The following is a 53704-nucleotide window of genomic DNA, read 5'->3' on the forward strand; positions in this document are numbered from 1 at the left end:
TTCTGTCCAACATGGTGTACTTTAGCAAGTTGTTCAAAATCCTGTCGCACAACAGGTTTAATTAGCTCATAAAATACGGTATTCTGATGTGACAAAACCTGAATCCTGGTCGTTAAAGTGTTTGTTTGCACTCATATTTTAACTGTTAGGCCTCAGGTTTTTTTATTTAAAGCAAACTATGGGACAGCAGTGGCCTTGAAGGCATCTTTTTTAACAACTAGATCAGGCGATAACGATCACTTCAGTCATCGTTATACCATGAGACTTAGAAGTTGTAAGTGATTCCAAAACGGTTTTGCAAGAATGCATTTGAATCGCCTTTTTGTTTTTGGAAACCAATAAACTCAGACAAACTCAAACCTTTTAACGCACCTGTAAAGTTATAGAAGCCATAGAACATCACTTCATACATATCTTTATTGGTTTCGGTATTGCTCAAATCGGTATAGCTAATACGGCTACCCACAAAAGCGTTTTGACCAAATGGCGAAGAAAGCTCAGTGGTATAGAAATCACCAGGACCTAAGTCTTGAGTACTGGTAAAGAATGGTTGTGCAAAGTACGGATCAGAAGAGGTTTTATGTGCATATGGTGTTGGTAACGTGCCGTTACCCCAAGCATTATCTTTCTTGAACACGTGGTCGTAAGCAAGACGCCAAGTCAATTTGTCGGTTGGTTTGAGTTTAAGCTGAGCACCAAGAGATGTACTGTCGACTTTTTTACCACTTGCTTGCTTAAATTGTGCATCACCAATGTCATTGGCATAAGCAGCTTGTACGCTCACTTCAGGTGTCCATTGAACTTTGTCAAAACCAAGATTGGCTTCGCCATAATACAAGTTGAATGAATCTTCATAACTTTCTAACCATGCTTGGGTTTTCAAGTATTTATCATTTAAGTTGAATTTTTTACCTAGACCAATACTGGTTACATGGTCAAGGCGAGTATCTACAGCCTTTGACCAACTATCATCGTTGTAACGGTCACGGTGTGCAAAGCTGTCATCGCCATAGCTTTTGTATTTGTTGATATAGTTTGCGCGAACGAAGTTATCAGCATCGCCATATTTCATATCAATACCTTGATACAAGAATGGTTGCACACGATAGAACGAGTAATCACCCATAAATGGTAGATCAAGTTTTTGATTACCCACGGTCACAGAGAACTTGTCTTGTGTCCAGTTGATGTATGCTTCACCAATGCCGAACGTATCTTGAGAAAGTTCAGAGATATCATCTGAGCCATGTGCAAGACGCTTTTGACCTTCAACACCAATTACTGCTTGGAAACCGTTGTAGCGTGCAGTTTTGTAATTGATGTAACCACCCGCAGTGGTGGTATCTTGGCTATTGTTGGCAAAATAGGCATGATTTGTTGAGAATGAATTGAGACGTAAGCTACCTTCAATCGTCCCACAGCTCAACATTTGAGAGAAATCACTAACATTCGCCGCTTTACAAGCTTCATCGCTCGATAATGGCAATGCAAAAACCGAAGAGCATAAGCTGCTGATACCACATAATAGAAGCGCTTTTTTAAGGCGAATATTGCTCATTGTAGACTTCCCCACAGAAAATAAACTGGTTTACATGCAAGATGCAAAAATCTGACCAATTTTAAACAATTTTTTTGAAAATGCAGCGTTTCACTGATGAAATGCTAAAGAGATCGTTGAGAAAAACGTCAGAAAAGTGAGGGAAGTCTTGGGCGTATGATTCAAGGAGACCATTTATGCAACAGATTTTAAACTTTTGAATCATAAAGTCTCAGCGAAAAACTATATTTTATGAAGCATTCTGCTTGTATTTAGTGCAAAAAATGGATCAGACTTGACCATTTAGTCCAAAAAGAAGTTTTGATCTTATGATCAAAACTTCTTTTTTATTTGAGCTTAACTTCCTCGATAGGTTGAGTAAGCAAACGGGCTAATCAAGAGTGGAACATGGAAGTGTTCTTGGGGATTGTTCACATGAAACTGAATACAGACTTTGGGGAAAAAAGTATCGAGCTGTTTTGCTGCGAAGTAGGGTGCAATGTCATATTCAAGCTGATATTCACCCGCAAGAAAATTGGTCAAGCCAAAATCTTTCAAGCGACCATCGGCATCGGTTTGCCCTTGTCCCAATAAAGTGTGGTTTTCTGCATTAAATAATTTTACGGTGACAGCCGCAGCAGGTTTGCCTAAGTGGGTATCTAAAATATGGGTACTAATCACGCCTCAATTCCTTGTTCCAAACGGTGTAGCGCAATGCCTGCCAGTTGTTGGTGAACCACTTGTTTTTCAGTGTCTTCATCATTTTCTAGGCGCTGTTGTAATGCATTTAAGATATCCATGCTAGTGAGTCCAACGGCTTTAATTAGAAAAATAAAACCAAATTTCTGTTCATAAGCAAGATTGGCATCGTATAGCGCATCAGTAGTTGCGACATCTTGATAGACCAATGCTTGCTCTTTTTCTGAAAAGGCCTGTTCTTGTGCAGATAGATCTTTTTTAGCTTTCTGTTCACCAATACGAGGATGAGTGTCAAGTGCCGCTTTAATGTCTTGCCATGTCCATGTTTCAGTTTGCTTTTGCGCTGCATTGATCAGGGTATGTTTGCTCGGATAAGGGCGCTGTTCAGCGAGATCCCGTATCCATGAGGAAATGTGGACACAATGTTTTAAAAATTCTTGTGCTTGTGTCTCAGAGAGTTGGTTGAATTCAGAGAGTTGCATAATTATATCCAGTTTATTGTTGCTATGACTCATTTAAACATGTGCATTCATGTCTGAAAAAGCAAGAGCCGATCTAAATTTTTTACTTTGGAAAATGATGTTGATACCAATGTTGGGCAATATCATGACGGCGGCAAATCCAAACCTTCTCATGTGACTGGATGTAATCCAAGAAACGCTGTAGTGCTTTAAAACGACCGGGTTTACCTAAAATGCGGCAGTGCATGCCAATCGACAGCATTTTCGGAGCAGTTTCACCTTCGGCATACAACACATCAAACGCATCTTTTAAGTATTGATAGAACTGTTCGCCACTATTGAAGCCACCAGGTGAACAGAACTTCATGTCGTTCGATTCTAAAGTATAGGGAATGATCAGGTGTGGGCGGCTTTCACCCTCAGCATTGGTGAGCGTTGTCCAAAAAGGTAAGTCATCACCATAGTGGTCGCTATCGTATTGAATTTGTGGGAAATCAGCCAAAAGTTGACGGGTGTTTGGACTATCACGACCTGTGTACCAACCGATTGGTGCTTCACCGAATAGACTTTCAAGCACGCTGATCGCCTGATCCATATACTGGCGTTCCAATTCGATGGGCATATCCTGATAGTGAATCCAGCGTTGACCATGCGATGCAACGTCATAACCTGCTGATTTGATGGCTTCAACCACATAAGGATTACGAATTAGCGCCATGCCTACCCCAAAAATGGTCATTGGTAAGTTACGGCGTTGAAACTCTTCATGAATACGCCAAAAGCCTGCTCGCGAGCCGTATTCATACATTGAGTCCATCGACATATGCTTGGCAGGAAAACTGGCCGCACCAATAATGTCAGACAAAAATTGTTCTGAACCTGCATCACCATGTTCAATATGATTTTCTGAGCCTTCTTCATAGTTGAGAACAAATTGCACCGCAATTTTGGCTTGATGTGGCCAGTTGGCATGCGGAGGTTGCCCATGATAGCCAATCAGGTCACGTGAATAGGGCTGAGAACGAATAGAATCAATGAGTGCTTGACCACGTAAGTAAGAAGTTGTCACGGTTGGTTTCCTTTTGATCGTTTTTTGCAAAATATACTTGCATATTTTTGAGTATAGCCTGATATTTGAGGTATAAGGACACCGAAATAATATGCAAAAATGGTGACAATATCTTTGGTGAAAGCAGTCTAATCGCTGATAAATCGAAGAACTTTTAACCATTATGCACATGGGTTTTAGGTGCATATACATGGATGGTTTTTTGTTTTGCATACAGCAGATCGATGAAAGAAAGAGGATGAATTATGAACATTGAAATCCGCACAGATAAAAATATTCAAAATAGTGAACGTTTAATTGGTTATATACGTGCAGAACTTACGAATGAATTTCAACGTCACAGTGAACGTATTACCCATTTTTCAGTACATTTGAGTGATGAAAATGGTGATAAAGGCGGAGATGACGACTTACGCTGTATGATTGAAGCGCGTCCAGCAGGATTTAAACCAATCGCAGTGTCTCATAAAGCAGGCAATATTGATGCAGCTATTCATGGTGCAATTGAGCGCTTAAAACGTAGTTTAGAACATGTGATTGAGAAAAAAGACAATCCTCGTGCTAAACCACTCGAAATTATTGAAGATGAAGCTTAATTTTAAGCACTTCTAGAAAAGCTCCTTCGGGAGCTTTTTTTATTGTCTTTCAAGATCGGTTTCTTGATACACTGCTGTACAGAACATCATCATTTGAGAAGACTTCATGCTAACGACATCACAACATGCTTTGATTGATGCCATTGAACAACTGGATTTTGCTCAGGTTAAAGCCGTGTTAGAGCAAGGGCTTGATCCAAATTTTACTGATCCTGAAAAAGGCATGCCAATTTCAATTGCTTGTGATGGTTTATTTCAGTGGTGGGAAATCGTATGCGATGCCTATGAAGCAGGTCAGACATTAACAGAGCAAGAAAAACAACAGGCTTTACAAGTCCATCTTGATATTTTAGATGCATTGATCCAAGCCAAAGCCAATGTCCATTTATGGGATGCAGAAGAGTTTTACGGCCCACTTTGGGATGCTGCAAGTGCAGCCTGCGTACCTGCAGTTCAGCGTTTACTCGATGAAAAAGTCAATCCAAATACATTGGATGATGAAGATTTGACCGTGTTATCATCAATCAGCCAGTTATTTTTTGAATGTGATTATGATGAAATTGACTGGTCAGAAACCTTGCCTGAGCAAAAGCAAACTTTACAGTTACTGCGTGAGCATGGCGCAAAAATGACAAAAGAATTAACCAATGCTTAATCCTTGAGAATATTTATGAAACTATGGCAACCCACGGCATTCGCACTGGCTTCAGCAGTGAGTATGCATAGTCTTGCAGCTGAATTTTCTTTTGACCGCCTAGGTACGGGGTTTGGTACAGGGATTACCCCTGTTGGCCAACTTGCATGGGAACAAAGTTTACCGAGCGTATCTTATAGCAAACAAGGAACAGATGAGGGGTATGAAAAAACCACGACTGTTCAGACGGATATGTTATTTCGTACAGGTCTGACCGACAGTATGGAATTGCAACTCGGCTGGGATGGTCCAGCATGGACGCAAATTCGCCATGCAGGACAAAAAGTCAATGATCATGGTTTAGGCGATGTGTCTGTTGGTGTGAAAAAAGCCATTGATCTACAAGATGACAAAATGACCATGGCTGTTTTAGGTCAAGTCTCTTTTGCAACAGGCAATCAAGGTTTTAGTGAAGATCATGATCGTTATACCATTGGTTCAACCGTGGCGTATCAACAAAACGAACTTCTGAATACCAGTATGACGATGTTTTATGAGCTAGAAGATGGTCATTGGTCATGGACGGCAGTGCCGACCTTGAGCTATCAAATTGTTGGTAAATGGTCAGGTTTTTCTGAGTTTGTTTATCGTAAACAAGAGGGGCAAGCCGATCAGACCTCATTGGCAACAGGCTTAGTTTATAGTCTTAACAATCGCACACAATTTGATGCCAGTATTGGTGTCGGTTTGAGCGGTGACGTACCTGACTATACGGGTGGTTTTGGCGTATCCTACCTGTTCTAAACCAATGAGCAGATGTGCCCATGCGACTGCACACGCAAAGAAAGGCGATATTTTGGTTTATACAATATTGCCTTTTGTTTATCGCCTCTTTCCCTGTATTTGCTCATGCAGATGAGCTATTGCCTGTAGAGCAGGCATTTCAGTTTTCAGCCGAATCAATTTCAGATCATCAAGCACAGTTGTCTTGGAAAATTCAGCCGAACTATTATTTATACCAACAAAAATTTACGGTACAACAAAACGCTCAGTCTGTTTCACTTCAATTGCCTGCGGCAATTTCACAACACGATGACAATTTTGGCAAAAGTCTGGTTTATTTTAATCAGGTTGCTTTTACGATTGCGACCAAGCCCAACCAAAGTTATCGAGTGACATGGCAAGGTTGTGCCAAAGACCGTTTATGTTATCCACCCCAAAATATCACGATACGTACAGACGCAGATGGTTTGCTCAGCGTACAGGATCAAGTGCAAAACCAAAGCACGAGTTTACTTGAACTGTCTCAACAACAATCTCAACCTCAGTTGTTGAATCAGAATGATGCTTTAAGAACAACATCTACAGATCATTCAGGCACAGCATCAGATCCACAAATGGCAGCAAGTGCCGATGATGAGGTTTGGTCTCAGCGCTTGAGTCAGCATTCGTTTGGATATGGTCTGTTACTGTTCTTGGGCTTAGGTATTTTGTTGGCATTTACACCATGTTCCTTGCCGATGATCCCAATTTTATCGTCTTTATTGATACGAGAGCATAAGGGGCTAAAAGCATGGAGTATCGCACTGGTTTTTGTTAGCAGTATGGCTTCAGTCTATGCCGTACTGGGCATGATAGCGTCATCTTTTGGTTTAGGCTTTCAGCGCTGGTTACAGCAACCTAGCATCCTCATGGCATTTAGTGTGCTGTTTGTGATTTTTGCCTTAAATTTGTTTGGATTGTTTGAAATCAAGTTACCACATCGTTGGACACAGCGCTTAGATCAGGCTCAGTCCGTGCAAAAAGGTGGCTCATTGCTGGGTGCTGCTCTTATGGGCATTATTTCTGCCTTATTGGTGGGACCTTGTATGACAGCACCGCTTGCAGGGGCATTGCTGTTTATTTCGCAAACTCAAAATCAGTGGCATGGGGCAATTTTGCTGTTTAGTTTGGGCTTTGGTATGGGCATTCCCATGCTGTTGGTGAGCTTGTTAGGTGCTAAAGCTTTGCCGAAAGCAGGTCTGTGGATGATACAGGTAAAGGTCATCTTTGCATTTATCATGTTAGGCTTGGCCGTTTACTTTATTCGACCAATTGTGCAGATTGGTGCGTGGCAATGGCTGAATATTCTGCTGATTTTGAGCTTTAGCGCTTATTTGTTGTATGGCATTGCTCGACATGCGCGTGGCTTAAAATGGCTATATGCTGTGTTGTTGCTGAGTCTTGTACCTGCATATGCTTATCAACAATATCAAGGATGGCAAGTTTCCAGTACAGTTCAAACAACGCCAAAAAACCAGTGGCATATTGCCAAAACAGCCGCAGAATTTCAAAAATTGCTTGATCAAGCACCTCAAGGAAAGGCAATTATTGTCGATATTTATGCAGATTGGTGTGTTGCCTGTCAGCCAATTGAACATCACATCTTGCCACAAGCAGAAGTTCAGCAAGCGCTTGCAGCGTATTACCTGATTAAACTCGATCTCAGCCAGTACGATGCTTCACATCAGGCTTTGCTCAAGCAGTGGGATATTTTAGGGCCGCCGACTTATCTTTTCTTAAATCAGCAGCATCAAGAGCAACGTGGTTTACGTCTAACAGGTGAGTTTAAAACAGCCGAGCTATTGGCACATGTCCAGCAACTCAAACCTTAGTTGTTTGATTTGAGATGATGAACAAATGCAGCCAAGTCCGCAAGGGCTTGCTTGCTTTCGTCAAACCAAGCATCAAACATAAAAAAGTTATGCCACATCCCTGTATAGAGCTTGAATTCAACCTCAACACCTGCTTTTTTTGCCTGTGCCCTAAAGCGTTGTGCATCATCGAGTAATAAGGCTTTACTTCCGACCTGAACCAAGGTTTTTGGTAAGCCTTGCAATTGATCAAATAAAGGGGAAACTCGAGGGTCATCACGATCGGTATGGGGTGCAATATAGTGTTGGATCGCATTTTCAATCAGTGTCAGTGACAGTAAAGCATCATGTTGTTGATTAAAACGTAGTGATTCACTGCTCAGCGTCAGGTCAAGTAAGGGTGACATGAGCACAAGACCACAGGGCTGTGGTGCATTTTCACGGAGCAAGCGTAAATTTAAACTCAAGGCAAGATTTGCACCTGCACAGTCGCCAGCCAAAATAATATGGTCTGCAGCTACGCCCTGATTGAGCAGTGCATGATAGGCTTGATACAACGCGTCAAATGCCGCAGGAAACGGTTGTTCAGGCGCTAAAGGATAGTCGATATGAATGACAGGAAGCTGAGTTCGTTGTACTAAACTACACATCAGCGCACGGTAAGAGTGCTGTGAACCTAACATAAATAAGCCGCCATGAATAAACAAAATAACATGTCCGGCAGAATTGTTTGGGCTAATTTTTTCTACTGGCAGTCCAGCGAGTTGATCATGTTCAAAATGTAGATCTTGGGTATTTTTAGGAAAAATTTTACAGATTTTTTCGAGTGAAAAACGTAAGGTTGAGGTTGGAATATTCCATTGACTTGGCGTGCGTAAACCATTTTTGAGTAAAGACTCAACAACTAGTTTTTTCCACATTGATTTCAACATGCTTCAAGTTCCATTTTGAGAAATAACAGCGCAATATACGAAGATCTTGTAGATATTGTTACAAGGCTACACTAAACGGTCACACTGAAAAATTGCAAATTTGTTATGTATTTTGAATACTGAAGATCGGCAATCTTACAGAAGACTAGGGAAGAAATAATGAAAAAGATGCTACTTGCCTTGGGGCTATTTGGCGCTGCAATTGCTGCACATGCAGCAGACCCGCTCAATGGTACGGTTTGGCAAACTGTTGATGATGCAACCAATAAACCCAAAGCATTGGTTGTGTTTACTGAGCAAAAAAATGGAACGTTGTCTGCAAGCATTCAAAAAGTGCTGACAGCGGGTGAGGAAAATGCCTGTACCCAATGTAATGGCCCTTATAAAAACAAATCATTACGTGGTGTAACGATTGTTCGTGGTCTAAAAAATGTAGGTGGCAATGAATATGACAATGGCTCAATTCTTGATCCTAAAAACGGTAAAACTTACAGCTTAAAAGGCGAATTGATTAATGGCGGAAAGCAGTTAAAAATTCGTGGCTACCTCGGTTTTTCAGCGCTTGGGCGTAACCAGACATGGAATCGCGTCCATTAAAATGGATACTGAGGAAAGTAAAGCCTAGATAATTCTAGGCTTTTTTATACTTAAACTAGATGACGATATGCAGCTTCGTCAAATCCAACAATCAAGCCTTGAGTTGTTGCAAGAACAGGGCGCTTAATCAGGCTGGTGTGAGTGGTGAGAGCTTCGATTAAACTGGCTTCACTGCTTAGCGCATGTTGTTGTTCGGCTTCACTGAATTTGCGCCAAGTGGTGCCTTTTTTATTAAGAATCAGGTCTTGCCCGCAGGTGTCAAGCCAATGCTTTACTGTTGTTGCATCAATGCCTTGTTTTTTATAGTCATGGAACTCATAGCTCAAGCCTAACTCGTTCAGCAGGTCAAAGGCTTTTTTCATGGAATTACAATTTTTGATGCCGTAGATTTTCAGCATATTCATCACTCATCTATAGTTATGACGAATGAGCTTAACTAAAAAATATTTGTTCGGCTATGATTATCTTGAAAGGGAAAAAGGGTCTTCCAAATAGAGAAAACCCGCATTAGATCATCCTGATTATGCGGGTCTCATTTACAACGTCCGATGTCACATCCTTGAAAAACAATCTAAATAATTTAGTTTGTTTTTACTTTCATCCTACGGCTTCCTATCCTTTTGCTGTCATCCTGACATGTCCCTGTGCCGTGCAGCTATAATGCTACAAATACGTGTCAGAAAAAAGCAATTTAGACGACAATGGATGTAAGCTATTTTTAGCGGTTTAGTGAACATATGTTCACAAATTATGCCAACTGGTAGTCAATAATCACTGGCGCATGGTCACTAAACCACTGATCTTTATACACCCATGCATTGATTGCACGGGTTTTCCAGTCAGGTGAACACGCTTGGTAGTCAATGCGCCAACCGACGTTTTTTGCACGTGCTTGTCCTCGGTTTGACCACCAAGAGTAGAGTTCAGCTTCAGGGCGAACTACGCGGAAGGTATCGACATAGCCCAAATCATCATAAATATGATCAAGCCAAGCACGCTCATGGGGTAAACAGCCAGAGGCTTTTTGATTACCTGACCAGTTTTTAATATCAATGCGCTTATGCACAATGTTGTAATCCCCACAGACAATGATTGATTTGTTTTCATCGCGCCATTGTTTTAGGATTTTTTTGTATTCATCTAAAAAGTGATCTTTACGGGCTTGTGCTTCATCACCTGAAGAACCTGATGGAAGATACAAAGAGGCAATATGTACAGGCTGTTCCAAGCCTAAATCAAACTCGGCACAAATAAAGCGCCCTTGTGAGTCTGCAAGTTCAAAGCCTAAGCCATCTTTCACCGAAATAAATGGCAGGCGGCTATAGATCGCCGTACCTGCATAGCCCGCACGCTCAGCAGGAAACAGATGCGTATGCCAGCCTTCAGGTCTAAATTTATCTGTCCATTGGGCATGGGTAATACGACTTTCCTGCATGCAAACGACATCGGCATCGGACTGTTCTAACCAGTCGAGTAGACCTTTGGTCACGGAAGAACGTAGTCCATTTACGTTAATTGAGACTACACGTAGAATTTTTGCCTCACTTGGATAGTGATCCTTTGGTATCATGCTCAAGTCTTACCTCAATATCTGAATTTGGAGCTCTCATGACAACGCCGTCTCAATTTAACCCACAGGCTTTTATTGACCTTGCTTTATCACGAGGTGTGCTGAAGTTTGGTGAGTTTACTTTAAAATCGGGTCGTGTTAGCCCTTATTTTTTTAATGCAGGTTTGTTAAATGATGGTGAAGCATTGTCATTGCTTGCTCAAGGCTATGCCGATCAATTGGTTCAATCTGACAATGTCGAAGTAATTTTTGGCCCTGCGTACAAAGGCATTCCTTTTGTTGCGGCAACAGCAGTGGCATTGTCGCAAGTGCATGGTAAAAGTGTACCTTGGGGTTTTAACCGTAAGGAAGCCAAAGATCATGGCGAAGGTGGTGTTTTGGTTGGTGCAGCAGTAGAAGGCAAAAAAGTCTGGATCATTGATGATGTGATTACCGCAGGTACTGCGATTCGTGAAGTCGTCACCATTTTGAAAAATGCAGGTGCAAGCATTGCGGGCGTGTTGGTGGCATTAGACCGTCAGGAACGTGGTCAGGGTGAATTGTCTGCGATTCAGGAAGTGCAAAAAGAACTTGAGATTCCTGTATATGCATTGATTACCATGAAAGATTTGATGGATTATCTGGATGCCAAAGGTGAGAAAGAAGCCTTAGCCAATATGCAGGCGTATCGTGAGAAATACGGTATTTGATAATCAGAATTATTGATTGATTTTTGATTAAAGCTCTATCCATGATAGAGCTTTATTTTTATTAAAAAGAAAAATGAATATTGATTGGAATTTAACAATTGCAGGTTTTTCAGCAATTGCAGCAAGTGTTGCCTCCATTGCTACATTTTTAGGATGGAAAGAAAATAGAGAGTTGAGAAAAGCTCAAACAGATCCATTTATTGATGTTAAATTGGAAACAGTGGGTCATCATATTAGCCTTTTGCGTTTAAAAATAACAAATACAGGTCAGGGGGGAGCTTTTGATCTCAAGATTAATTTGAGACCTCATCCATCGTTACATCAAGAATCTATACAAGTGGCTCAACGAATTATAGATATATTCAATAATTCTAAATTTATGAAAGAAGGAATCAGTTATTTAGCATCTTTAGACTATAAAAATACAAGGTATTTGAATTTTTATCAGGGTGGTGAAAAAGGAATAACGACGGATGATTTTTTTAATACCATTTTAGTCGCAAGAGTAGAATTTAATGATTTGAATGGTAAAAAATTTTCTCGTGAATATGTAATAGATGCATCTGAACTTGGAGATACTTATAAATTAGGAAAATCGTTCGAAGAGTCTGTGCCTGATGCATTGGAAAAAATGCAAAAAGATATTCATGATATTAATCAAAATCTAAGGAAATATTATTTGTTTTTTGAAAAGAAGTTTGACCAAGAAAAAAGTGAATGGACTGAGTTTGAATTACAGAGAGAACTGCATAAAATAAAGATGAGGCGAGAGCGTGATCAACGATTAGAAAAAATAGATAAGATCTACAAATTTAAAAAATTAATCAAACAGCCTACGATTCATGATATTCGTAAACAGAATAAATAGTGGTTTCCACATCACACTTTTTACACTCAAGCATCATACCCAACTTCTCCTGACGCCCTTGCATAGTCATGACCCAAGGGCGGTTTTGCCAAGGTGGGGTATGCCTGACATGTTGCGTATGTCCACAGGTTAAATCGGCAACCCAGTGTTGTTCTTCATCTAAGTGAAACCCAATAATCGCCTGCTGCATGAGTTCATCCTTTATTTTCTTGCAAATAATATATGACACTTTACTGAAATTCAGAAAAAGACAGCCACAATCTCCGTTATACTTTTTCTCATCAAAAAATAGCAAGAGTAAAAAATCATGCGCGTATTGGTTGTGATGGATCCCATCGAAAATGTCAATCTGAAAAAAGATTCAACCATGGCAATGCTATGGGCGGCAAGCCGTCGTGGTCATGAATTGGGATATGCTTTACAACAAGATTTGTATATCGATCAGGGCAAAGCCTGTGGTCTCATTTCACCATTGAAAGTGTTTGAAGATTATCAGCATTATTACGAGCTGGGTGAAAAACAAAAACAATCATTGGCAGATTACGATGTTATCTTGATGCGTAAAGATCCACCGTTTGATATGAACTTTGTCTATACCACGTATATTTTGGAACAGGCAGAGCGTGAAGGTGCATGGATCATCAACAAGCCGCAGTCGCTGCGTGATTGTAATGAAAAACTATTTGCTACTCAGTTCCCAAAGCTTCAAGTGCCGACTTTGGTGACTTCACAACAAAGTTTAATCCGTGAATTTATTCGTGAGCATGGCGATGTCATCGTTAAACCACTGGATGGTATGGGAGGAATGGGGATTTTCCGTTTATTCCAAGATGGTGTGAATATTGGTTCGACGCTTGAGATCCTGACTCAGAATGGTCAGCAACCGATTATGGCACAGCGCTACATTCCTGAAATTGTCGAAGGAGATAAACGTATTTTGATGATTAATGGTGAGCCGATTCCATATTGCTTGGCACGTATTCCACAAAATGGAGAGGTTCGTGGCAACTTGGCGGCGGGTGGCTTGGGTGAAGCTCGTCCTCTAACTGAAAATGACAAACGTATCGCTGAAAAGGTTGGGCCATTCTTGCGTGAAAAAGGTTTAGTCTTTGTCGGACTCGACGTGATTGGGAATTATGTGACTGAGATCAATGTGACGAGTCCAACCTGTATTCGTGAAATTGATCATCAGTTTGGCACGTCTATTGCCGATACATTATTTGATGTGTTAGAACAAGGGCGTTAATTTGCCCTTGTCCTGATGCTGAACTATGAAAAAAATTAAAAAATTCTTACAACAAGAGCGTACACAGCGTGCGCTCAATGAATTTAAGCAGTTATTACAACAGCATCCAAAACAAACCTTGCTTGATAGCATGACATTATTTACATCAGCCAAATCTTTTGAAAAAAACACTCTGCTTGGCAATCCTGTATTCAATGAACTGGGTCTGCACCGCTATCGAGTTCAAAAAGCCGCTGAAATGGCTGCAAAACGCCGTGAAAAATTGGCAGTTCATCTTGCGGTTGAAGATGTTGCACAGTTTGAGAAAAATGGCTTTATTCTCAAAGAAAATTTTTTAGATGATGCCAAATTTCAAGCCTTAAAAGCTGAGTTATTGGCAACACCATTACAAACCCGAGAAACGTTACAGGGCGATACCGTCACTCGGCGTATGGCACTCGATCAACAGGCGTTAAAACAATTGCCTGTGACTGCTCAATTATTGGCAAGTTCAAATTGGCAAAATTTATTGAACTATGTGGGCAGTTTTAAGCTCCAACCTGTCTACTATTTACAGATGATTTTTTCCCATGTTTGTCATGCACTTCCTGACCCTCAGACCAATTTGCATAGTGACACCTTTCATTCGAGCGTTAAGGCTTGGCTATTTTTAGAAGATGTGGCTGAAGATGAGGGACCTTTTGTGTATGTCGCAGGTTCACATTGTGTCAATGATCAGCGCTTGGCATGGGAGTATCAAAAATCTTTGAGTATTCATGCCAAAACTGAAATCCTGACTCGCCGAGGATCATTTCGAATTCAACCTGAAGAACTTGAGGCTCTTGGGTATCAACAACCACAGGCATTTGCAGTAAAAGCCAATACTTTGGTGGTTGCAGATACCTATGGTTTTCATGCACGTGGTAAAAGTGTACGCCCATCAACCCGCATTGAACTTTGGGCGTATGCACGTCGTAATCCGTTTTTACCGTGGACAGGTTTAGACCCAACTGCATTGCCAATGATTAGACATCGTTTGGTTCCTTGGTATTGGAAAGGTCTCGATTATTTGGAAGAAAAATTTCAACAAAAAAGCCCGTGGCGTGATGTCGGGAAAAAATATGCCACCGACCCTGTCGTGCTCCGAAAAAAATAACTTGTCTGTAGATTCAACAACTAATGTGTTAGAACAAGATCAGCATCACTTTAATTAATCAATATTTGTTTAAATGACGTGAAAATCATTCACGCCAATATGACTTTATGATTAAAATAAGCCTAGAAATTTATGTAACTTGCACAGCCGAAGTATTTGACAGTGACCAATTCTCAATCACAAAAATCTAAACACATTATGATGATGGCTGCGGGTACGGGTGGACATGTTTTCCCAGCATTAGCCGTCGCAAAATTATTACAAGAACAAGGTCATCAGGTGTCATGGTTGGCGACGCCTGCAGGCATGGAAAACCGTTTATTGAAAGACCAAAACATTCCGATTTATCAGATTGATATTCAGGGTGTGCGTGGTAATGGTTTGCTACGCAAACTGGTCGCGCCTTTTAAAATTTTAGGCGCAACACTGGCAGCAATGCGTTTTATGAAACAGCAGAAAGTAGATGTAGTTGCAGGCTTTGGCGGTTATGTCGCAGGGCCAGGTGGCTTGGCTGCCCGTGCATTGGGTATTCCTGTGCTGATTCATGAGCAAAATGCAGTCGCAGGTTTTACTAATGTGCAGTTATCACGAGTGGCGAGTAAAATCTGTCAGGCATTTCCAAATACCTTTCCTGCTTCAGATAAAGTAGTCACCACGGGTAACCCAGTCCGTAAAGAAATTACAGATACTTTGACCCCGAAGTGGCGTTATCAGACCCGTGAGCAAGAACATTTGCCACTCAATATTTTAGTGGTGGGTGGTTCATTGGGAGCGCAGGCACTCAATGAAAAATTGCCTGAGGCATTTAAACAGTTGAATGTACCGTTGCATATTACCCATCAGTGTGGTCAAAAGCAGCTTGCTGAAACCCAAACCCGTTATGCCAATGCACCTGAACAGTTAAAGGTTCAAGTCGTTCCATTTATTGAAGATATGGCAAAAGCGTATAGTGATGCTGACCTGATTATCTGCCGAGCAGGTGCATTGACCGTGACCGAAGTGGCAACCGCAGGTGTGGCAGCCGTCTTTATTCCATTGCCAAGTGCAGTCGATGATCATCAAACCGCAAATGCACGCTTCCTTGAGGGTGTCGGTGCAGCAAAAATCTGTCCGCAAAGCACTATGACCCCTGAAAATTTACAACAGTTATTGACGCCACTGATGAACCGTCAGCTTTTGTCTGAAATGGCAATTAAAGCACGTCAACACGCACAACCAGAAGCCACCCAACATGTGGTGGACTTAATTCAAGCATTATAGTTAGAGCATCGTATGTCATCGACAACCCCAGTAGATCAAGTCAACAAACTTATCAAAGTGCCTGAAATGCGCCGTATCAAACACATTCATTTTGTGGGAATTGGTGGGGCAGGGATGTGCGGTATCGCCGAAGTGTTAAAAAACCAAGGTTACTGTGTTTCTGGTTCAGACATTAAAGCCTCAAAAACCACAGCGCATCTTGAAGCAAAAGGCATTCAGGTCTATATCGGACATGCTGCTGAAAATGTATTGGGTGCCAATGTTCTTGTGGTATCGACAGCGATTGATCATGAAAACCCTGAAGTGAAAGCAGCATTGGAACAACGTATTCCAGTGGTTCGCCGTGCTGAAATGTTGGGTGAACTGATGCGCTATCGTCATGGGATTGCAGTTGCAGGTACGCATGGGAAAACCACAACCACCAGTTTGCTGACCACCATGTTGGCAGAAGAAAACCTCGATCCAACTTATGTGATTGGTGGTTTGCTCAACCGTACAGGTGTGAATGCTGCACTCGGTGCGAGTCGTTATATTGTGGCTGAAGCCGATGAATCTGATGCTTCATTCTTATTTTTACAGCCAATGGCTGCGATTATTACCAATGTCGATGCTGACCACATGGACACTTACGAAGGCAGTTTTGACAAGTTAAAAGACACCTTTATTGAGTTTATTCACCGTTTGCCATTCTATGGTTTGGCGGTGGTGTGCGGTGATGATGCCAATGTGCGTGAAATCATGCCGCGTTTTGGTCGTCCAACCATCACTTATGGTTTTAAAGAAGACAATGACATTCGTGCTGTTGAAGTTGAACAAGATGGTATGCGTTCGCACTTTACCATTTTGCGTAAAAACCGTGAGCCACTGCGTGTCACCATCAATCAGCCAGGTCTGCATAACATTTTAAATGCTTTGGCTGCGATTGGTGTTGCGACCGATGAGGGTGTCTCTGATGCGGCAATTTGCCGTGCCTTAGAAGGCTTTAGCGGTGTTGGTCGTCGTTTCCAAGTCCAAGGTGAATATGCGCTGGGCGATGGCAACGTCAAACTGGTCGATGACTATGGTCACCATCCGAAAGAAGTTGAAGCAACGATTAAAGCTGCGCGCCAAAGTCATCCCGATCGCCGTTTAGTGATGCTATTTCAGCCGCACCGTTTTAGCCGTACACGCGACTGTTTTGATGATTTTGTTGATGTTTTATCGCAAGTCGATCAGTTGTTGTTGCTTGAAGTTTATCCTGCAGGTGAAAAACCGATTGTGGGGGCAGACAGTCGCTCACTCGCACGCAGTATTCGCTTACGTGGTGAAGTTGAACCGATTTTGATTGATCCAGTCGAAGGTAACCTCGAAAATGTCATTCAAAAAGTGTTACAACCAAATGACTTGTTATTAACACAAGGTGCGGGTAACGTGGGTGCAATTTCGGTTGAGTTAGCGCAAAAACGCTTATTTATAAAATAATCCCGTTTGGGTGATTTGCTTAGATTCAAGGATAAAAAACGTGTCAAATGCTTCAAAATTCGGCAAGGTTGCAGTGTTATTGGGTGGACGTTCAGCAGAGCGTGAAGTTTCCTTAGATAGTGGTCGAGCAGTTCTTGAAGCATTGTTGCGTTCAGGTGTCAATGCAGAAGCATTTGATCCACAAGAGCGCAGTGTGACTGAACTGGTTGGCTATGACCGCGCATTTATTGTATTGCATGGTCGTGGCGGTGAAGATGGTCAGATTCAAGGTGTTCTTGAATGGTTGAACATTCCATATACAGGTACGGGCGTACAAGGCTCGGCAATTGGTATGGATAAAGTCAAAACCAAACAAGTTTGGCAAGGTTCAGAGTTGCCGACAGCACCTTATCGTATCATTAGCAAAGACACAGATTTAGCTGATGTGGTTGAAAGCTTAGGTTTACCTTTAATTATCAAGCCTGTGCATGAAGGCTCTAGCGTAGGCATGAGTAAAGTCGAAAAAGCCGAAGACCTTGCGGCTGCGATTGAAAAAGCAACTCGACATGATGCTTCTGTAATGGCAGAAAAGTGGATTACGGGACGTGAATTTACCATTTCATTATTAAATGGTCAGCCACTGCCTGTGATTCGTTTGCAGCCACCCGCAGATGTGGCTTTCTATGACTATGAAGCAAAATATCAGCGCAATGATGTGCAATATGGTATTCCTTGTGGTTTAAGTGAGTCAGAAGAACAGCGTTTACAAACCTTGTGTTTACGTGCTTTTCAAGCCGTTGGCGCAAGTGGTTGGGGGCGTATTGATGCCATGCAAGATGAGCAAGGTAATTTCTGGTTGCTTGAAGTCAATACCGTGCCTGGCATGACCAGTCACTCACTTGTCCCTAAAGCTGCAAAAGCGGTTGGGTATGACTTTGACAGCTTGTGTCTTGCAATTTTGGAACAAACGCTCACGGATGTGGCTCACTAATTTATGGCGCAACTACCAGCTTCAATGCGGCGTAAACCACGCACAGCAGCCGTCACCTCTATTCATGAAAAACCACCCACTCGTGCTGAGAAAATGGCCAATATGGGTGGGTGGATATTGTTACTTATTGCAACAACCGTTTTTATTGCTGGAATTTATGGGTTATATAAGATCATCACAGATGCACGTGTCGCAGATTTGCAAGTGGTGGGTAATGATTCAGCAATAGAAGCTCAACAAGTTGATGCTTATGTTAAACCGATCATGCGAGATAACTATTTCACGTCAGACTTGGAGAAAATCCGTGATCGGACATTAGAGATTTCGTGGGTAGATCGTGTTGTGGTGTCTCGAGCATGGCCAAATTCGATTCGAGTGCGGGTTTTCCCACGCCATCCAATTGCACGCTGGGGAACAGGGCGTTTACTCAGTGATAGTGGTGATGTGTATACAGAAGCTGCGCCACTGCCACATGATGATTTACCATTGTTGCATGGCCCAATTAGCCAGTCACAATTGATGATGCGAAGATATAATGAAATTAATCAACTATTTCAACCTTTTAATGTTCATTTAAAAGAATTATATCTCACTGAGCGTATGACATGGTTCATGCAGTTTGATTCAGGATTACGAATTATTGTTGATCAAGATCAAACCATGAGTAAACTACAGCGTTTAAGTACGCTAGCAGGGACAGACCTAAAACCAATTTGGTCTCAAATTGCCACGGTCGACCTGCGTTACCGAAATGGTTTAGCCATTCAGTGGAAAGGTGCTGCGCCTGTTTCACATGGACAGTTTGTAGCAAGTAATACGATAACCAGCAGCCCTGCGAGTGAGCCAAATACAGCTCAAGCGCATTAAGACTGGTCGGCATAATGCCCAAAATTAATGATAAATTGATGGTAATAGGTAATGAGTGAAGCGGTTCCCTCAGTTGTAGCAATAGACATCGGGACGCATAAAGTTTCAGTCTTGATTGGTAAAGTCCATGCCCCTGACAATATTCAGGTTGTTGGCATGGCAACTGCACGCAATCGCGGCATGAATAAAGGGAAAATCGTTAGTCTCGATAAAGTGATTTCTGCAATTAAAAATGCAGTTTCTGAAGCTGAAAACATGGCTGAATGTCGTGTGCATTCCGCATGGATTTCAATTCCGAGTACAGATTTAAAAAGCTTTTATGCAGCAGGACGGACACCTATTACCAACCCAGATCAAACGATTACCACCAGTGAAGTCGTTCGTGCACTAGAGTTGGCAAAAGCCAGTCATATTACACCTGATCATTATTTAGCGAGTGCTGTGCCTTTAGGCTTCGAGTTAGATAATTCTCAGCAATGGGTGATTAATCCAATTAATATGTCAGCACATAGCATGACAGGGCATTATCAGTTGATGATGCTCCCAATCAGTACCATGCAAAACCTTGATCGTGCGATGAAAGGCGCCAATATTGGGGTTGAGCGTATGGTCATTTCCTCATTGGCAACTGCTGAAGCAAGTTTGTTGCAAGATGAAAAAGATTATGGGGTATGTTTACTCGACATTGGTGCAGGTACGACCAATCTAGCGGTATATTTAGATGGGCGTTTGGCGCTCACTAAAACTTATGCTGTTGGCGGTGAGCATGTTACTCGAGATATTGCAGCGGTTTTACAAACCACAACAGATGAAGCTGAACGCATCAAGATTTTGCATGGCTGTGTCGACATGAATGTGGTCAAACCTGATCATATGTTGCATGTGCAAGGCATTGAAGGGCCGCAAACGATTAGTCGTATTGAACTGAGCGAAATCATTATTGCGCGCTATGAGCAGATTCTAAATACTATTCGCCAAGATTTGGAAGAAACAGGCGCAATTCATGGTTTATATCATGGTGTTGTGCTGACTGGTGATGCTTGTCAAATTGAAGGCATGGTCAGTTTGTCGCGTAAAATCTTTGGAGTTTCAGCACATTTAGGCAATCCACCTTTACAGGTGAACGCAGATGATGCATATTTAGCCGCTTTACGCCGTTCGCAATATGTTACAGCCGCAGGCTTATTAATGTATAGTCAAAGCGAAACGCCTGATGCAATTGAAGTTGCAGAGGATCATGGAGATAAAACGATGATGAGTCGTTTAAGAAATGGATTAAATTCACTAAACAATAAACTAAAATCGATTTTCTAGGTTTGTTTCGATGATGGATATTGTTGGGAAGTTGTAAGCAAAAAGTTCTATACTTGACAAAGATGGCTTCAGCACAGCATCCTAAAAAAATTGTATTTTATATAGACGTTCAAGGCAGTATACGGGCTCAAGTGGCTGCCAATAAGCATTAGGAACACTCAAGGTCATGGCCTCATTTGAATTTTTAGACGACGAACAAACTGACGGTAACGGTCAGGCCCGTTTCACTGTATTTGGTGTAGGTGGTGGCGGAGGTAACGCTGTACAGCACATGGTGCAGTCTGATATTAAAGGTGTAAAGTTTGTTTGTGCCAATACTGACAAACAAGCCTTGGATCGCATGAATGCCCCATTTAAAATCCAACTGGGTGAACAAAGTACTCGTGGCTTAGGTGCTGGTGCAAATCCTGAAGTCGGTCAGATCGCAGCGGAAGAAAGCCGTGAATTGATTCGTCAACATCTTGAAGGTGCGGATATGGTATTCGTAACCGCAGGAATGGGTGGTGGTACAGGTACAGGTGCAGCACCTGTCGTTGCTGAAATTGCCAAAGAAATGGGAATTTTAACGGTTGGCGTTGTGACGACACCATTTAATTTTGAAGGTCGTCGTCGTCAAAAGTCTGCTGAGAAAGGTATTGAAGCACTTGAGCAGTTTGTAGACTCATTGATTATCATTCCAAATGAGCGCTTGCTGAATGTCTATGGCGACATTTCTATGCAAGATGCTTACCGTAAAGCAGATGACGTGTTGTTAAATGCGGTACGTAGTATCTTTGATCTAGTGGTGCGCCCTGGTCATATTAACCTTGACTTTGCTGACTTGAAAACTGCAATGAGTACTCGTGGTTATGCCATGATGGGTGAGGGCAAAAGCTCTGGGCCAGACCGAGCAGAAGAAGCAGCACGTTTGGCAATCCGTAGTCCATTATTAGATAATGTGAATATTATGAATGCCAAAGGGGTGCTCATTAACATCACTGGCGGTAATGATGTGACCTTACGTGAAACACAAATTATCACTGATGTAGTCAATCAAATTGTTGATTTAGATGAAGGCGAAGTGTTCTTTGGTACAGTTTTTGATCCTGATGCGCGTGATGAAATTCGTGTAACGGTTATCGCAACAGGTTTGACACGTAATTCAAATAATCAGGAAGCTGCGCGTGCGAAAGCAGCAGCGGCTCAGGCACAAGCTGCTGCCATGCAACAGCCACAGCAAATCGTAGAAGATGACGATATTCCTGCGATTCAGCGTCAGTATCAGCCGAATAGTGTACCTGCACGCCCAACTGCACCAGCAGGTGGTAATGCTCGTCCGAACCCGATGAGCATTCAAGATTACTTGAAAAAACAACAAGGTAAGTGATTATTGAATTAATCAATACACTTAAAAGAAAAAAAGGTAGGTGATCAACCTACCTTTTTTGTTTTTTATCAATAATTAAATATGCTAATCTTGAGCAGTTTGTAAAGGTAGAAGACAAGAACAGATGTTGAAACAGCGTACCCTCAAGCGTGTCGTCAAAGCCAGTGGCATTGGTTTACACAGCGGGCAAAAAGTCTTGATTAACTTTGTGCCGCATACGGTTGATTCGGGTATTGTGTTTCGTCGGATCGATCTAGATCCGCCCGTCGATTTGCCTGCAGATGCAATGCTGATTCAGGAAGCATTTATGTGTTCAAATTTGATTCGTGAAGACATCAGAGTTGGAACGATTGAGCATGTGATGAGTGCAATTGCAGCATTAGGAATTGATAATTTAATTGTAGAAGTGTCTGCCTCTGAAGTTCCAATTATGGACGGGAGTGCAGGGCCATTTATTTATCTATTGATGCAAGGTGGTCTTGTTGAACAGGATGCACCAAAGAAATTTATTAAAATTCTAAAACCAATTGAGGCAACACTTGCGGATAAGCGTGCAGCATTTACTCCGCATACTGGTTTTCAGCTTAACTTCACGATTGATTTTGATCATCCTGCTTTTGCGAAAGAATATCAATCTGCCACGATTGATTTTTCAACAGAAACTTTTGTGTATGAAGTGAGTGATGCGCGAACTTTTGGTTTTATGAAAGATTTAGATTTTTTGAAAGCCAATAATCTAGCACTAGGTGCAAGTTTAGAAAATGCGATTGGTGTAGATGATACAGGTGTCATCAATGAAGAAGGGCTGCGCTACGATGATGAATTTGTTCGTCATAAAATTTTAGATGCGGTTGGAGATTTATATCTACTTGGACATCAAATCATTGCAAAATTCGATGCTTACAAATCTGGGCATGCACTCAACAATCAATTGCTCCATCAAGTGAAGAGCGATCCAAGTAATTACGAAATTGTAACATTTAATGACATTGCAGACTGTCCAATTCCATATGTAAGCGTGAGCTAAGCCCTTAAAATCTCAGGCAGGTTTTTAAACTCTACAAAAAAGTAAAATGTAGAAAAAAGAGCAAAATATTGAAAAATAACCTGCCAAATTCACATTGTTACTCTATAACGCTTGCCAAATTGCGTATAGCTTGGCTAAGCTTAGGGTCGTTCACAAACTGTGCTGCGTTTTGTAACATCTGTTGTGTTTCTGCAGACATAGGTTGAATTTTATTTACAGATTTTTTTGGAATGTTTTTTGTACGAAGACGAACTTGAATTTTTTGTAAATCTTTAAATTCTTCTCGTTGAGAAAGTTGTGCAACATAGTGTTGTTGTAAATATCCCAGTTGACTAATCATGGCTTGATTTTCACCTGTGATTGTTAAAACACCTTGTTGATAACAGACCACTTGCCAGTGTTCAGGTTGTGGTAGAAGCGGTTGAATGATTTTTGTCAGTATTTGCCAATATTGAACTTGTTTGGTGAGTTGCTGAATATTTGCAGCCTTGGCTTGGGGTTGATTGGACTGAAATAGATTTTTAGGTTGTGACATGGCAGAGTCCAAATAAGGCTGTGTTCAGTTATCTTAGAAGTTTGTTTTGAGTGAAACAAGAAGCACCAAGGCGGTTTTTTATTATGCTTAGGTTAAGCAGTTTTTAGAGGTTTTTTATGCGCCGTATTTTGTTAGCGTTATCCATATTGGTGACTACACCACTGGCATTTGCAGATCTTATTGATACACCAAATCCAACATCAACTGATCGTTTAGAGCAATTGAGCCGTGCTGTTGCACAAGGTTCATACTCAGTAGAAAGTAATGATGTGGATGAGGCAGATGCAACGCCTTCTGTAAATATTAAGTTACGTGGTCAAAAATCAGTTGAATTTAACAACGCTTCAATTACTAAAAAATATGGTAGCGCCAATCTTTCAGTTCCAAATACAGGTTCAAATTCGAGCGTAATGTCTTGGTTGAAAGCTAATCCATTGCCTGATGTTGTTCGTATAAGTTCACAATATGGAACTCGTTTCTTTGCGGGTAAATCAGAATATCATCCTGGGGTTGATTTGGCTGCACCAAGTGGTACACCTATTTATGCTTCAGGTTCAGGTGTTGTAACACGTTCAGGCTGGGTAAATGGCTACGGTCAAATGATTGAAATTAATCATGGTAATGGCTATATCACACGTTATGCACATGCTTCTCGTTTATTAGTAAGTGTGGGTGAGCGTGTAAAATCAGGTGAAGAAATTGCGAAAGTTGGCTGTACAGGTCGTTGTACAGGGGCGCATTTACACTATGAAATCGTACAAGATGGTCAGCGTAAAAATCCAAGCACCTATCTTGCAATGTTGCCATAAGTATCTAGAGTTCATCACTTAAACCAATAGATCAGAAATAAAAAACCTCTAAACCTCTTTCTTATCTATTGTTCTTTCATAAAATCGCCACATGTTGGCGATTTTTTTGTCAATAAACATTTTTAGGATAACGATTATTTATTTTCTAAATATTGGTATCCATTTGTATTCAAAAGTAGCCATAACTTTTTCAACTAAAACATGGTACAACTAGCGGGTTGTCTAAAATGATTAAGGAAAGGTGAAACATGGCGTATTATGGTGATTCTGACGCACAAGAAACCCTAGAATGGGAAGATGCTTTTGATTCAGTGTTACAACATATGGGAACAGAGCGAGCAGCATTCTTATTAGAAAAACTTTATCAACGCGCAATTGCTAAACATGTTCCTATTCAGCGCCTAAATACTCCATATCTCAATACCATTTCTGTAGAAGAACAGCCTGCTATGCCAGGTGACCAAGATATGGAACGTCGTATCCGTGCTTTGATTCGTTGGAATGCATTGGCGATGGTATTACGTGCCAATAAAACAGGCGATGATTTAGGTGGTCACTTAGCAAGTTTTGCATCTTCAGCAACTTTATACGATGTTGGCTTTAACCATTTCTTCCGTGCCAATAGTGACAGCTTCGGCGGTGACATGATCTATTATCAAGGTCACTGTGCTCCGGGTATCTATGCACGTTCATTCTTAGAAGGTCGTTTGACTGAAGAGCATTTGAATAACTTCCGCCGTGAAGTTGCAGGTGTTGGTCTACCATCTTATCCACATCCCTATTTAATGCCTGATTACTGGCAGTTCCCAACGGTTTCAATGGGTCTTGGTCCAATCATGTCGATTTACCAAGCACACATTCAAAAATATTTGATGAACCGTGGTTTGATTAAAGAAGAAGATCGTAAAGTCTGGGCTTACCTCGGTGACGGTGAAATGGACGAGCCAGAGAGCTTGGGTGCAATTTCACTGGCAGGTCGTGAAAAGTTAGATAACCTGATTTGGGTTGTAAACTGTAACTTGCAACGTCTTGATGGCCCTGTACGTGGTAACGGTAAAATTATCCAAGAACTTGAATCACTGTTCCGTGGCGCAGGCTGGCGTGTGATTAAAGTGGTATGGGGCCGTCATTGGGACCCACTACTTGCAAAAGACAGCACAGGCGCTTTAAAAGCGGTAATGGAAGAGACAGTTGATGGTGAATACCAACGCTATCAAGTGAAAGGTGGTGCATATACACGTGAGAAATTCTTTGGCAAGTACCCAGAAGCTGCGGAACTTGTAAAAGATTTAAGCGATGAAGACATTGATAATCTCAACCGTGGTGGTCATGACCCATACAAAGTTTTTGCTGCATATGCAGAAGCAATGAAAGCTAAGGGTCAACCAACTGTGATCTTGGCAAAAACAGTCAAAGGTTATGGTCTGTCTGAAGAAATTGAAGCGGTCAATAAAACACACCAAATCAAGAAGATGCAGATTGAATCGTTGAAATATGTACGTAACCGTTTCAACTTGCCATTTACCGATGAACAACTCGAAGAGCTTCCATTCTATCGTCCGAGTGAAAACTCACCAGAGATGAAGTACATGAAAGCACGTCGTGAGTCTTTAGGTGGTTACCTGCCTGCACGTCGTAAAGAGAGTGAACAATTAGCAATTCCTGCATTGTCTGTATTTGACTCCGTATTGAGCGGTTCTGGTGGTAAAGAACAATCAACAACCATGGTCATGGTTCGCTTAATTGCTGCATTATTGAAAGAAAAAGCGATTAAAGACCGTGTTGTTCCAATCGTTCCAGATGAAGCACGTACCTTTGGTCTAGAAGGGATGTTCCGTCAGCTCGGTATTTATGCTGCTCACGGTCAAAAATATACCCCAGAAGACCAAGAACAATTGATGCATTACCGTGAAGCAAAAGACGGTCACATGCTTCAAGAAGGGATTAACGAAGCGGGTGCAATGAGTGCATGGGCGGCGTTGGCGACCAGTTATTCAACCAATAACTTGCCAATGATTCCAATGTACATGTACTACTCAATGTTTGGTTTCCAACGTATTGGTGACATTGCGTGGGCAGCAGGCGATGCACAAGCCCAAGGCTTCTTGTTAGGTGCAACGGCAGGCCGTACCACACTCAACGGTGAAGGCTTACAGCACCAAGATGGCCACTCTCATATCTTGGCAAATACCATTCCAAACTGTGTGTCTTATGACCCATGTTTCGGTTATGAATTGGCTGTGATTGTACATGATGGTTTACAACGTATGTATGTCAACCAAGAGCGTGTGTTCTATTACTTAACCGTAATGAACGAGAACTACGAGCATCCTGAAATGCCAAACGGTGCTGAGGAAGGCATCAAACGTGGTATGTACTTGTTCGAACAAGATGAAAAAGCAACCGTTCAGTTGATGGGTTCGGGTGTCATCCTTCGTGAAGTGATTAAAGCTGCGAAAATCTTACGTGATGAATATCAAATCCATTCAAACGTATGGAGTGTAACAAGCTTCAACGAATTGGCACGCGATGGTATGGCATGTGAAGAATACAACCGCCTACATCCAGTTGCTGAAGATGTGAAAGAATCTTGGGTATCTCAACAATTACGCGGTACTGAAGGTATTGTGGTTTCTGCAACAGATCACATGCGTGCCTATAGCGAACAAATCCGTGCTTATCTTCCAGATGGTCGTCCATTTGTTGCGTTGGGTACAGACGGTTTTGGTCGTTCAGATACGCGTGCCAACCTACGTAGCTACTTCGGTGTAGATGCTGCACATATCGTAGTTGCAACTTTGAAAAAGTTGGCTGACGAAGGTGAAGTTGACGCACGTTTAGTCAAAGATGCGATTTCTAACTTTGAGTTGGATACAGACCGTCCAGTCGCATGGGCACCACAAGCACACCCTGAACTGCATGCTGTTGCAGACTATAAAGAGGAGAACTAATCATGCAAATTACGACTCCTGATATTGGTGTAGATAAAGCAACAGTTGCTGAAATCTTGGTCAAAGTTGGCGACAGTATTGCTGAAAATGACAGTTTGGTTTTGCTTGAATCTGATAAAGCCTCTGTTGAAGTGCCTAGCACTTCAGCAGGTGTGGTCAAAAGCATTTTGATCAAAGAAGGCGATAGCGTTGCTGAAGGTACGGTGCTTATTGAACTTGAAGCTGCGGGTGCAGCACCTGCTGCAAAAGCAGAAGAAGTTGCAAAGCCTGCGCCAGTCGCTGAAACCGCACAGCCAGTTGCTGCACAAGCAGCAACTCAACCAGCAGTTGCAACCAGCAGCCAAGTGGTTGATGTTCAAGTACCTGACATTGGTGTAGAAAAAGCCCTTGTTGCTGAAATCTTGGTAAAAGTCGGCGACAGCATTGCAGAAAACGACAGTCTTGTTTTGCTTGAATCCGATAAAGCTTCAGTTGAAGTGCCAAGTACAGTGTCTGGTACGATTGAAAGCATTGAAGTTAAACAAGGTGACAGCGTTAAAGAAGGTGTGATTTTAATTAAAGTTAAAACAACCTCTGCTGCTGCACCAGCACCTGTCGCTCCAGTTTCTGAAACGCCAGCTCCTGCTGCACCAGTCGCTCAAGCGGCTGCACCTGCACCAGCAGCACAACCTGCGGGTGATGTTGAAATTCAAGTGCCTGATCTGGGTGTTGATAAAGCGGTTGTGGCTGAAATCCTGGTTCAGGTCGGTGACAAAGTTGACGTTGACCAAAGCTTGGTGGTGGTTGAGTCAGACAAAGCAACAGTTGAAGTTCCAAGTACTGTTGCGGGTGTGGTGAAAGCCATTCACCTACAGTCTGGACAAAACGTGTCACAAGGTATCTTGCTTGCAACGATTGCAGTTGAAGGTCAAGCAGCAGCACCAGTTGCAGCAGCGCCTGCACCTGCTGCAGCGAAAACAGCGCTTGCACCAGTCGCAGCACCAGCAGCCAAAGTTGAAGCTCCAGCCGTAGAAGCTCATGGTGCAGATAAACTGACTAAAGAACAGCAAGCTGCAAATGCGAAAGTGTATGCAGGCCCAGCAGTTCGTAAGTTGGCGCGTGAATTGGGCGTGGTTTTATCTCAAGTAAAAACAACGGGTGATCATGGCCGTGTCATGAAAGACGATGTTTATGCTTATGTAAAACAGCGTTTAACAGCACCAGTTGAAGCACCTAAAGCGGCGGCTGCGCCAGTTGCATCAGGCTTGCCGTCATTACCAGACTTCAGTGCCTTTGGTGGTGTTGAAGAGAAAGTCTTGACGCGCTTGCAGCAAGTTTCAATTCCACAATTGTCATTGAATAACTTTATTCCACAAGTGACTCAGTTTGACCTCGCGGATATTACTGAGCTTGAAGCGTGGCGTAATGATCTTAAAGGCAACTTTAAGAAAGAAGGCATTAGCCTGACCATTATGGCATTCATCATCAAGGCTGTTGCTCACTTGCTTAAAGAAGAGCGTGAGTTTGCAGGTCACTTGTCAGATGATGGTAAATCGGTCTTGCTCCGTAACGAAATCCATATGGGGATTGCTGTTGCAACCCCAGATGGTTTGACGGTTCCTGTGTTGCGTAATCCAGACCAAAAAACCATTAAGCAAATTGCGGTTGAGTTGGGTGTCTTGGGTCAAAAAGCGCGTGATAAGAAATTGTCACCGAAAGACTTGCAAGGTGCAAACTTCACGATTTCAAGCTTGGGTGCAATTGGCGGCACAGCATTTACACCATTGGTGAACTGGCCTCAAGTGGCGATCTTGGGTATTTCTCCAGCAACCATGCAGCCAGTATGGAATGGTAAAGACTTTGCACCGCGCTTAATGTTGCCGTTATCGTTGTCTTATGATCACCGTGTCATTAACGGTGCGGATGCTGCACGTTTTAGCAACAAGTTGACTAAACTTCTTGCCGATATTCGTAGTTTGTTACTCTAATTTTTTGAGTAAAAATGAACATTTAAAACCTCGCTTCGGCGGGGTTTTTTTATAGGAATTATTTTAGAAAATGCAGAATAAAACCTTTAAAAGTTTAAAAAAATACATAAAATAGCTGAAAATAAAAGCATTTTTGGTTGGTTAAATGAAAGCTCAGCAGTCATATCTATGGGGATATCTGAGCATGATGCTACCCTTTGCATTATTAATTTTATTGTTGATGTTTGCTTGGGTGAGTTTCTTGGATTTCCCGTGGTCTTGGGTAAATTATGGGGTATTAGGCATTGAAGCGATTGCCGCTATTTTTGTATTGATTGCTGAATATGAGGGGATGCGTACGCAAGGCGCAGCGGGATGGACGAGTTTTGCTTTCGTGATACTGAGTGCATATTTTGGATTTATTTTGCTGTTGGCGCGTTTAATGGTGTGGGGCTACTTTAAATTTATTGTCTAATATGAAATGAAGTGTTTGGATCTATTTAGAGAGTTACTGAACAATGAGAGCAAAAGGATTTATGGCTTGCTTATTGGTGTGATGAAGAATAGGTCAATGAGTTGTGAAAGGCTAAGAGAAGTGACTTGAACAAGCACTGGGCTTGTTCAAGTTAGACAGTATTTTTAAACAGCGACAGAATCGTGATGTATCTGGCTTACTTTCTGCGTTTGGCGATTATCCCAAAGTTGTTGGGGAATCATCACAAAGCCATCGAATAATGCGCGTGCAGTTCGAATAAAGCCACAGCCTGTAATTTGCTGTTGTTCATTTCGTTCCAGTAACACGGTAAAACGTCCTGTTGGATGCTCAATGTTCAATCGCTGTTTTAAATCATTTGAGGTTTGTGCAACATCAAAGGCGACTGTGCCTTCAATCAGACAAGCAGTTGCGACACTGGTCGCACCAAATACGCCAATTGCAGCATGGCATTTATGTGGAATAAAGGTGCGAGTATGAATAGTACCACCGCGAATGGCAGGCGAAACAATCGACATTTTCGGAACAGTCTTGTTGCTGACATCGCCTAGATTCATTTTCTGCCCAGCGACTAAGCGAATAGCTTCGATTTGCTGTTTCAGCTTAATGTTGCTATCGAGTTGTTGCGGACTTTCAGTGCCGATAATCCCAAGATCAGCAGCATTAATAAGTACCACAGGCATGCCATTATCAATGCAGGTCACTGAAACACCATAAATGGTGTCTTTGACGTTGCCTGTGGGTAACAGGCTGCCACAAGTTGAACCTTCAATATTCTGGAAGTTTAAAATCACTTCGGCAGAAGGTTGTGGGACACCATCAATATAAGTATCACCGACATAATTCACTTCGGCATTTGGGGTTTGAATGGTGACTTTGGCAAGCTGTTCGGTATTTTGCATAAAAATTCGAACAGTGGTGCTGTCGGCTTGAGCAGCAATTAAGCCACGCTCGACAGCAAACGGTGCAACGCCTGACAGAATGTTGCCACAGTTTTGCCCATAATCCACCACAGCTTTTTCGACATTGACCTGTGCAAACAGATAGTCAACATCGGCATCCGCACGTGAGGATTGGGATACAATCGCAACCTTACTGGTCAGTGAGTCTCCACCACCAATGCCATCAATTTGACGTGCATCGGGAGATCCCATCACAGCAAGCAAGACCTGATCACGTAGAGCAGGGTTCTGCGGTAAATCAGACGCTAAAAAATATGCTGCTTTTGAGGTTCCTCCTCGCATCAGCATGCACCGTATTTTTGTTTGCATGGTCTTAACCTTCCAAGTCTTCCAAGCGATCTACATAAACCAGCCCTTTTTCTTCCAGTCTTGGGCGCATGTTGTAAATATCTAAGCCAAGTTCGCCATTGGCCATACGAACACGTTTAGATTCTTCCAAATCCATACGTTTTTGGCTTAGGTCTTGAACTTTTGCAACTTCTTCACGTGCAACCACAACCACGCCATCATCATCGGCAACAATCGCATCGCCTGGATTGATGAATTGGTCTGCACATACGATTGGAACATTCACTGAACCTAAAGTTTCTTTCACTGTACCTTGTGAATACACGGCACGTGACCAAACGTGGAAACCCATTTCACGTAGCACATGGCTGTCACGGATGCCGATATCACCAACCAAACCAATCACGCCACGTGATTTCATTGAAGTTGCAAGCAAGTCACCAAAGAAACCATCAGTACATGGAGAAGTCGGTGCAACTACAATAATGTCACCGGGTTGACATTGTTCAACGGCAACGTGGAACATCCAGTTATCGCCTGGGGCAACTGATAATGTCACCGCAGAACCCGCAATGGTCACGCCTTGTTGAATTGGGCGAATGCGCGGTGCAAGCAAACCTTTACGACCTTGTGCTTCATGAACAGTAGCCACACCGTATTCGGCTAATTTTTTAACGGTTTCAACGTCTGCGCGGTCGATGTTACGAACAACGACACCTTTACGTCCGAGTAGACTCATGCCAAATCCTCTGTTACACGCGGGAAGATGCTTTGATAAGCTTCTGCGTAAACAATATTTTTGGCACTGGTAATGCCGATATTACGTTTTGCTTGAACACCACGTTGTAATGCAACGCGAGTGTAGTATTCCCACAAATGTTCTTGACCTTGCATGCACTGAATCGCCGCGTATTTTTTGTCCCAAACGCTGGTAATGTCGAGGAACACATCGGGTTTCCAGTTACATTGCTCAGGTTGGTGCGGTTCAAAGCAGTAGAATGGCGGCGCACCAATGATTTTTTGACCGGGATTGTGACCTTCTGCCTGTGCAATGATGCGTGCTTCTTGCGCCAAATGTGTTGCACGAGGGTGGTCGTAGTTGTACGGGTCTTGTAGTGAATGGCTCATCACAAAACTTGGTTGTAACTCACGGTAAATATCCGCCAGTTTAAAAATGATGTCGTTGTTGGTTGGTAATGGATAATCGCCCAAATTTAAAAATTCAATACTTGCACCCAGCGCTTCAGCGGCTGCACGCGCTTCTTGCTCACGGACTTCTTTTACTCTTTCTTCGGTCATCCCTGCCTGACGCCACAATTTTGCAGACTCGCCACGCTCACCATATGACAAACAAACCACATGCATGTTATAGCCTTGTTCTTTATGCAGTGCGATTGCACCACCTGCACGCCACACGAAATCCGCCGAGTGGGCACTGATTACAAGACCTGATTTTTTTGCAGTATTGTCATTCATAGATAATCTCCTTTGTACAAGCATATTCACATGTGCTAAAAGGAAAAGGTAATGACTTTAACTCGTAGAGATATGAGTTTTATTTATGCTGAAAACCCATAGGAAATGACGATGTGCTCCAATCCGCAAACTGTTAATTTGATGCAGTTAAAGTTCTTTTTGGTGGTGGCAACATTTCAGAATATTTCCAAAGCTGCCGAGCATTTATTTCGCACGCAGTCCGCAGTGACACGGGCAATCAGTGACTTAGAACATCAGCTGAATAGTCAATTGTTTGAACGACATCATAATGGGGTGATTCTGACCGAAATCGGGCAGCATATTTATACCCAAGCACAAGCCGCAATTCGGGAGTTGCAGCAGATTCCGATTTTAGTCAAACAACAACACGCAGAGTCTACAGAAAACTTACCCGAACCTTTCTTTTTATATAATACGCGTCGTTTAGAGATTTTTGCCACGCTGTATTTAACCAAAGGCATGAAAAATACCGCATCGCTATTGCACATTACTCAGCCTGCGGTCAGTTCAGCGATTAAGTTGCTTGAAGAATCACTCAAGACCGAGCTGTTTATCCGTACTCCAAATGGCATTAAAGCCACGCCCATTTGTGATCAGGTTCAGGAAAATATCAAACGCTGTCTGAATATCATTGCCGATATTCCCAATCAGGCCGCCAATTTTTTTGGGCAGTTACAGGGCACAGTGAAAATCGGGGCATTGCCACTGATTCGAACTTACATCTTACCCAAAGCGATTGCCATGTTAGCTGCGCAATATCCCAATATTCATTTTCTGACCTTTGAAAATGCCTATGAGTCCTTGGTGGCGCAGCTACGCGCGGGGGATATTGATTTTATTGTGGGGGCATTACGTCCACAGGAACAGTCATCTGATCTGGAAAATCAGATTTTGTTTGAAGAAAATATGTTTATGGTGGTGCGTGCCAAGCATCCATTGTTGCGTAAAGCGACTTTAAAACCGCGTGATCTGTTACAGGCACAGTGGATTTTGCCACGATCTAACGCACCTGCTCGGCAGCTATTTGAAGAGAATTTTGCTTCACTTGAGTTGCCTGCACCACAACCGACCATCGAAACGGGGGATCTGGCGCTGACACGTGGCTTGCTGTTGCAGTCCAACATGATCGCAGTGGTGTCAGCACAGCAAATGAAATATGAGTTAGATCAAGGCTTAATCAAAAAATTACCTTTTGAATTACAACAGACTACCCGACAAATCGGACTGATTTTTCGTAAAAATAGTGTGCAGTCTGCGGCCAGTCAGGCATTGATTGAGTGTATTCAAAATAGTGTTATTTAACATTAATATATTGAATAATAATGAATAATTTTTATTTTAGGCTAAAGTCGAATATAAATAAAAATCATACCTGTCGTGGTGAAACGCATTATCTTTTCTAGGCAAACAGTTATAAAAATAGCCACATGAATAGAGCTTGATCTTGGTGCAATAGGTGGTTCACATCGGCGCATCCAAGACTGATAAAAGATGATGAAGGATTTAGCACAAGGAAGAGGTAGGCTGTCGTACAGATGATGAGCTTGAAAATCGCATCTTAACAATCGCTTATTTTTAGATTAATCAATCTTCTCCATCACTAGAAAATGGTATTGCATAGTGCCATGGAGTTGTTTTGCCTAAATATTCACCTTCAACAAGGTGAGCAATGGAAAAAGCATATGGATATATTCAATGAATTAAAAACCAAACCCATGAATAGCTATCGCTGGCTGCTTGTGGCACTGTGTATTTTACTGAATGTTGTCGATGGTTATGATGTGCAAGTCATGTCATTTACTGCGGCATCGGTATCAAAGGAATGGGCACTTTCAGGTTCAGAATTAGGCATTTTAATCAGTCTGGGCTTGATTGGGATGGCAGTAGGTTCATTGTTTATTGCCCCAATCGCGGACTCGGTTGGTCGCCGCACCATCATTCTCTTTTGTTTATTATTGTCTGGCATCACCATGTTGGTGAGTAGTCATGCAGATTCTGCATTCCAGTTGGGAACATTACGCTTTATTACAGGAATTGGGATTGGTGGCTTGTTAACCAATGGCGCGGTAATGGCCAATGAGTTCTCAACCACAAAATGGAAAAACCTTTCCGTTGCCTTGTTATCGACAGGGTATGCGATGGGTGCTGTGTTTGGTGGCATGATCGCATTCCGTCTGATTGGAACTGTGGGCTGGCGTACCGTGTTCTTATGTGGTGGTCTATTCACTTTGGCTGTACTGGTACTCGTTTACTTTGTTTTGCCTGAATCTGTTGAATATCAATTGATTAAACGTAAACCAAATACTTTGGAACGCATCAACAAGACTTTAGCAAAATTTAAAATCAGTACGATTGAGGCTTTCCCAGCTTATCAGCAGGTTTCAACAGGTAAAGTGACCATTGTGAGTCTATTCAAAGGTCAACTCAAAGTTCGCACATTGTTTGTCTGGGTTGCTTTTTTCTCGGTGATGGCAGGTCAGTACTTTATTTTGACTTGGACACCAAAATTACTCTCTATGGCAGGTATGACACCTGAACAAGGAGTAAGCTTAGGAATTATCTTGAACTTTGGTGGAATTTTCGGTGCGATCTTGATGGCATTCTTGACCGTGCGCTTCAAAATCCATTTTGTGCTATCCACCTTCTTTGCAGCAACAGCAGTATGTATCACAGTATTTGTATTGAACTCTGGGGACTACACCAGTGCCATGTGGATCGCGGTACTTGTAGGTGTCTTTAACAATGGTTGTGTCGCGGGGATGTATGCGTTAGCGAACAGCACCTATGACACAGAAGTTCGTGCAACAGGTGTAGGTTCTGCAATTACCATGGGCCGTTTGGGTGGAATTCTCTCACCTTTGGGGGCGGGCTATTTATTGGATGCAGGCGTAAAACCATTACACCTATACAACTTCGATGCCGTGTTATTTGGGGTCGGATGTGTGATGATCGTCTTGATGTACATCGCTGTTCGCAAACAAAATTTGGGTAAAACTGTCGCTCAGACACAACAACATACCACACCATAAATTAACAAAAAATCCAAATCAAAAAGGCAAGCCAATGGAACTTGGATGTTCCATGGCACGGCTTGCCATTGCCATGCAAAAGGATAGGCACATATGAACATAAAAACCAGACGCACTTTAACCCTCTCAATTTTATCTGTGATGAGTTCTTTGGCTTTTGCCAACGAACCTTGGTCAACCGATCGTCAGTGGTTACTTGGCGACTGGAATGGGGAACGCCAAGCTTTACAGGACAAAGGGTATAAATTTGATATGTCGTTTGTTAACCAGTCAGCAAGTAATGTTGATGGCGGTTATAACGATGATCAGCGTATTTATAATGCAAGCCAATTAAAATTAGGGGTGAGTTTTGATCTCAATAAGATCGCAGGTTGGAAGGATACCCAAGCCAGTTTGGTGATTACTGAACGTGATGGGGCATCATTAGCAACCAAACGTACAGCAGATCCTCGTGCTGCGCAGCTAAGTACAACCCAAGAGATTTATGGGCGTGGACAGTCTTGGCGTATTAACCAAATGTGGATTAAAAAAGGCTTTGACGACAATAAATTCCAAGTGAAATTTGGTCGTATGGGCTTTAGCGAAGACTTTAACTCAAGCCAGTGTGAATTCCAGAACTGGGGACTTTGTGGTTCATTGCTTGGTAAAGTGGTTGGAGATGTTTGGTACAACGCACCTGTCAGTGTTTGGGCAATCAATGCCAAGTACCAATTCACACCTGAGTGGTCGATTGCCACAGGCGTTTATGAAGTTAATCCACAGAACACCAAAGAAAATGGTGGTTTTAACTTAGAAATGAGAGAAACCAGTGGTGCGACCATTCCTGTTGAGCTGGCATGGAAACCAAAATTGAATGGCTTGCCTGGCGAATATAAAGTTGGAGCATTCTACTCAACCGCAGATGCCACAGATATTGCAACTGATGCCAATGGTAACTTTGCCAGTTCTGCTGCCAAGCGTAAGGTACATGACAATAAACACAGTTTCTGGATCAACATGCAACAAAAGTTGACAGAGAATTCATCTGATCCAAAACATGGTTTATATGCAACGGCAAACTTTACCTTTAACGATAAAGCCACCAGCAAAGTTGAATATAGCCAGCAGTTTGCACTCTGGTATAAAGGCTTGTTTGACATGCGTCCTCAAGACTCGATTGCCTTAGGTGTGGCACGTTTCCAAGTCAATAAACGTGTGACAGCACTTGAAGAGTCGATCAATGCCAGCAATGGATTGACCAGCGCAGATTATTTAAATGCGAGTTATAAGCCCGTTCAGCATGATGAAGTCGATGTTGAGTTGAACTATACCTATAACTGGTCACCAAGCATCATGATTCGTCCAAATATTCAATATATCCATCAGCCAGGTGGTGTGAAAGAAGTGGATGATGCATGGGTGGCAGGTTTAAGCGTACGTGTGAACTTCTAAGTGATGAGCAATCGAAGAAGATAAATCTGGCGTTAAATTAAGTGATTGAAAAAAGGCTATTTCATAGCCTTTTTTTTATTAGAAGTAAAGAAATGTTTTGAAAAAACGATTTAGATTTATATAATGTCCACACACTTCATTGGGGAGTAGCCGCTATTTACGTTTGTAAATAGATGATGATCAACATACTTGTTCTCAAACGAACATGGTCATCATAGCAAAACCAATTAAGCTTTCTTTAAAGCTTTCTTTTGTTGGCAAGACCTTTGATTTATCACTCTGCAATCAGATTTGTTCTGATCATGGCTAGCAGGAGGGATAAGTCATAGGCAAATTTTGCTAGCCAGAGAAAAAATCATGTTAGTCTTCCTTTTTTCCCTTGGTGCTGTATTTGTCTCTGAAATTGGCGATAAAACACAACTTCTTGCCCTTTTGCTTGCTGCCCGCTTTCGTAAACCCATTCCAATTTTAATTGCAATTCTTGCTGCAACGACCTTAAATCATGGTCTGTCTGCCGTATTAGGTCAGTGGTTAACTCAAATTGTGCCTCAATCTGTCATGATCTGGATTTTATCACTTGGTTTTATCGCAATGGCGATCTGGATGCTCATTCCTGATTCAATTGATGAAGAAGATGATGGAATCGCTAAATGGCAGCGTTTTGGGGTATTTGGTGCGACCTTTATCTTATTTTTCTTGGCAGAAATTGGCGATAAAACCCAAATTGCAACTGTTGCCTTAGCCGCTCAGTTCAATAGTGTATTCTTGGTAATGCTAGGGACAACTGTTGGTATGATGCTTGCCGATGGACCTGCAGTCTTTATCGGGAATAAACTTGCCGACAAATTACCAATCCCATTAATTCATAAATTTGGTGCATTTATTTTTCTGGCAGTGGGTGTGGTCACTTTGGCACAGCACTATTGGTCATCGATCTTCTAAGAGTATGAAAATCAGCTCAATTTTTCTGAGGCTTTTTGACTGTTCAGCAAATTTTGTTAAATTTTTTTAATCATCTGTGATTGTATGTAAACTAAAATCCATATAACGTATAGGTGATAATAATTTACTCATATCTTGGGGTCTAGGGAAGATGTTTGAACGTACAACATCGCAGGTGCTGTTTGATAACGGCACACATAAATGTATCAGCTTCACCAGTCTAGTTAAGGGCGAGGGCGTGCAGGCCAATCAGTTCTTAATTATTGATAATGGGCGTGCAGCGGTACTAGATCCAGGTGGAGATTTAACTTATGTTCCATTGACGATGGAACTCAATAAATATACCAAATTAAAGAATCTTGACTATGTCATGGCATCGCACCAAGACCCTGACATTATTACCTCTATGCCACGCTGGTTGGTCTATACCGATGCCAAGATTGTCGCTTCAAAACTTTGGGCGCGTTTCTTGCCACACTTAAACTCATCATTTATGAGTGACCGTATGAAAGGGAGTTGGGAAGAACGCCTGATTGAACTGCCTGATCAAGGAATGCGTATTCCATTGGGCAATAGTGTCATGGTCGCTATTCCTGCACATTTCTTGCACTCTGTGGGGAATTTCCAGTTCTACGATCCAATTGCAAAGATTTTGTTCTCAGGTGATATGGGGGCATCGATGGTTGATGATGCCAATATTCCCATTCAAAGTTTCAATGATCATTTGCCAAAAATGCGCGGTTTCCATCAGCGCTATATGGGCAGCAATAGCATTTTACGCCTATGGGTGAAAATGGTTCGCCAATTAGATTTGGACATGATCGTACCGCAACATGGTACGCCATTTGTGGGTAAAGAGCAGATTGACCAGTTCTTGGATTGGGCTGAAAATCTGCAATGTGGTATGGATTTGATGAACGAACGTATTTTTAGCGTTCCGCTCTAAGTTTTCACTTCAATGCAAAAAATCCAAGCCATTTGGATTTTTTGCATTTTTCAATGGACTGAACATGCATTTTTAGGAGAAATTTGTTTATAATAGCTCACGGAATTTACCAGTGAGTTTGTTATGCTGACCATCGTTCAAGAAGCGCTAACCTTCGATGATGTCTTATTAGTCCCTGCCTATTCTACTGTCCTCCCAAAAGATGTTTCTCTTAAGTCACGCCTGACTCGTGGCATTCAGCTTAATATCCCGCTTGTTTCTGCCGCTATGGATACGGTGACCGAGTCACGTATGGCAATTGCCATGGCGCAAAATGGTGGTATTGGTATTATTCATAAAAACATGGATATCGCAGCCCAAGCCGCTGAAGTACGCCGTGTGAAAAAATTCGAAGCAGGTATGGTGAAAGATCCGATTACGGTGACACCAGCGACAACTGTACGCGAATTGATTGAAATTACTAAAGCAAATAACATCAGTGGTGTGCCTGTAGTTCAAGATGGCAAAGTGGTCGGAATTGTAACCGGTCGTGATACACGCTTTGAAACTAATCTTGAACAGCCTGTGAGCAATATTATGACGCCACAAGAGCGTTTGGTCACAGTGAAAGAAGGTGCATCGAAAGAAGAAATTCAAACCTTATTACAAAAACACCGTATTGAAAAAGTCTTGGTTGTCGACGATAGCCATGCTTTAAAAGGTTTAATCACCGTAACTGATTTCCGTAAAGCGGAGTCATTCCCAAATTCATGTAAAGATGACCTTGGTCGTTTACGTGTAGGTGCTGCTGTGGGTACAGGTGTTGAAACTCCTGCACGCGTTGAAGCTTTGGTTGAAGCGGGCGCGGACGTGATTGTTGTTGATACAGCACATGGGCATTCAGCAGGCGTGATTGAGCGTGTACGTTGGGTGAAACAAAATTACCCACAAGTACAAGTGATCGGCGGGAACATTGCGACTGGCGATGCAGCTTTAGCACTTCTTGATGCGGGTGCAGATGCTGTTAAAGTCGGTATTGGCCCTGGTTCAATCTGTACAACACGTATTGTTGCGGGTATCGGTGTTCCACAAATCTCTGCAATCGACAATGTTGCAAGTGCATTGAAAGGTCAGATTCCTTTAATCGCTGACGGTGGTATTCGTTTCTCTGGCGACATGGCAAAAGCCATCGCTGCGGGTGCAAGCACCATCATGGTAGGTTCATTGATGGCGGGTACTGAGGAAGCACCAGGCGAAGTTGAATTCTTCCAAGGTCGTTACTACAAAGCTTACCGTGGTATGGGTTCTTTGGGTGCAATGGCGGGTTCTTCAGGTTCTGCGGACCGTTATTTCCAAGATGCTAAAGCGGGTGCTGAGAAATTGGTTCCAGAAGGTATCGAAGGTCGTGTACCTTACAAAGGGCCAATGAGTGCGATTGTTCACCAAATGATGGGCGGTTTACGTTCATCTATGGGTTACACAGGTTCTGCAACCATTAAAGATTTGCATGAAAATGCCAAGTTCGTAAAAATTACGGCAGCAGGTATGCAAGAATCTCACGTACATGATGTAACGATTACTAAAGAAGCGCCAAACTACCGTATTGGTTAATGGTTTTTTAGTAAAAAAGTTGTATAAGAAGCCGTCAGTTCATGACGGCTTTTTTGTTATGGTGTAAAGTATTACAAATTATGTATGACGAATTAGGGTTTGTTTTACAAACCTAAGAGCACCAGTGAGAACAGCATGAGTTATTTTGGCACAGACGGAATTCGTGGAAAATTTGGTCAACTTCCAATTACGCCAGAATTTGCCTTGAAGCTGGGTTTTGCAGCAGGAAAAGTTCTAAAAAAACAAGATCCAAAGCATAAACCTGTTGTGGTTATGGGGAAAGACACGCGTTTATCGGGTTATATTTTAGAGTCTGCTTTACAAGCAGGTTTGAATGCAGCAGGTGTTTATGTACATTTGCTTGGGCCTTTACCAACCCCAGCGATTGCACATTTGACTCGTGCCTTACATGCTGATGCGGGTATCGTGATTTCTGCTTCACATAATCCATATTTCGATAACGGTATTAAATTCTTCTCAGGTGAAGGTAAAAAACTGCCTGATGAACTCCAAAATGCGATCAACCAAGAACTAGAAAAAGACATCGTGATTGAAGATACAGCACAACTGGGTAAAAGTGTGCGTGTTAAAGATGCCAATGGTCGTTATATCGAATTTTGTAAATCGACCTTCCCGTACCATTTCAATTTGCGCAATTTACGCATTGTGGTGGACTGTGCCAATGGTGCTGCTTACAACGTTGGCCCTGCGGTCTTTTTGGAACTCGGTGCTAAAGTCACGGCGATTTACAATGAGCCAAATGGTTTAAATATTAATGAACACTGTGGTTCAACACATCCTGAAAATTTACAAAAAGCGGTCGTTGAGCAGGGTGCGGATATCGGGATTGCCTTCGATGGAGATGCCGATCGTGTCATCTTGGTCGATAAATTTGGGAACCTGATTGATGGTGATCACATTCTCTATATTCTAGCGACCCAAGCGAAGAATAAACCGCAAGGTATTGCTGGAACAGTAATGAGCAATATGGCGCTTGAGTTGGCATTAGAAAAAGCCAATGTACCATTTGTACGTGCCAAAGTGGGTGACCGCTATGTATTACAAGCGCTTGAAGATAACCAATGGATCATTGGTGGTGAGCCGTCTGGGCATATCTTAACTCTCGATAAAAGCACTACAGGCGATGCCATTATTTCTGCATTGCAAGTCTTAACGGTGATGGTTGAGCAAAACAAAGCGCTGCATGAGTTGGTCGAAGGTTTTACCTTATTCCCACAAGTGCTGGTCAATGTTCGTTTAGAACACATGATTGACCCATTTGCAATTCCTGCTTTGGTCACTGAATTTGAACAAGCTGAGCAGCAATTAAAGGGTCGTGGTCGTATTCTGATTCGTAAATCAGGAACTGAGCCTGTGATTCGTGTCATGGTTGAAGGTGATCAATTACAAGAAGTGACCGATCTGGCGAATCACTTGGCAGATGCTATTCGTCAACATGCTTAAAAGGAAGCAATGATGAAAGATGTAATTAAAGATTTAAGTGAACTTCGTTTAAGTTATGAACAGGGTGAGTTGCTTGAAACTCAAGTACAAGCACAGCCACATCAGCAGTTTTTAGACTGGTTTAATTTTGCTTTGGCTGCCAATTTGCATGAACCCTATGCGATGTCGGTTGCAACAGCCGATGCACAAGGACGCCCGCATGTGCGTACCTTGTTACTGCGTGGCGCGACTGAAGCAGGCTATGATTTTTATACCAATTATGATAGTCAAAAAGGCTTGGACTTGGCAGCTAATCCTTATGCCGAATTTTTGTTTTACTGGCCGAGCTTAGAACGTCAAGTCCGTATTCATGGTCGAGTGAGCAAAATCTCTGAAGCAGAATCGACTGATTACTATCATAAACGCCCGCGTGACAGTCAAATTGCAGCACATATCAGCACCCCACAAAGTGGCGTGATTGCTGGGCGTGCGGAGTTACAACAGCGTTTTGAAACTTTGCATGATGCTGTGGCTGATGAAACTGAACTGAAAAAGCCTGAGTTCTGGGGCGGTTACCGTTTACAGCCAGAAAGCTATGAATTCTGGCAGGGTCGCCCAAATCGTCTACATGACCGTTTGCGTTATGAATTGCAAGATGGACAGTGGGTTTTACAGCGTTTAATGCCATAAGATGAAAAAAATACAGATTAAACAAAGACCTTTGCTAACACGCCCTGAAGATTTTCAGGGCATGTTGCCTTTTATTGCCCAAATTTTGGCACGTCGTGGGGTAACTTCACCGCAAGAGCTGGATTTAAAGCTCAAGCATTTGCTGAAACCAGAGTTGAAAGGCTTACAGGCTGCCATCGAGTTAATGGATCGTGCGATTGATCAGCAGCAGCAGATCGTGATTGTCGGGGATTATGATGCTGACGGTGCAACCAGTACAGCACTGATGCTGTTGGCACTCCGAGATATGGGGGCAAAAGTCGATTATGTCGTGCCTGACCGTTTTAAGTATGGCTATGGTCTGACCCCGAAAATTGCCGATCTGGTACAGGAAAAATATCAGCCCAAATTGATGATTACGGTCGATAACGGTATTTCCAGTCATGCAGGGGTTGAGCAGGCACAACAGCATGGAATGCAGGTGATTATTACCGATCATCACTTAACCACTAAACCCACACCCAATGCCGAAGCAGTGGTCAATCCCAATCAACTCGGCTGTGATTTTCCAAGTAAGTCCTTGGCAGGTGTTGGGGTGGCATTTTATGTGCTGGCCAATCTTGCCAGTTTGCGCCGTCAGCACGGTAAAACGAGCAGCCAACTGACGCAATATCTGGATTTGGTAGCTTTGGGTACCTATGCCGATGTGGCGAGTCTTGACTATAACAACCGAATTTTGGTGGATGCAGGCGTTCAGCGCATGCGTCAGCAGCAATGTCGTATCGGTATTCTCGCGTTGTTAGATATTGCAGGACGAGATCCTGCACAGCTACAGGCACAGGATCTCGGTTTTGTCTTGGGGCCAAGGATTAATGCCGCGGGGCGAATGGAAACTATGGACATCGGCATTGAATGTCTATTGGCACAAGATACACAACAAGCCTATCACCTTGCACAGCAGCTTCATCAGCTCAACCAAGAGCGCCGTCAGGTTGAATCGCAGATTAAGCAAGATGCCTTGCAAACTTTAGAGCAGATTCGCCTCGATCAGACAGATTTGCCTGCGGCACTGGTAATGTTTGAGCCACATTGGCACCAAGGGGTGATTGGGATTGTTGCAGGTCGCCTGAAAGAGCAGTTTCACCGTCCGAGTATTATTTTTGCAGCCGATGAAGATGGAATTCATCTGAAAGGCTCTGCTCGTTCGATTGATGGCATTCATATTCGCGATGCGATTGAACGGGTCGCTGAACGTCATCCACACTTGGTGCGTTACTTTGGTGGACATGCCGCAGCCGCAGGTTTGACCATTGAAAAGCAGTATTTTACTGAGTTTCAGCAGGTTTTTACTGCACTGATTGCCGAAATGGATGCACAGTTATTTGAAGAAGTGTTGTGGACAGATGGTGAATTACCTGTCGATGCTTTTCATTTGCAAACTTTAGCGACTTTGGAGCAACTTGGGCCGTGGGGACAGAAATTTCCATTGCCGACTTTTGAAGGAACTTTTGCAATCTTGGATTATCGCTGGCTGAAAGAGCGTCATCTCAAGCTGCGTTTAGGGTTGGAAAATGGAAAAAGTCTCGATGCGATTGCTTTTAATGCGATTGATCGATTTGAGTTTGATCCCATGCACATGCAAGTCCGTTTAGTCTATCGCCTTGAAAAAAATGATTTTAATGGCTCAACTAATTTACAACTGCATATTATGCATTTGGAACAATAAAAAACCGCTCGTTTGAGCGGTTTTTTATGAGGGTTATTTGTTAGAAGCGATACGATGCACCCACACTATAGGTGTTGTAGTCATCGCCAAAGCCTAAACGACCATCGACACTGACATTATTGTTAAAGTATTTCTTCGCAGTCAGACCCCATTGATCTTCATCAATCGATTTGTCTTTGCTGTAGTCCACACCGAAACTTAACGTTTTATCGATGTAGTAATCACCTGCGACATAGTATTGTTTGTTTTCATCATCCCCAAACACACCACGTGCTTCAAGGTTGATGTCATGCTGACCGACTTGAGTGACGTATTTGGCACGTAAGGTCGGATCTACGCCATCGCCACCATGTTTGGTGTCATAGCCTTGTGCACCAACAGCAACCAATAAACCTGGTGCTGGCAAGTAACCGACTTCGGCATTGTATAGGGTGGTTTTACGGTCAATACCCGTATTATCTACTTTGTATTCATTACGTCCAACATTACCACCTAAGTAGAAGTCAGAGTTTGGAACGTAATATTCAGCACCTGCGCTATAGGTAGTATTTTTGGTGCCACTATTGTCACCATAGTTAACACTACCATGCACATTGCTGGCTTTATCTAAAAAGGCAGCTTCAGCGAGTGGTGCATTACGTGTTTCTACAGGATTAAAATAGTAGGTTCCATTCACACCAACTTGACTGACACCATCAGCATGATCTGGGTCTAAGTAGTTATAAGAGCCTCCAACTTCAGCTTGGTAGGCATTTGCCATACTGGTCACACTGAGTCCTGCAAGAAGTACTGTAGTTGCAATGAGTGTTTTTTTCATGTCACTTCCCCTTAGAAAGCTTGATTTTCATTTTTTGTTACAAGTTTAAGTTTAGTAGAAAATACCAAGTGGTCAATTCTGATAAAGTAATCAGACTGTACGAAAGTAAGTGTGTGTAAATAATTTAATTTAAAATATTGATAATAAATAAAAATATAATATGTAGTGTTTTATTAATAGTGTTATGGCTTTGTGATTTTTGTTTAAATATTCAGCATATATTTTTGTTACAAATGATGTTTGATGCTTTTCTGTGAATCGAGAAAGCTTTTGGCAACCGTGTCATATTTTGAAAATCAGTAGCATATCACCTCATCACACTCTATGTTAAAATAGCGCAAATTTTATGGCTCTAGAGAGAAGTTTCACGTGGAAATCAATCCGTATCTAAACCAATTAAAAGATTTAACTGATCGTAGTCAAACACTACGGGGGTATCTTTGACTACGATCTGAAAAAAGAACGTTTAGAAGAAGTCCTACGTGAGCTTGAAGATCCAGCGATTTGGAATGATCAAAGCCGTGCGCAAGCCATGGCCAAAGAAAAAGGTGAGTTGGAAAACGTCTTGAATGTGCTAGACGGTTTAGCGACTCAGCTTGAAGATGCCCAAGCCATGCTGGATTTGGCTGTAGAAGCCGATGATGAAAGTTTGTTGGTCGATGTGCAGGCTGAACTCACTTCGGCCGAAAAAGAGCTGGCAAAACTTGAATTCCGCCGTATGTTTAGCAATCCAATGGACCCAAATCCATGCTATGTGGAGATTCAGGCGGGTTCTGGGGGTACAGAAGCACAAGACTGGGCGTCAATGTTGTTACGTATGTATATGCGTTGGATCGAACGTCACGGCTTTAAAGCTGAACTGATGGAAGAATCGGATGGCGATGTTGCAGGGATTAAATCTGCCACCATTCGTGTCGAAGGTGAATATGCTTACGGTTGGTTGCGTACCGAATCAGGCGTGCACCGTTTAGTGCGTAAGTCACCATTTGACTCAGGTAACCGCCGCCATACCTCTTTCTCTGCAGTGTTCGTTTCTCCTGAAGTGGATGACAACATTGAAATTGACATCAATCCATCCGATGTTCGTACCGATACTTACCGTGCTTCGGGTGCGGGTGGTCAGCACATTAACAAAACCGATTCTGCGGTACGTTTAACCCATACGCCAACAGGCATTGTGGTGGCGTGTCAGAACCAACGTTCACAACATGCCAACCGTGACCATGCATGGAAACAGTTACGTGCAAAATTGTATGAACTTGAAATGAGCAAGCGTAACGAAGCTGCTCAAGCGCTTGAAGATTCAAAATCGGATATCGGTTGGGGCAGTCAGATTCGTTCATACGTTTTGGATGACTCACGCATTAAAGACTTGCGTACAGGCGTTGAAAACTCAAATACAGGTGCAGTGCTAGATGGTGATCTGGACAAATTTATTGAAGCGAGCTTAAAGCAAGGTTTGTAATTCCTGCTTAAAAGCATCTCTGAAAAGCCAATGTGAAGTCATTTACATTGGCTTTTTTTGTTGCAGATGAACCCTGTTCTTTTAAAATTTTTTACGCATAATAGGCACACTTTTTTTCTGATTTTAAGATTTGGATGACCCAAGCGATTTCAACGTTGAAAACTCCATTTTGGTATAACTGGCTGTTGGCAGGTATCAAACCCTTGTACCGCTGGCGTTTAAACAAACGCTCAGGGCATCTTGCCGATTTTCAAAATGAAATCACTGAACGCTTTGGCCCTTTTCAAACCCCTAAAAATACTCAGGTGATCTGGTTTCATGCGGTGTCAGTTGGTGAGACCAATGCGGCTCAGCCTCTGATTGAATATTATTTACAGCAAGGTCAGGCTGTCCTAGTCACCAATACCACGCGCACAGGGCAGGCACGGGCAAAGTCGTTATTTGAACAACGTTATCCAAAGCTTTTTCAAGCGGTCTTTTTACCTGTCGATCAGCAATATTTGGTCAATGCTTTTATTGATCGCTACCAACCAAAAATTTTACTGTTGATGGAAACCGAGCTGTGGCCAAATCTGTTGCAATGTGTGGCAGAACACAATATTCCTCAGCTTTTACTGAATGCCCGATTGTCTGAAAAGTCAGCCAAAGGCTATGCCAAATTTAAGCGTTTAACCTCTCCGATGCTGAGTCAGTTAAGCTGGATTGCTGCGCAAGATCAGGCGACTTTGCAGCGATTTGCCAGTTTGGGTCAATCAACCACCTCAATGAGTGTGGTGGGGAATGTTAAATTTGATATTGCTGCGCCTGATTGGGTTGCGGTACAAGCTGAGCAGTTGCATCTAGATTGGCAACTGACGCAGCGTAAAGTCATCGTGCTTGCCAGTACCCATGCGCCTGAAGAACACCAACTGCTCACGGAACTCAAAGCAACCTTGCAAGCTGATCCAAGCCTATTGTGTATCGTGGTGCCACGTCATCCTGAACGCTTTGATGAAGTGTTCCAAGTGGCTGAGCAACTGGGTTTGAATGTGAAGCGCCGCAGCCTACAACAAGCCGTAGATGCCAATACCCAAGTGTATTTGGCTGATAGTATGGGCGAGCTGTGGTTGTGGTATGCCTTGAGCCAAGTCGCCTATGTTGGCGGTTCTTTGAATGAACCTGGTGGCGGGCACAATATTTTGGAACCTGTAGCGCTAGGTGTCGCAACGGTCTTGGGGAAAAACTATTTTAATTTCCAGCAGATTGTCGATGAATTCGCGAACAATGCAGCGGTTGACGTGGTACAGGATGCTCAGCAAGCTTGCCAGAGATTCACTGAGTTACTGAACAATGTGGAACAGCGTCAACAGAGGGTACAACGAGCCACCACCATTTTGCAGAAGAACCAAGGTTCACTCCTGCGTCATATCCAATTGATTGATCGGTTTTTACAACACTCATGAATCTCGTTTTATTGTCAGCGCAACCCGAACAAGCACTTTGGGAAATTCGAGAATCGCGCCAATTACAGCATTTACAGCAGCATCTCGACCTGAAAGTCGGTGATCAGCTCAAGGTTGGCATTCGTCAAGGCAAGCGTTATTTGACTGAGGTTCAAGCCATTACGGCAGAGCAAGTCTTGGTCAAACCGATTCAGGAATTGGCGATTCCTGAAAAATTACCTGTGACCTTGATTGTGGCTTTACCTCGTCCCAAAGTTTTGCGTCGTCTGGTGATGGACAGTGTGACTTTGGGTGTGGAAAAGTTGGTACTTATCCACAGTTATCGGGTTGATAAAAGCTACTGGCAAAGCCCATTTTTACAACAGCTTGATGATTATGTGACTTTAGGCTTGGAACAGGCAGGTGATACCATTGCTCCTAAAATAGAGCTGTATCGTCGTTTTAAACCCTTTGTGGAAGATGTATTGTCAGAGTGGACAATGCCTGAAAGCCCAAGTTTTGTGGCACATCCTTATGCACAGCAAGGTTTACCTACTGTGAAAACCGCACATTGCCAAGTATTGATTGGCCCTGAAGGTGGTTTTATTCCTTATGAAGTTGAATTGCTTGAAAAAAACGGTTGCCAAAGCTTTAGCTTGGGCAACCGTATTTTAAGAACTGAAACAGCGATTTCTTATATTTTGGGGCGTTTAGGCATCTGAAGATTTGTTGAGAGATAATTCAGGTGTCATATTGGAAACTTTAACTTCACGAACAGGATAAGGAATTGAAATTCCATGTTCTTCAAATGAAACCATAACATGTTCCTGAATTTCACTGGTAGAAGCTGCAATTGTTGTTTCTGTTGTATCGACCCACCAGCGGACGGTCAGGTTGACAGAAAAATCAGCTAAAGCTGTGACATTCACCGAAAAAGCAGGTTGACTGAGTACGTTGCGATTTTCATCTAAAATTTTCCGAATAATGTCTTTGGCTTTTTTGACATCATCTTCATAGCCAATTCCCACCACAAATTCACAACGGCGGCGCTGATAAGCGGTGTTGACGGTAATCGCACTGGTATAGACCGTAGCATTGGGAATGACAATACGGCGACCATCATAAGAGCGTAAAAAAGTAGCCCGAATCTGAATATCTTCGACCGTTCCCTCTAAGCCATTACAGACGATGTCATCACCGATGCGGAATGGTTCGCTGAGTAGAATTAAAATACCTGAAAGTAGGTTTTGGAAAATATCTTTAAATGCAAAACCAATCGCGACAGAGCCAATTCCCAAAGCACTCATCAGTTGACTTGGAGTGAAACCCGGGATTGCAATCACAAGACCAATCAAGAAACCAAAGAAAAGAATGGCTGACGTCCCAACTCGATTGAGAACCAAGACCAAATTTTGCCGAGTATAAGAGCGGTTTTCTAAGGTTTTACTTAAAAATAATTTAAACAGTTTGGTGAGTAGCCAGAAAATAATAAAAACCGCAATCGCAATACAGATATAAGGAACGCGCTCCCAAAAACTGTCCATAATCTTGTCGATCGTGGTGTAAGCATCATGGTACTTGCTGCTATGTTCAAGCACGGCCTGTGTGGTTTTTTTACTGGCATCTTGAAGAAGATGACTGGTATCTTGCGCCATATTTTGTATGGTTGAAGCACTATTTTCTGCCACGTGTATTTATCCCAAACTGCGAAACACTATATTTTGCCTGAAAAAACAAAAAGTTCAGTTAAGAAACGTAGATATATTTAGAAATATTGCATGCTGTGTTTAATCAAGCGTTGTGGATGCTCCAGTTGCCCATGGTCAATTAAATATGAAATACGCAGGCTGGTGCTCATCAATCCCAATAGGAAAAATACAATCATGCCCCAAGCACATAATTTTTCCCATAACGCAGTATGTGGCACAACACCATAGGCATTGAGCTTGGGTGTACCACCTGCCAAGACCACATAGCAGCCGAAGATCAGATTCAGTACAGGAATCAGTAAGAGTAAACTTAACCAGCCACTTTGATTTAAATCGTGCAGGCGTTGGATCAGAAAAATACTCATGAGATAAGCATAAGTCAGCAACAAAAAGACGCCGCCAAACATCAATAAAAATGGATGTTCCCAAAACAGATGCATGCGAAACATCATGCTGTGCCAATTCAATAGATTCAAGAAATGAACGGCGATTGAGAAAAGGCTGACCATCAACAAGTGACACAAACCTGAACGTGCGATATAGCTTAAACGCCCTAGGCGACCTGCACCTGACAACAGTGAGCGACGTGGTTGAGGCGTTACTTTACCAAAAAAAGATGGAGATGATTGCGTTGGCATAGAACCCCTCATAAAATTCGAATATGTATAATAAATATACGATTTAAGCCTGCAGTATGCTGAAATATTGTACTTAAATAATGGCTGTAGTGGAAAAGTAGCAAGCAAAAACAATACGCATTTCATGATGAATTGCGTCCATTTGATCAAGGAAGTCAGTCTATGCAAGAGCTTTACCCTGTTCCTGAGGAGTTTAAAACGACAGCGCGCACTTTGGAACATGAATATTTTCAGCGCTACCAACAATCCATTGAACATCCAGAGCAATTTTGGGCGGAGCAAGCCCGTGCTATTGACTGGATTCGACCTTTTACTCAGGTCAAAAATACCTGTTATGACCCTGAAAATTTTAAAATTGAATGGTTTGCAGATGGTCAGCTGAATGTTTGTGCCAATTGTCTAGATCGGCATTTAAAAGAACATCCGAATAAACCCGCCATTATTTGGGAAGGAGATCATCCCTCTCGGCATAAAATTATTTCCTACAAAGAGCTGTATGCAGAAGTGTGCCGCTTTGCCAATGCGCTCAAAAAATATGGCATTCAAAAAGGTGATCGAGTCATTTTATATATGCCCATGATTAGTGAAGCCACGATTGCGATGTTAGCCTGTGCTCGGATTGGAGCTGTGCATTGTGCGGTGTTTGGCGGATTTTCTCCCGATGCCTTGGCAAGCCGAATTGAAGACAGCCAAGCCAAAATGGTGATTACCGCTGATGCAGGGATGCGTGGTGGCAAGTTGCTACCATTGAAGAAAAATGTTGATTTGGCATTGGAGCAGCGTGGAACACATACAGTTGAATATGTTGTGGTGGTACATCGCACAGGCAATCCTATCCACTTTTATCCTGAACGGGATTTGTGGTATCACATGCTGCAAATGGAAGTAGATGAGCGTTGTCCACCTGAGCCTATGAACGCGGAAGATCCACTGTTTATTTTATATACCTCAGGTTCAACAGGAAAACCGAAAGGTGTCTTGCATACCACTGGAGGCTATCTGGTTTATGCCGTGACGACTTTTAGGGAGGTTTTTGATTTAAAACAGGATGATGTGTATTGGTGTACAGCAGATATTGGATGGATTACAGGGCATTCCTATGCGGTATATGCTCCACTTGCCACAGGCACAACCCACAGTGATGTTTGAAGGAATTCCACAATATCCAACATGGGCAAGAGTGGGTCATATTATTGATAAACATAAAGTGACGATTCTATATACAGCACCCACAGCGATTCGCGCCATGATGCGAGAAGGTGATGTTTATGTCCGTGAGAGTAATCGCTCAACATTACGATTATTGGGCACAGTTGGTGAACCGATTAATCCTGAAGCATGGCATTGGTTTTATGATGTGGTGGGTGAGAAACGTTGCCCAATCATCGATACATGGTGGCAAACAGAAACAGGTGGCATGATGATCACTGCGATTGCAGGTGCAACGGCACTGAAACCAGGATCAGCAACGCGTCCATTTTATGGTGTGCAACCTGTACTACTTGATGCAGAAGGACATGAAATCGATGGTATAGGTGAAGGAAATCTAGCCATTAAGAGCGCATGGCCAGGGCAGATGCGCAGCATTTGGGGAAATCCACAGCGTTTTATCGACGTTTATTTTGCAACATATCGAGGTTATTACTTTACAGGGGATGGCGCTCGCCGTGATGCCGATGGTTATTACTGGATTACAGGTCGAGTCGATGATGTCCTCAATATCTCAGGGCGCCGTTTGGGCACAGCCGAAATTGAAAGTGCATTGGTTGCACATGAAGCGGTTGCCGAGGCGGCTGTGGTGGGCATGCCTCATGCAATTAAAGGTCAGGGAATCTGTGCTTTTGTGATTTTGCAAGCAGATCGGGCTGCATCGGAACAGTTACGCTATGAGCTGATTGCATGGGTGAGAAAAGTGCTTGGGCCAATTGCGACTCCTGATTTGATTTATCTAGTCAATGCTTTACCCAAAACCCGTTCGGGTAAGATTATGCGACGTATTTTGCGTAAAATTGTGGCAGGAGAACTGGATAGTTTGGGCGATACATCCACACTGGCCGAGCCACAAGTGGTTGAGCAATTGCTGATGCTATTGACTGAAAATTCAATTAAATAGCAAATTTTTTATGCAAAATAATGAATATAGCTTAAATAAATGCCACTGAAAGGTGGCATTCTAGAGTTAAGATATTTATAGAATATTCGGTTTTTTTATGGCTTTATCATTCAGGTTACATGGAACATCTTTTTGATTTATCTATAAAAATGCAGTATGTTAGAACCAGTTTAGAGCAGAAGTAGCATGCAATTTTAGAATCTGAATTGTGGATGCTATGTTTTCAACTGCGAGTAAAAATGCAGAAAAATATCGAATAAGGCAACAAAGTTGGCAAAAATTCGGTAATATTTGTATACATAGATAAAGTCGTAGCACAGACAGGAATGCTAGGCTACGCCAAATACAGCCAAATCGCTTATGAATATATTAATCGTTGATGATCATCCTCTGTTTCGTCACGCGCTGATTCAAGCAGTGCGTTATAGCTTTCCGCAAGCGCAAATTCATGAAACAGCAGCAGTAAACGAATTTTACGAACGCCTTGAAAATGGAACTGAGCCAGATTTGGTCTTGTTGGACTTAAATTTGCCAGGCGCTTCGGGTTTTTCAGCTTTAGTCCATGTCCGTGCCCAATATCCTTCGATTCCGATTATTGTGGTTTCAGCCCATGAAGAAGCTAGCATTATCCAACGTGCAATCGCACATGGCGCAATGGGATATATTCCTAAATCGGCGCATCCAAGCCATATTGGAGAAGCGATTCGCCATGTGATGGAAGGGGAAATCTGGTTACCACCAAATTTACCTGCCAACATTAGCTTTGACCCACGAGCTGCTGATGAGACTGCCTTGGCAGAACGGATACAGTCTTTAACTCCTCAACAGTTCCGTGTATTGATGATGGTGGCGGAAGGTTTGTTGAACAAACAAATTGCCTATGAGCTAGATGTTTCGGAAGCGACAATTAAAGCGCATGTGACCGCAATTTTCAGAAAACTTGGTGTGCAAAACCGTACTCAGGCAGTACTTGCAATCAGCGCACTCAACATTGATGAGAAGAAAATCTAAGAAGAACGGTATAATTCACCTTGTTTATCGTTGAGTTATACCGACTTTCTCGTCTAGATCAGATCAAAAATTAATGCGTTTCATATCTCCCCAGTGTAATGGAGATTTTCTTAAAAATTGAATTGACCCAATGAGTCGCTAGTATGCATGAATATATCTAAACCAAATATTTTCGAGTATGCATGGGCTTTGTTGCACAAAGATTTAAAAACTATGATTTCCCATATCTACTCAAATTTAAGTGACAACTCGGGTGTGAGGTCTGCCTAAATCGGTAAATCTATTTAATACTGCCACTCGTGCATGAATCTCATTGACTTGGCTTTGAAAGTTTCTCGCACT

Annotated in this window: 48 protein-coding genes, 2 pseudogenes and 1 riboswitch; of the genes and pseudogenes, 34 read left to right on the plus strand and 16 right to left on the minus strand. The window is 42.5% G+C overall.

Annotated elements, in window-relative coordinates:
• Positions 1-265: 265 nt before the first annotated feature.
• From GBN19_RS06110 to puuE, 4 genes are all read right to left on the minus strand, one after another.
• Positions 266-1558, minus strand: coding sequence for a hypothetical protein (locus GBN19_RS06110; protein ID WP_151777524.1), 1293 nt, complete (start codon positions 1556-1558; stop codon positions 266-268).
• 336 nt (positions 1559-1894) lie between these two features.
• Complete coding sequence (gene uraH, locus GBN19_RS06115; protein WP_151709624.1) at positions 1895-2218, minus strand: hydroxyisourate hydrolase; 324 nt, start codon at positions 2216-2218, stop codon at positions 1895-1897.
• Complete coding sequence (gene uraD / locus GBN19_RS06120; RefSeq protein ID WP_151777525.1) at positions 2215-2718, minus strand: 2-oxo-4-hydroxy-4-carboxy-5-ureidoimidazoline decarboxylase; 504 nt, start codon at positions 2716-2718, stop codon at positions 2215-2217. The genes uraH and uraD overlap by 4 nt, the downstream gene beginning before the upstream one ends.
• 82 nt (positions 2719-2800) lie before the next feature.
• A complete protein-coding gene (puuE, locus tag GBN19_RS06125) occupies positions 2801-3766 on the minus strand; it encodes an allantoinase PuuE (protein WP_151709622.1) in 966 nt (321 codons plus the stop codon).
• A gap of 245 nt (positions 3767-4011) precedes the next feature.
• Between puuE and GBN19_RS06130 the strand changes: the two genes are divergently transcribed.
• From GBN19_RS06130 to dsbD, 4 genes are all read left to right on the plus strand, one after another.
• Complete coding sequence (locus GBN19_RS06130) at positions 4012-4362, plus strand: HPF/RaiA family ribosome-associated protein (RefSeq protein WP_151709621.1); 351 nt, start codon at positions 4012-4014, stop codon at positions 4360-4362.
• A 106-nt stretch (positions 4363-4468) separates the two neighbouring features.
• A complete protein-coding gene (locus GBN19_RS06135) occupies positions 4469-5017 on the plus strand; it encodes an ankyrin repeat domain-containing protein (RefSeq protein ID WP_151777526.1) in 549 nt (182 codons plus the stop codon).
• 15 nt (positions 5018-5032) lie between these two features.
• A complete protein-coding gene (locus GBN19_RS06140; RefSeq protein WP_151777527.1) occupies positions 5033-5800 on the plus strand; it encodes a transporter in 768 nt (255 codons plus the stop codon).
• 20 nt (positions 5801-5820) lie between these two features.
• Positions 5821-7650, plus strand: a complete 1830-nt coding sequence (dsbD, locus tag GBN19_RS06145) for a protein-disulfide reductase DsbD (protein WP_151777528.1) — start codon at positions 5821-5823, stop codon at positions 7648-7650.
• Here the strand turns inward: dsbD and GBN19_RS06150 are convergent.
• Positions 7647-8561, minus strand: a complete 915-nt coding sequence (locus GBN19_RS06150) for an alpha/beta hydrolase (RefSeq protein WP_375707856.1) — start codon at positions 8559-8561, stop codon at positions 7647-7649. The two genes, dsbD and GBN19_RS06150, sit on opposite strands and share 4 nt — an antisense overlap.
• A gap of 159 nt (positions 8562-8720) precedes the next feature.
• Here GBN19_RS06150 and GBN19_RS06155 point away from each other — a divergent pair, with 159 nt between their 5' ends.
• On the plus strand, positions 8721-9158 hold the full coding sequence (locus tag GBN19_RS06155) for a DUF2147 domain-containing protein (RefSeq protein ID WP_151777529.1): 438 nt from the start codon (positions 8721-8723) through the stop codon (positions 9156-9158).
• 50 nt (positions 9159-9208) lie between these two features.
• On the opposite strand, the gene GBN19_RS06160 is transcribed toward GBN19_RS06155, so the two are convergent.
• Positions 9209-9556, minus strand: coding sequence for a Spx/MgsR family RNA polymerase-binding regulatory protein (locus GBN19_RS06160; protein ID WP_151777530.1), 348 nt, complete (start codon positions 9554-9556; stop codon positions 9209-9211).
• A gap of 350 nt (positions 9557-9906) precedes the next feature.
• Complete coding sequence (locus GBN19_RS06165; protein WP_151709616.1) at positions 9907-10728, minus strand: exodeoxyribonuclease III; 822 nt, start codon at positions 10726-10728, stop codon at positions 9907-9909.
• Positions 10729-10766: 38 nt separating this feature from the next.
• Here GBN19_RS06165 and pyrE point away from each other — a divergent pair, with 38 nt between their 5' ends.
• Positions 10767-11417: an orotate phosphoribosyltransferase gene (gene pyrE, locus GBN19_RS06170; RefSeq protein WP_151777531.1), complete on the plus strand. Its 651-nt coding sequence runs from the start codon at positions 10767-10769 to the stop codon at positions 11415-11417.
• A 73-nt stretch (positions 11418-11490) separates the two neighbouring features.
• Positions 11491-12285 (plus strand): hypothetical protein, encoded by a 795-nt coding sequence (locus GBN19_RS06175; protein ID WP_151777532.1) that lies wholly within the window; start codon positions 11491-11493, stop codon positions 12283-12285.
• Here the strand turns inward: GBN19_RS06175 and GBN19_RS06180 are convergent.
• Positions 12251-12475, minus strand: a complete 225-nt coding sequence (locus GBN19_RS06180; protein ID WP_151777533.1) for a DUF3565 domain-containing protein — start codon at positions 12473-12475, stop codon at positions 12251-12253. The two genes, GBN19_RS06175 and GBN19_RS06180, sit on opposite strands and share 35 nt — an antisense overlap.
• A 117-nt stretch (positions 12476-12592) precedes the next feature.
• Here GBN19_RS06180 and gshB point away from each other — a divergent pair, with 117 nt between their 5' ends.
• The 9 genes from gshB (at position 12593) to lpxC (ending at position 22931) form a co-directional block, all read left to right on the plus strand.
• Positions 12593-13531 carry a glutathione synthase gene (gene gshB / locus GBN19_RS06185; RefSeq protein ID WP_151777534.1) on the plus strand — a complete coding sequence of 313 codons (939 nt, stop codon included), beginning with the start codon at positions 12593-12595 and terminating at the stop codon, positions 13529-13531.
• Positions 13532-13556: 25 nt separating this feature from the next.
• On the plus strand, positions 13557-14666 hold the full coding sequence (locus GBN19_RS06190; RefSeq protein ID WP_215903480.1) for a phytanoyl-CoA dioxygenase family protein: 1110 nt from the start codon (positions 13557-13559) through the stop codon (positions 14664-14666).
• 162 nt (positions 14667-14828) lie between these two features.
• Positions 14829-15926, plus strand: a complete 1098-nt coding sequence (gene murG, locus GBN19_RS06195; protein ID WP_151777535.1) for an undecaprenyldiphospho-muramoylpentapeptide beta-N-acetylglucosaminyltransferase — start codon at positions 14829-14831, stop codon at positions 15924-15926.
• Between the two features lie 12 nt (positions 15927-15938).
• Positions 15939-17387 (plus strand): UDP-N-acetylmuramate--L-alanine ligase, encoded by a 1449-nt coding sequence (gene murC / locus GBN19_RS06200; protein WP_151777536.1) that lies wholly within the window; start codon positions 15939-15941, stop codon positions 17385-17387.
• A gap of 40 nt (positions 17388-17427) precedes the next feature.
• Entirely contained in the window at positions 17428-18357 is a 930-nt protein-coding gene (locus GBN19_RS06205; protein ID WP_151709812.1) for a D-alanine--D-alanine ligase, read from the plus strand.
• A 3-nt stretch (positions 18358-18360) separates the two neighbouring features.
• On the plus strand, positions 18361-19224 hold the full coding sequence (locus GBN19_RS06210) for a cell division protein FtsQ/DivIB (protein WP_151777537.1): 864 nt from the start codon (positions 18361-18363) through the stop codon (positions 19222-19224).
• A gap of 51 nt (positions 19225-19275) precedes the next feature.
• A complete protein-coding gene (gene ftsA / locus GBN19_RS06215; protein ID WP_151709810.1) occupies positions 19276-20538 on the plus strand; it encodes a cell division protein FtsA in 1263 nt (420 codons plus the stop codon).
• Between the two features lie 166 nt (positions 20539-20704).
• Positions 20705-21904, plus strand: coding sequence for a cell division protein FtsZ (gene ftsZ, locus GBN19_RS06220; protein ID WP_151709809.1), 1200 nt, complete (start codon positions 20705-20707; stop codon positions 21902-21904).
• A 124-nt stretch (positions 21905-22028) separates the two neighbouring features.
• Positions 22029-22931 (plus strand): UDP-3-O-acyl-N-acetylglucosamine deacetylase, encoded by a 903-nt coding sequence (gene lpxC / locus GBN19_RS06225; protein WP_151709808.1) that lies wholly within the window; start codon positions 22029-22031, stop codon positions 22929-22931.
• Positions 22932-23028: 97 nt separating this feature from the next.
• Here the strand turns inward: lpxC and GBN19_RS06230 are convergent, their stop codons facing one another.
• Positions 23029-23466 (minus strand): DciA family protein, encoded by a 438-nt coding sequence (locus tag GBN19_RS06230; protein ID WP_151709807.1) that lies wholly within the window; start codon positions 23464-23466, stop codon positions 23029-23031.
• Between the two features lie 116 nt (positions 23467-23582).
• Here GBN19_RS06230 and GBN19_RS06235 point away from each other — a divergent pair, with 116 nt between their 5' ends.
• The 4 genes from GBN19_RS06235 (at position 23583) to GBN19_RS06250 (ending at position 29647) form a co-directional block, all read left to right on the plus strand.
• Positions 23583-24275, plus strand: a complete 693-nt coding sequence (locus tag GBN19_RS06235) for a M23 family metallopeptidase (RefSeq protein ID WP_151709806.1) — start codon at positions 23583-23585, stop codon at positions 24273-24275.
• A gap of 248 nt (positions 24276-24523) precedes the next feature.
• Positions 24524-27226 (plus strand): pyruvate dehydrogenase (acetyl-transferring), homodimeric type, encoded by a 2703-nt coding sequence (gene aceE, locus GBN19_RS06240; protein WP_151709805.1) that lies wholly within the window; start codon positions 24524-24526, stop codon positions 27224-27226.
• A 2-nt stretch (positions 27227-27228) separates the two neighbouring features.
• Positions 27229-29193 (plus strand): 2-oxo acid dehydrogenase subunit E2, encoded by a 1965-nt coding sequence (locus GBN19_RS06245; RefSeq protein ID WP_151777538.1) that lies wholly within the window; start codon positions 27229-27231, stop codon positions 29191-29193.
• A 184-nt stretch (positions 29194-29377) separates the two neighbouring features.
• The gene (locus GBN19_RS06250) at positions 29378-29647 is read left to right on the plus strand and encodes a hypothetical protein (RefSeq protein ID WP_151777539.1); all 270 of its coding nucleotides are present in this window, start codon (positions 29378-29380) and stop codon (positions 29645-29647) included.
• Positions 29648-29811: 164 nt separating this feature from the next.
• Here the strand turns inward: GBN19_RS06250 and GBN19_RS06255 are convergent, their stop codons facing one another.
• Genes GBN19_RS06255 through GBN19_RS06265 form a run of 3 tightly spaced genes read right to left on the minus strand, consistent with a single transcriptional unit; the run spans position 29812 to position 32415 of the window.
• A complete protein-coding gene (locus GBN19_RS06255) occupies positions 29812-30936 on the minus strand; it encodes a 4-oxalomesaconate tautomerase (RefSeq protein ID WP_151777540.1) in 1125 nt (374 codons plus the stop codon).
• Between the two features lie 4 nt (positions 30937-30940).
• Positions 30941-31654: a 4-carboxy-4-hydroxy-2-oxoadipate aldolase/oxaloacetate decarboxylase gene (locus GBN19_RS06260; protein WP_151709801.1), complete on the minus strand. Its 714-nt coding sequence runs from the start codon at positions 31652-31654 to the stop codon at positions 30941-30943.
• Positions 31651-32415: a PIG-L deacetylase family protein gene (locus tag GBN19_RS06265; protein WP_375707857.1), complete on the minus strand. Its 765-nt coding sequence runs from the start codon at positions 32413-32415 to the stop codon at positions 31651-31653. The genes GBN19_RS06260 and GBN19_RS06265 overlap by 4 nt, the downstream gene beginning before the upstream one ends.
• Positions 32416-32502: 87 nt before the next feature.
• Here GBN19_RS06265 and GBN19_RS06270 point away from each other — a divergent pair, with 87 nt between their 5' ends.
• The 9 genes from GBN19_RS06270 to recJ all read left to right on the plus strand — a co-directional run bounded on the left by GBN19_RS06270 (position 32503) and on the right by recJ (position 44188).
• Entirely contained in the window at positions 32503-33714 is a 1212-nt protein-coding gene (locus GBN19_RS06270; RefSeq protein ID WP_151777541.1) for a LysR substrate-binding domain-containing protein, read from the plus strand.
• A 380-nt stretch (positions 33715-34094) separates the two neighbouring features.
• Positions 34095-35441, plus strand: coding sequence for an MFS transporter (locus GBN19_RS06275; protein WP_151777542.1), 1347 nt, complete (start codon positions 34095-34097; stop codon positions 35439-35441).
• 93 nt (positions 35442-35534) lie between these two features.
• Positions 35535-36872, plus strand: a complete 1338-nt coding sequence (locus tag GBN19_RS06280) for a carbohydrate porin (protein ID WP_151777543.1) — start codon at positions 35535-35537, stop codon at positions 36870-36872.
• Positions 36873-37001: 129 nt separating this feature from the next.
• A riboswitch (yybP-ykoY riboswitch) is annotated at positions 37002-37128 on the plus strand.
• Between the two features lie 101 nt (positions 37129-37229).
• Positions 37230-37814: a TMEM165/GDT1 family protein gene (locus GBN19_RS06285; RefSeq protein ID WP_151777552.1), complete on the plus strand. Its 585-nt coding sequence runs from the start codon at positions 37230-37232 to the stop codon at positions 37812-37814.
• Between the two features lie 151 nt (positions 37815-37965).
• Positions 37966-38760 (plus strand): MBL fold metallo-hydrolase, encoded by a 795-nt coding sequence (locus GBN19_RS06290; RefSeq protein WP_151709796.1) that lies wholly within the window; start codon positions 37966-37968, stop codon positions 38758-38760.
• 123 nt (positions 38761-38883) lie between these two features.
• The gene (gene guaB, locus GBN19_RS06295; protein WP_151709795.1) at positions 38884-40350 is read left to right on the plus strand and encodes an IMP dehydrogenase; all 1467 of its coding nucleotides are present in this window, start codon (positions 38884-38886) and stop codon (positions 40348-40350) included.
• Positions 40351-40485: 135 nt separating this feature from the next.
• Positions 40486-41814 (plus strand): phosphoglucosamine mutase, encoded by a 1329-nt coding sequence (gene glmM / locus GBN19_RS06300; protein ID WP_151709794.1) that lies wholly within the window; start codon positions 40486-40488, stop codon positions 41812-41814.
• Positions 41815-41826: 12 nt separating this feature from the next.
• Positions 41827-42483 carry a pyridoxamine 5'-phosphate oxidase gene (gene pdxH, locus GBN19_RS06305; protein WP_151777544.1) on the plus strand — a complete coding sequence of 219 codons (657 nt, stop codon included), beginning with the start codon at positions 41827-41829 and terminating at the stop codon, positions 42481-42483.
• A gap of 1 nt (position 42484) precedes the next feature.
• Positions 42485-44188 (plus strand): single-stranded-DNA-specific exonuclease RecJ, encoded by a 1704-nt coding sequence (gene recJ / locus GBN19_RS06310; RefSeq protein ID WP_151777545.1) that lies wholly within the window; start codon positions 42485-42487, stop codon positions 44186-44188.
• Positions 44189-44228: 40 nt separating this feature from the next.
• Here the strand turns inward: recJ and GBN19_RS06315 are convergent, their stop codons facing one another.
• Positions 44229-45005, minus strand: coding sequence for a putative porin (locus GBN19_RS06315; RefSeq protein WP_151777546.1), 777 nt, complete (start codon positions 45003-45005; stop codon positions 44229-44231).
• Positions 45006-45374: 369 nt separating this feature from the next.
• Between GBN19_RS06315 and prfB the strand changes: the two genes are divergently transcribed.
• The 3 genes from prfB to GBN19_RS06330 all read left to right on the plus strand — a co-directional run bounded on the left by prfB (position 45375) and on the right by GBN19_RS06330 (position 48613).
• Positions 45375-46470, plus strand: a protein-coding gene (gene prfB, locus GBN19_RS06320; RefSeq protein WP_151777547.1) for a peptide chain release factor 2 whose coding sequence is annotated in 2 segments (ribosomal slippage) — positions 45375-45446 and positions 45448-46470 — 1095 coding nt in all. Because the reading frame shifts where the segments join, the coding sequence is not laid out codon by codon here.
• Positions 46471-46604: 134 nt separating this feature from the next.
• Positions 46605-47912, plus strand: a complete 1308-nt coding sequence (locus tag GBN19_RS06325) for a 3-deoxy-D-manno-octulosonic acid transferase (protein WP_151777548.1) — start codon at positions 46605-46607, stop codon at positions 47910-47912.
• Positions 47909-48613, plus strand: coding sequence for a 16S rRNA (uracil(1498)-N(3))-methyltransferase (locus GBN19_RS06330; RefSeq protein ID WP_151777549.1), 705 nt, complete (start codon positions 47909-47911; stop codon positions 48611-48613). Before GBN19_RS06325 ends, GBN19_RS06330 begins: the two co-directional genes overlap by 4 nt.
• Here GBN19_RS06330 and GBN19_RS06335 read toward each other — a convergent pair.
• Positions 48602-49546, minus strand: a complete 945-nt coding sequence (locus GBN19_RS06335; protein ID WP_151777553.1) for a mechanosensitive ion channel family protein — start codon at positions 49544-49546, stop codon at positions 48602-48604. The genes GBN19_RS06330 and GBN19_RS06335 overlap by 12 nt on opposite strands.
• 110 nt (positions 49547-49656) lie before the next feature.
• Complete coding sequence (locus GBN19_RS06340; RefSeq protein WP_151709787.1) at positions 49657-50238, minus strand: DUF805 domain-containing protein; 582 nt, start codon at positions 50236-50238, stop codon at positions 49657-49659.
• Positions 50239-50400: 162 nt separating this feature from the next.
• Here GBN19_RS06340 and acs point away from each other — a divergent pair.
• A pseudogene (gene acs, locus GBN19_RS06345) lies at positions 50401-52351 on the plus strand (acetate--CoA ligase).
• Positions 52352-52711: 360 nt separating this feature from the next.
• On the plus strand, positions 52712-53362 hold the full coding sequence (locus GBN19_RS06350; protein WP_111894996.1) for a response regulator: 651 nt from the start codon (positions 52712-52714) through the stop codon (positions 53360-53362).
• Between the two features lie 237 nt (positions 53363-53599).
• On the opposite strand, the pseudogene GBN19_RS06355 reads toward GBN19_RS06350, so the two are convergent.
• A pseudogene (locus GBN19_RS06355) lies at positions 53600-53704 on the minus strand (IS5/IS1182 family transposase); the annotation flags it as partial.

The sequence above is a fragment of the Acinetobacter brisouii genome (assembly GCF_008993995.1).
Classification (GTDB): domain Bacteria; phylum Pseudomonadota; class Gammaproteobacteria; order Pseudomonadales; family Moraxellaceae; genus Acinetobacter; species Acinetobacter brisouii_A.

Bases quoted from the DNA above. Each gene is read 5' to 3' on its own strand.
- GBN19_RS06110 (WP_151777524.1), bottom strand. From the start codon at position 1,558: ATGAGCAATATTCGCCTTAAAAAAGCGCTTCTATTATGTGGTATCAGC.
- uraD (WP_151777525.1), bottom strand. From the start codon at position 2,718: ATGCAACTCTCTGAATTCAACCAACTCTCTGAGACACAAGCACAAGAA.
- GBN19_RS06130 (WP_151709621.1), top strand. From the start codon at position 4,012: ATGAACATTGAAATCCGCACAGATAAAAATATTCAAAATAGTGAACGT.
- GBN19_RS06135 (WP_151777526.1), top strand. From the start codon at position 4,469: ATGCTAACGACATCACAACATGCTTTGATTGATGCCATTGAACAACTG.
- GBN19_RS06140 (WP_151777527.1), top strand. From the start codon at position 5,033: ATGAAACTATGGCAACCCACGGCATTCGCACTGGCTTCAGCAGTGAGT.
- dsbD (WP_151777528.1), top strand. From the start codon at position 5,821: ATGCGACTGCACACGCAAAGAAAGGCGATATTTTGGTTTATACAATAT.
- GBN19_RS06150 (WP_375707856.1), bottom strand. From the start codon at position 8,561: ATGTTGAAATCAATGTGGAAAAAACTAGTTGTTGAGTCTTTACTCAAA.
- GBN19_RS06155 (WP_151777529.1), top strand. From the start codon at position 8,721: ATGAAAAAGATGCTACTTGCCTTGGGGCTATTTGGCGCTGCAATTGCT.
- GBN19_RS06160 (WP_151777530.1), bottom strand. From the start codon at position 9,556: ATGCTGAAAATCTACGGCATCAAAAATTGTAATTCCATGAAAAAAGCC.
- GBN19_RS06165 (WP_151709616.1), bottom strand. From the start codon at position 10,728: ATGATACCAAAGGATCACTATCCAAGTGAGGCAAAAATTCTACGTGTA.
- pyrE (WP_151777531.1), top strand. From the start codon at position 10,767: ATGACAACGCCGTCTCAATTTAACCCACAGGCTTTTATTGACCTTGCT.
- GBN19_RS06175 (WP_151777532.1), top strand. From the start codon at position 11,491: ATGAATATTGATTGGAATTTAACAATTGCAGGTTTTTCAGCAATTGCA.
- GBN19_RS06180 (WP_151777533.1), bottom strand. From the start codon at position 12,475: ATGCAGCAGGCGATTATTGGGTTTCACTTAGATGAAGAACAACACTGG.
- gshB (WP_151777534.1), top strand. From the start codon at position 12,593: ATGCGCGTATTGGTTGTGATGGATCCCATCGAAAATGTCAATCTGAAA.
- GBN19_RS06190 (WP_215903480.1), top strand. From the start codon at position 13,557: ATGAAAAAAATTAAAAAATTCTTACAACAAGAGCGTACACAGCGTGCG.
- murC (WP_151777536.1), top strand. From the start codon at position 15,939: ATGTCATCGACAACCCCAGTAGATCAAGTCAACAAACTTATCAAAGTG.
- GBN19_RS06210 (WP_151777537.1), top strand. From the start codon at position 18,361: ATGGCGCAACTACCAGCTTCAATGCGGCGTAAACCACGCACAGCAGCC.
- ftsA (WP_151709810.1), top strand. From the start codon at position 19,276: ATGAGTGAAGCGGTTCCCTCAGTTGTAGCAATAGACATCGGGACGCAT.
- ftsZ (WP_151709809.1), top strand. From the start codon at position 20,705: ATGGCCTCATTTGAATTTTTAGACGACGAACAAACTGACGGTAACGGT.
- lpxC (WP_151709808.1), top strand. From the start codon at position 22,029: ATGTTGAAACAGCGTACCCTCAAGCGTGTCGTCAAAGCCAGTGGCATT.
- GBN19_RS06230 (WP_151709807.1), bottom strand. From the start codon at position 23,466: ATGTCACAACCTAAAAATCTATTTCAGTCCAATCAACCCCAAGCCAAG.
- GBN19_RS06235 (WP_151709806.1), top strand. From the start codon at position 23,583: ATGCGCCGTATTTTGTTAGCGTTATCCATATTGGTGACTACACCACTG.
- aceE (WP_151709805.1), top strand. From the start codon at position 24,524: ATGGCGTATTATGGTGATTCTGACGCACAAGAAACCCTAGAATGGGAA.
- GBN19_RS06245 (WP_151777538.1), top strand. From the start codon at position 27,229: ATGCAAATTACGACTCCTGATATTGGTGTAGATAAAGCAACAGTTGCT.
- GBN19_RS06250 (WP_151777539.1), top strand. From the start codon at position 29,378: ATGATGCTACCCTTTGCATTATTAATTTTATTGTTGATGTTTGCTTGG.
- GBN19_RS06255 (WP_151777540.1), bottom strand. From the start codon at position 30,936: ATGCAAACAAAAATACGGTGCATGCTGATGCGAGGAGGAACCTCAAAA.
- GBN19_RS06260 (WP_151709801.1), bottom strand. From the start codon at position 31,654: ATGAGTCTACTCGGACGTAAAGGTGTCGTTGTTCGTAACATCGACCGC.
- GBN19_RS06265 (WP_375707857.1), bottom strand. From the start codon at position 32,415: ATGCTTGTACAAAGGAGATTATCTATGAATGACAATACTGCAAAAAAA.
- GBN19_RS06270 (WP_151777541.1), top strand. From the start codon at position 32,503: ATGTGCTCCAATCCGCAAACTGTTAATTTGATGCAGTTAAAGTTCTTT.
- GBN19_RS06275 (WP_151777542.1), top strand. From the start codon at position 34,095: ATGGATATATTCAATGAATTAAAAACCAAACCCATGAATAGCTATCGC.
- GBN19_RS06280 (WP_151777543.1), top strand. From the start codon at position 35,535: ATGAACATAAAAACCAGACGCACTTTAACCCTCTCAATTTTATCTGTG.
- GBN19_RS06285 (WP_151777552.1), top strand. From the start codon at position 37,230: ATGTTAGTCTTCCTTTTTTCCCTTGGTGCTGTATTTGTCTCTGAAATT.
- GBN19_RS06290 (WP_151709796.1), top strand. From the start codon at position 37,966: ATGTTTGAACGTACAACATCGCAGGTGCTGTTTGATAACGGCACACAT.
- guaB (WP_151709795.1), top strand. From the start codon at position 38,884: ATGCTGACCATCGTTCAAGAAGCGCTAACCTTCGATGATGTCTTATTA.
- glmM (WP_151709794.1), top strand. From the start codon at position 40,486: ATGAGTTATTTTGGCACAGACGGAATTCGTGGAAAATTTGGTCAACTT.
- pdxH (WP_151777544.1), top strand. From the start codon at position 41,827: ATGAAAGATGTAATTAAAGATTTAAGTGAACTTCGTTTAAGTTATGAA.
- recJ (WP_151777545.1), top strand. From the start codon at position 42,485: ATGAAAAAAATACAGATTAAACAAAGACCTTTGCTAACACGCCCTGAA.
- GBN19_RS06315 (WP_151777546.1), bottom strand. From the start codon at position 45,005: ATGAAAAAAACACTCATTGCAACTACAGTACTTCTTGCAGGACTCAGT.
- GBN19_RS06325 (WP_151777548.1), top strand. From the start codon at position 46,605: ATGACCCAAGCGATTTCAACGTTGAAAACTCCATTTTGGTATAACTGG.
- GBN19_RS06330 (WP_151777549.1), top strand. From the start codon at position 47,909: ATGAATCTCGTTTTATTGTCAGCGCAACCCGAACAAGCACTTTGGGAA.
- GBN19_RS06335 (WP_151777553.1), bottom strand. From the start codon at position 49,546: ATGGCGCAAGATACCAGTCATCTTCTTCAAGATGCCAGTAAAAAAACC.
- GBN19_RS06340 (WP_151709787.1), bottom strand. From the start codon at position 50,238: ATGCCAACGCAATCATCTCCATCTTTTTTTGGTAAAGTAACGCCTCAA.
- GBN19_RS06350 (WP_111894996.1), top strand. From the start codon at position 52,712: ATGAATATATTAATCGTTGATGATCATCCTCTGTTTCGTCACGCGCTG.